This is a genomic window from Campylobacter sp. CNRCH_2016_3089 (genome assembly GCF_025772505.1).
Taxonomy (GTDB): Bacteria; Campylobacterota; Campylobacteria; order Campylobacterales; family Campylobacteraceae; genus Campylobacter_D; species Campylobacter_D lari_D.
Window position 1 is genome coordinate 171789 of record NZ_JAKMSF010000001.1, and the last position, 57671, is coordinate 229459.

Sequence of the window (57671 nt, forward strand, 5' to 3'; positions counted from 1 at the left end):
AAGATTTTTTCATCTTGGCTTGTTGAATTTGCATTAAAATTGATGATTTTAGTTAAAGTTATAGGTAAAGTATAGTTTGGTTTATTTGGCTTACCCATTCTACCTATGGCAATAACTGCATTTTTACAAATATAATTTTCATTTGCAGTGCTAACTATGAAATTTTCTCCATCTTTTTTAACACTTTCAACTTCACTAGAAAGCTTTACTTCAAGATTATGCTCTTTAATGGCATTTTGGAAAGTTTCTATTGTGCTTTCTCTAGTTCCATCTTCAAAATTTATATGCCCGTGATTTGTGCTATCACAACCTTTATAAGCTTTGTCTACTCTTTTACCTTCTTTGTAAAATTTTACTAAGGTTTGACAAATCGCATCAGCTTTTTCTAAAACAATAACTTCTTTATTTTTTATTTTAGCTTCTACTCCCGCTGCAATACCTGCAGGGCCAGCACCAATAACTACCATATCAAAAATTTTCATTATTTCCCTTTTTTAATTTTTAGTTTATGTAAATGTATCAAAAAAACAATAATAAAAAATAAAAAACAGAAATTATTTTTATTTTGTAAATAAATTTTTTATGCTTATAAATTATTAAATTAATAAAATTTTATAATAAAGTAGATTAAAATGTGTAAAAAATATATTATTATAATATTTTTTGCATAAAATCACTTATATAAAAGCAAAAAAATATAAAAATTATATATAGTATGCAAAAGGAGTTTTTGATGGGACAAAATACAGGACAAAGTTTAAAAAATAATTTTTTAACATTATTGTTATTATCCTTTTGCGGATCTATTATTTATGGTTTGCCTTATTTTAGAAAGTATTATTATGATGATTATATGAGTCTTTATCATTTAAATAATTTTGAAATGGGGCTTTTGGGTAGTGCTTATGGATTGCTTGGTTTGTTTTCTTATGCTTTAGGAGGTTATTTAGCAGATCGTTTTGCACCAAAAAAGTTATTGATTTTTTCTTTAATTGCTACAGGACTTGGTGGTTTATTGCATTTATATTTTACTTCTTTAAATGCACTTTTGATTATTTATGGAATTTGGGGGATTACCTCATTATTAACTTTTTGGCCTTCTTTGATGAAAATAGTAAGGAGCTTAGCAAATTCTAAAGAACAAGCAAGGGCTTATGGAATTTTTGAAGGCGGTAGAGGAGTTGTTGGTGCTGCACATTTGGCTATAGCTACGAGTATTTTTGGATATTTTCAAACAAAAGCCTTAGCCGCACAAGGTATAGAAATGGTTATTGTGTTTTATTCTATAGCTCCTATTGTAAGTGCTATTTTATTGTTTTTTCTTTTGAAAGATGATATTAATGAGCAAAGTGAGAAGATTAAAATCAAAGACTTGGTTTTTCTTTTGAAAAATTCTGCTCTTTGGCTTGTGGTTGCTATTACTTTTTGTACATATTTTTTTAACATGAGTTTTTATTATTTTACTCCTTATGCAAGCAATGTTATAGGAACTTCTGCTGTTTTTGCAGCTATTTTAACGGTATTGGCTCAATATATTCGTCCGGTTTCTTCTGTAGTGGGTGGATTTATAGCAGATGGATATGGAAAAGCTAAAATAATGATGATAGGCTTTATTTTAATGGGAATTGGTGTTATTTTTTTAATGCTTAGTTCAAAATTAAATGGATTTTTACAAATGAGTGTTTTAACTTCTGCTTGTGTCATAATTTATATAGCTATGTATTCTAATTTTGGAATTTATTATTCTTTACTTAGTGAGGGAAAAATTCCTATACATTTAGCGGGTATGGCTATAGGTATTGTATCTACTTTTGGGTATTTGCCTGAAGTTTTTGCACCATTACTTGCTGGAGATTTATTAGATAGATACCCAGGTGTAAAAGGTTTTCATATATATTTTACCATAATGATAGTTATGGCTATTTTGGGTGTAATGTTTTGTTTGATTTGGATTAAAAAATACAATAAAAAGGAGATGAAATGAAGGAAATTGTTTTTAACTTTAAAAACAAGGTTAGAGTAATAGAAAATGAATGGATAGTTTTAAAAGATGGCACTAAGCTTTCATCACGAATTTGGCTTCCTCAAGTAAAAGAAAAAGTTCCTGCTATATTAGAATACATTCCTTATAGAAAAAATGATGGAACAAGGGGCAGAGATGAGCCTATGCACGGATATTTTAGTGGTAATGGCTATGCGGTTGTTAGGGTTGATATTAGAGGAAGCGGGGAATCTGATGGTTTATTAGAAGATGAATATTTAAAACAAGAACAAGATGATGCCTTAGAAGTCATTGAGTGGATTGCAAAGCAAGAATGGTGTGATGGGAATATTGGTATGATGGGTAAATCTTGGGGCGGCTTTAATTCTTTACAAGTTGCAGCAAGAAGACCTAAAAATTTAAAAGCAATTATAGTAGTAGGTTTTACTGATGATAGGTTTAATGAGGATATTCATTATAAAGGCGGATGTTTGCTTAATGATAATTTTTGGTGGGGTAATATCATGCTTGCATATCAATCACGCTTTGTTGATCCAAAAATTGATCCAAATGGTAGAAAAAAATGGTTCAATAGGCTTGAGAACATGCCTTTATGGCCCACATTATGGCTTGGGCATACTTTAAAAGATGATTATTGGAAGCATGGATCTGTTGGGGAAAATTATGATGATATACAAGTTCCTGTTTTTGCATTAGATGGATGGGCTGATTCTTATACTAATCCTGTTTTTACTCTAATGAATGCTTTGAAAGTTCCAAAAAAAGCTATCGTTGGTCCTTGGGCTCATGTTTATCCTCATGATGGCTTACCTTTGCCTGCAATGGGTTTTTTACAAGAAGCACTTAAATGGTGGGATAAATGGCTTAAAAATGAAGAAAACGATGCACTTGAAGCTCCTATGATACAAGCATATATTGAAAATAGCTCTAAGCCAAATTCAAAAACAGAGAAAGTAGAAGGTCGTTTTGTTGCTTTAAATGATTTTGAAAATGATATTAGCTATAAAAAATACTATTTAAATCCGTATAAACTAACATGTAAAAAATCAAGTGAATTTATCAAAATTAACACTCCATTAAATCATGGGCTTTTATCAGGAGAGTGGATGGGAGCTGGTGTTTTAGGAGAAAGTCCTAGCGATCAAAGGTTGGATGATGGGATGGCAGTTGTTTTTGAAAGTGATTTTTTAGAACAAGATTTAGATGTCTTAGGCTTTCCTATGTTAAATGTAAAAATTGCAAGCGATCAAGAAAAAGCTATGCTCTTTGCTCAACTTAGTGAAGTTAGAGCTGATGGTTTTGTAAAAAGAGTAAGTTATGGAGTAATCAATCTTGCATTAAGTGATAATAAAGAGCAATTTATACCTTTAAAAAAAGATGAATTTATTCAAAAGCAAATCAAACTTGATGCTTGTGGATATAGATTTGCCAAGGGTTCTAAGATAAGATTATCATTAGCAAATTCTTTTTGGCCTATGTTTTGGCCTATGCCAAAAATTTCAACCTTGACTTTAGATTTAAATGAGTGTGAATTTAATTTACCATGTTTTAATGGTCAAGATAGCGATAAAATCAATATGCAAGCACAAAGTGCTCCTTTAACCCCAATAACACTTTTAGAAGAAGGTAGGGTAGATAGAAGCATTTCTTATGATATTTTAAACGATACTTGGACTTGTATTACAGATGGTGTTGGCGGGGTTTTTGGAGAAGGTGTTTATAGATTTGATGAGGTTGATGTTTTAGTAAAGCATAATTTAAAAAGAGAATTAAAACTTCAAAATGAAAATCCATTAAGCGCGCAATATACCATTATCCAAACAATGCAAATAGGACGCGAGGGTTGTATGATGGAGGCGGATATAATCTTAACACAAACTAGCGATTTGGAGTATTTTTATATTAAGGGAAAATTAGTAGTTAAGGAAAATAATAAGCTTGTTTTTGATAAAAAATATGATTGTAAAACTAAAAGAAATAGTTTATAAAATTTCCCAAAGTAAAATTTACTTTGGGAATTAATTTTCTTGCAAGATTTTAGCTAAATCTTTAGCGCCTTTTAAATCCACTTTACCAGAACCTAAAAGTGGAATTTGTTCTACTTTAAAATATTTACTTGGTTTAAAAATAGCAGGCATAGTAGAGTTTTTAATCGCTTCGCAAATTCCTTCAAAATCTTGCTCTTGGCATTCTACTAATAAGCATACCATTTCACCTTTTTTATCATCATCTAGTGCAACTGCGCAAAATTTTACTATATCTGTATTGATAAATTTAGCAATTTCTTCTTCTAAAGCTCCTAAAGATATCATCTCGCCACCAATTTTTGCAAAACGAGAATAACGATCTATTATATATAAAAAGCCATCCTCATCTACATGGCCTTTATCGCCGGTATTATACCAGCGTATGCCATCGATTTCTTTGATAACTTCATCGGTTTTTTCTTTATTGTTTAAATAACCCACCATAACCTGATGGCCACCAATGAGTATTAATCCATCTTCTCCATGATTTAAACTTTCATAAGTAGATGGATCTACTATGCGTATAGCACTTCCTGGTAAAGGCATACCTACACTACCTTCTTTATTTGCACGGTGTAAAATCCAATAGTCAGGATCAAATTTATTCGGTAAATTCACACTTGCAACCGGAGTGGTTTCAGTAGCTCCATAGCCTTCAAAAATAGGTTTTTTAAATTTCATTTCAAAGGCAGTTCTTACTTCGCTTTTGAGTTTTTCAGCACCTGAAACAATAATCCTTAAGCTTTCAAACATAATCGCATCAAGTTTTTTATTTCTTGCATAAATACCCAAAAAAGTTGAAGTAGCACACATAATGCTAACATTATTTTTTACTATAGCTTTTGCTACACCTAGCGCATCTGTTGGATCAGCATGTGTTATGCTTTTAATCCCTTCTAATAAAGGCATAAAAGTAGTTACAGTTAATCCAAAAGCATGAAAAGGTGGCAAAGAAGATAAGACAACATCTTCATTTTTTGCACATAATACATCTGAAATTTGAGCTATATTGCTTAAAATATTACGATTATTTAGCATTACCCCCTTAGGCACTCCCTCGCTACCACTACTAAATAATATAGCAGCTATGGCAAGGTTTTGTTTATTAGATGCAAATAATGCTTTTATTAAACAAGTAGGTAAGATACTTACTAAAGCAAGCATAGAAAAGATTTTGAGTTTTTGTCTTTTAAAGTTTGCGATAATATCTTCCATAAAAATAATTCTAACATGCTCTTCAAATTCTAGTTTTATGCCTTTATTTTCTAATTTTTCCATAAATTTTCTAGAAGTATAAATTTGTTGAATTTGAGAACTTTGAATGGCTTGATTTATTGCTTTTACACCTGCTGTGAAATTTAAATTTACCACGATTTTATTTGCAAGTAATACAGCTAGATTGCAAAGAGAGCTAGCCATGGAAGCAGGGAGCAAAATTCCTACACATTCTTCTTTTGGAGCATAGCTTCCTTGGGTAGGTTGTATATTTAACTCATGTGATCTATTTTTTATAAAAGAGCTAAAAACTAAACTTAAAGCAAGCATTTTTCTATAGGTAATACCACCTATTAAAGGATCAACAATAGCTATTTGACTTAAATTTCTTTTAGCGCTATCTATCCAAGCTCTGGCTATAGTATGCATACTTTCACATTGAGATTTCCAAGCAATAAATGAAAGTTCAAAAACCTTTGCTTTAACCACTTCTTTTTTAGTGTGTATTGGCAAGCTTTTTCCAAAAGCAATAGCGATTTTTCTTTTGCTTATTTTGCGGTTTCTTGCTGAAAATTCTTCATCACTTCTTGAAAAAGCACTTCCCCAAAGTCCTCTAATATAAAAAGGTAAAATCACTCCATCTTGTTCTTCTAATTTTGAGCAAACTAACTCAAATCCACCTTTAAATTCATTAAGCTGTCCATGGCGTGAAAGCACTCCTTCTGGGAAAAGGCAAACTAAATTTCCATTTTTAATATGCATAGCAATAAGCTCTAAGCTTGATTTACTAGAAGCACTTGAAACAGGAATAACTCCAAATTTATCAAGAAAAATTTTAATATACCACTTAGAATAAATGCTTTTTTCCATAACAAAATAAATTTTTCTTGGTATAGCCATTTGCACAATAGCCCAATCTATAAAAGATACATGATTACCAAGTAATAATGCTCCACCTTTTTCAGGAATATTCTCAAAACCTTCTACTAATAAACGATAGCGTTGAAAAAACGCTATACTCATTAATAAACGCACTAAAGAAAAAGGCAATTTACTTAGCACATAAACGCTTCCAAAAAATGCTACAGCGATGATAAAATAAAATAAATTTATCACTTCAATTTTAGCATAAGCAGCAAAAGTAGCTAGTGCTAAAAAGCCTAACATAAAAATATTTTGTATGAAATTATTTCCTGCTAAGACTTTTCCTAGTTCATTTTCTTTTGCATGAAATTGTATTAGAGAGTTTAAAGGTATGATAAAAAATGCTCCGCTTAAACCAAAAATAAAAAACACTACACTATAACTTAGTAAGTTTTCTAAAAATGGCATTAAAATGCTCATTAGAAAAACCCCTAAAGCACCTAGTGGTATAAGACCTAATTCGATGTAATTTTTAGAAAACTTACCACTAACAAGCGATCCTATAATCACTCCTATACCAGAAAAAGCTAAAGAGCATTGTACATAAAAGGTATTTTCTATAAAAAGATCATTTTTTGCATATACAGGAAAACTCACTAAATAAAGTTGTGATATGGCCCAAAAAAGTGAAATTCCTATAATACAAAGCCAAATAATTTTATGAGAAAATATTGTTTTTAAATTAGAGGTTAAAAGCTTTCCTTGTAAATATTGTTTTTTATCAAAACTTAAATTTTTATCTTCTTCTTTTAAGCTAGGAAGTTTATAAGCTAAAAAAAGTTCTAATAAAGCAAAAGCTATTAATACAAAACCCAAAGGTGCAATTTGTGTTAAAATATCCGAAGGAGTGTTAAAATTTGACTCAAAAAGCATTTCAAAGCTTAGAGAAAATACTGCCATACCGGCTAAAATAGCCACAATACTTACTGCATTGACAGCTCCATTTCCCATAGCTAAAAACTCTTTTCCTACTAATTCTTTTATAAAGCCATATTTTGCAGGAGAGTATAAGGCAGATTGCACTCCCATGATAAAAGTCATTGTAAATGCAAGCCAAAATGCTCCAAGATAATAACACAAACAAATAATACAAGTTAATATTACTGAAAATAATGCAGATATTTTCATGATTTTATTTTTAGGAAATTTATCCGCTAAAAATCCAGATGGTGAAAGCATAAGAATAAAAGGCAAAAGCATTAAAGCATTGACAATAGCAGTTAGAAAAAGTTGGGTGCTATCTTCATAAAATTTATAAATGGTATTTTGTATGATGATTTTGTGTCCTAAATCCACAAAAGCGTTAATAAAAGCTACTGCTAAAAATGGCAATACGCCAAAAATCTTTAAAAAATTTCCTTGCATTTAAAACTCCATTTTATTTTAAAAATATTATTTTATTATATAAAATTTAAATGGAGTTTTGATATTTGATTAATCTTTAAATTCTACCACTTCATTAAATGCAAAACGAGCTTTTTCTGTACTAGAATTTTTTTGGGCATGTCCTAGAGCAATAAGCATAGATACTCTTTGTTTGGTAGTGTCTAAATTTAAATATTGATTGATTTTATCTTTATCAAAGCCACCGATAATACACGAACCTAAATTTAAACTATAAGCAGCATTGATAATATTTGCAATAGCAAGATGACTTTGCTCTTTTGCATAAATAAAACTTTGTTCTAAATCCATTGCGTCTAAAAATGGCTTATAGGTTTGCAAGCGTTTGTTTAATTCTTCTTGGCTTAAACCACGCTTTTTTAGTTTTTCTTCAAAATAATCTTTAAAATCAGCTCTTGAGATCACAACAATAATAGCAGCACAATTTGCTACATGATTTTGATTGTTAGCTATTTTGGCAATTTCTTTTTTATGTTCATCTTTTTGAAAAACCAAGAATTTCCAAGGTTCAAGCCCTAAAGAACTAGGAGATAATCTAGCACATTCTAAGATATATTCTAAGTTCTCTCTAGAAATTTTTTCTTGAGTATATGCTCTAATGGAAGAGCGATTTTGCATTAAATTTAAATAATCTTGCATATAATTTCCTTATTTTTAGTTTAATTTATCTTATACCTTATAAGCTTTAAAATTGTTAAAATTATATTTTATTGCTACAATTTTATTTTTACTTCACACAAATGTTTTATTATGCGGTTTTTAAAGGATTAAAATGAAAAAAATAATTTATTTGAGCATATTTTTGATTATACTTATTATAGGGGTGTATTTTTACTTTTTTGCAAATAAGGAAGAATATAATTATCTAACTTATGAGGTTAAAAAACAAGACATTACTCAAAGCATAGAAGCAATAGGTGAAGTTTATGCAAAAACCCAAGTTGATGTTGGTGCACAAGTTAGTGGGCAAATTACTAAACTATATGTAAAATTGGGCGATCGTGTTAATGAGGGTGATTTAATCGCACAAATTGATAAAGATAAACAACAAAATGATTTAGATATTACTAAAGCTAGACTTGAAAGTGCAAAGGCAAATTTAGAAAGTAAAAAAATCGCTCTTGATATAGCTACTAAACAATACCAAAGAGAGCAAAAACTTTATGCCAAAAAGGCTACCTCTTTAGAAAATCTTGAAAATCTTAAAAATACTTTTTATGCCTTAAGAGCAAATGTGGCTGATTTAAAAGCTCAAACTACTCAACTTGAAATTTCTTTAAAAAATGCTCAAAAAGATTTAGCTTATACTACTATAACTGCACCTAGTAAGGGTGAGATTATCAATGTAGCAGTTGAAGAGGGGCAAACTGTAAATGCAAACCAAAATACACCAAGTATAGTGCGCTTGGCTGATTTAAGTGAAATGGAAATTCGTATGCAAATAGCTGAAGCTGATATTAATAAAATTAGTGTTGGAAAAAAGGTAAAATTTAGCATTTTAAATGAGCCTGATAAAAAATATGAAGCAACTATTTCAAGTATAGATCCAGCAAATACTACCATAAGTGATGCAACAAGCAATACAAATTTAAACTCAAACTCAAGTACTAGCACTAGCGCTGTGTATTATTATGCAAGGGTTTTTGTAAAAAATGATAATAATTTTTTACGCATAGGTATGAGTACAGAAAATGAAATTGCTATTAAAACAGAAAATAATACTTTAGTTATACCAACTTTAGCTATAAAAAGCGATACAAGTGGTTATTATGTAGAAATTTTAAAAGCCAATAATATAAGTGTAAAAACACCTGTTAAATTAGGTATCAAAGATAGTTTAAATACTCAAATTTTAGATGGTATTAATGAGGGTGATTTAGTTATCATAGGTAAAAATAAAAAATGATACGCTTAGAAAATATACAAAAAAAGATTAATAATACAACTATTTTAGAAAATATTAATCTTTATATTCAAAAGGGAGAATTTGTAGCCATTATAGGACAATCAGGAAGTGGTAAAACCTCTCTTTTAAATATTATAGGCACACTTGATGAACCAAGTAGTGGAAAATATTTTTTAGATGCATATGAAGTAACTAATTTAAGCAAAGATGAAAAAGCAAGAATTAGACGCGAAAAAATTGGTTTTATATTCCAAAGATATAATTTGCTTAGTCTTTTAAATGCTAAAGATAATGTAGCCTTACCTGCTGTTTATGCAGGTAAAAACAAACAAGAAAGATCACAAAAGGCTAAAGAATTACTTTCTTTTTTAGAGCTTGATCATAAAGAATTATCAAAGCCAAATGAACTAAGTGGTGGGCAACAGCAAAGAGTTTCCATAGCAAGAGCTTTGATGAATGGTGGTGAGCTTATTTTAGCAGATGAGCCAACGGGTGCGCTTGATTCTAAAAGCGGTAAGATAGTTTTAGAAATTTTAAATAAACTAAATGAGCAAGGACACACCGTAGTTTTAGTCACTCATGATAGAGAAATAGCTGCTAGAGCAAAAAGAGTTATAGAAATTAAAGATGGTAAGATTATAAGTGATAATGGTGCAAAAAAAACAGATGAAATAAAAACTAAGTTAATGCCAAAAGAGAAAAAAAGCTTTAATTTGCTTAAAAATCAGCTTTTTGAAAGTTTAAAAATGTCCATAGCTTCCATTGTAGCACACAAACTACGCTCTTTGCTTACTATGCTTGGTATTATCATAGGCATAGCTTCAGTAGTTTGCGTGGTTGCTTTAGGGCTTGGAGCCCAACAAAACATACTTGCTTCTATTAGCTCTATTGGGACTAATACCATAGAAGTTGTTTCAGGGCGTGGCTTGGGAGATATTCGATCAGGCAGAACAAGGCTTAATTTAAGCGATTTAAAAACCTTAAGTTCTTTGCCTTATTTAGAAGCAGTAGAAGCAGATGTGGGTAAAATAGGGGTGGTAACTTATAAGAATAATTCTTTACAAGCTAGAATTTATGGAGTAGGACCAAATCATCTAAGACTTAGAGGTTTTGTGATGGTAGATGGTAGGTTTATTAATAATGAAGATATAAAAGATAATACTAATATTTGCATTATAGATGAAAATGCTTTGAGAATTTTATTTGATAATATCAGCGTTAAAGATGTTTTAGGTAAAAGCGTGATTTTTAACAAGCAACCTTTAACTATAGTTGGTGTTTTAAAAAAAGAAAGAGATAATAAAGGCTTTAGAGCTGATGAAAATACCATTAAAATTTATACTCCTTATTCTACTTTGATGAATAAAATCACAGGAGATAAACAAATAAGAGCCATAGTAACTAAGGTAAAAGATGAGGTAAATCCTGCTTTGGCTGAAGAAGCTATGGTAAAAATTTTAGAGATTAAACGCGGAAAAAAAGATTTTTTTACTATAAATTCTGACGCGATTAAAAATGCCATTGAGGAAAATACTGCTACTTTGACTTTACTTATTTCTTCTATTGCAGTGGTATCTTTGATAGTAGGTGGTATTGGTGTGATGAATATCATGCTTGTTTCAGTAAGTGAGCGCACAAGAGAAATTGGAGTTAGAATGGCTATTGGAGCTAGAAAAGAAGATATTTTAATGCAGTTTTTAATCGAAGCTGTGTTGATTTGTTCTTTAGGGGCTATTTTTGGAGTAATGCTTTCTTTTATCATCATTGAAGTATTTAATTCTTTAAATTTTGGTTTTACGATGATACTTTCATTAAATTCGGTATTTTTAGGGCTTTTAAGTTCGGTTTTAATCGGAGTGGTTTTTGGATTTTTCCCAGCAAAAAATGCAGCAAATTTAAATCCTATTAGTGCTTTATCAAAGGAATGAGATGAGAATATTTTTATTATTTTTTATAGCCTTTTTTTTAAATGCCTGCATAGGTGTAAAATTAGAGCAAGTATCTCAAGAGCAAATAAAAAAAGAATATTTTGAAGATTTTAACGCAAGCAAGGCTTGGTGGGAAAAATATAACAATCAAGACTTAAATAATATCTTAAAAGCTATTATTGATAATAATAAAGACTTAAATATAGCAAGGATTAATTTTTTAAGTACCTTAGCTAGATATAAGCTTTTAAATTTAGATCTTTATCCTACTTTGAGTGGAAATTTTGGTGCAAATATAAGAAAAAATTTAAACAATGGCACAAAAACGCATAGTTTTTCAAATGGCATTATGTTAAATTATGAGCTTGATATATATGGCAAAATTTCAGATCAAGTTGCTAGTTCTGAATTTTTAGCAAAGGCGAGTGAGTATGAGTTGCACTCTTTAGAGCTTGATACGATTAATTTAGCGATAAATAGTATTTTTGAATTTATTTATTTCAATGATGTAGATCATTTATTAAACAAACATTTAAAAAATCTAGAGCAAATGCTAGAAATTTATACTACTAAACTTAATTATGGAAAAGTTGAATATATAGATCTTTTAAATATTAAAAAATCTTTATTAAACACTAAACAAAATATCATTACAAATTTGCAAAATAAAGACTTAACTCTTAAAAATATAAAAGACTTACTGGGTAAAGATGATGAGCATTTGATTAATAAAATACTAAATTATACTCTTGAAGATTTTTCTTTGCAAAAAATTAATTTTGATATAGAATTAAAAATGCTTGCTTATAGACCACAAGTTCAAGCAAAACTAAATCAACTTATGGCTTCTTACAAGGATTATACAAGTGTGCAAAAAAGTATTTTACCTAGCATAAAAATATTGGGAAATTTAGATGGGAATGATAAGAATATTGATGAAAGTTTTAAATTTTTAATTTTAGGAGGCAATGTCGCCATTGACTTACCATTTTTGGACTTTTATAGAGTAAAACAAAATGTAAAAATTTCTGAATTAACATACCAAGCTCGTTTGGTTGAATATAAAGATGTATTACAAAGAACTATCCATGAATTTAATTTTTGTTATGAAAATGACAAGTATTATAATGATTTGTTAAAATTAGTAAAAGACATTAATGTTAATCAAGAAAAAATTACACAGCTATATTTAGAAAAATATGAATTAGGTCGCAGTGAATTAAAAGATTATCTTGATGCGGACGCTTTGTTTATAAATTCACTCCAAGAGCTTAGCAGAGCAAAGCTATCTTTGCTTAAAAATATTAATTTATATCATAATATTGTTTTAATTTCAGAGTAAAAAAGACTAAAAGTGTTTCATTTTGTAATATTATAAGAAAAGAGTGTTGTTTATTTGCGTTGTTTTAAAGTCATTTAGAATACAATTGATAAATAAATCAAACAAAGGAGAATTATGAAATTTGATTTTTATGCAACGCTAGTTACTATGGTTATAGTATTGCTTTTAGGCGTATTTGTCATTAAAAGGGTAAAATTTCTTCGTGATTATAATATCCCTGAGCCAGTTGTTGGTGGTGGGATTGCTGCGATTATTCTTTTGATCTTACATAGTTTCTTCTCATTGGATATTAAATTTGATGAATCTATGAAAGATCCTTTAATGCTTGCATTTTTTTCAAGTATTGGTTTGTTAGCTGATTTTGCTTCTTTAAAAAAGGGTGGAAGAAAATTAGCAATTTTTTTAGTTGTTGTTGTTGGCTTGCTTTTTGCGCAAAATATAGTTGGCATAGGTGTGGCAAGTGCTATGGGGCAAAATCCACTAATGGGACTTATAGCAGGTTCTGTTACAATGAGTGGCGGTCATGGAACAGGTGCAGCATGGGCAGCTGAATTTATTAAAGAACCTTATTTTTACTCTAGTGCAACTACTGTTGCTATTGCTTGTGCTACTTTTGGGCTTATTTCAGGTGGTATCATAGGTGGGCCTGTTGCAAGATATTTAGTCAATAAATATAAGTTAGTAGTTCCAAAGCAAAATGATGATAAAGATGCGATTTTAAATTTCCAGTCTCCAGAAAAAGAAAGACTAATCACACCTTCTTCTTTTATAGAATCTTTGGCATTAATTGCTTTATGTTTATTAATAGGTAGTGCTTTGTCTACTTATATTAAAACAAATACAGGTTTTACTTTACCAACTTTTGTGTATTGTCTTTTTGTAGGTGTGGTTTTAAGAAATGTTTTATCAGCTACAAAAATTCATCATGTATTTGATAGAGAAGTATCAGTTTTAGGTAATGTAAGCTTGTCTTTATTTTTAGCTTTAGCTCTAATGACTATTAATCTTTGGGATTTAGTAACTCTTGCACTACCGATGTTGGTAATTTTAGCTGTTCAGGTTGCTATGATGGCTGCTTATGCTATATTTATCACTTTTAGGGTATGTGGAAAAGATTATGACGCAGCAGTTTTAGCAGCAGGACATTGTGGTTTTGGTTTGGGCGCTACTCCAACAGCTATGGTAAATATGCAAACTGTAACAAATCACTATGGTATGAGCCATATGGCATTTATTATTGTACCTTTAGTGGGTGCGTTTTTCATAGATATAGTAAATGCTTTAGTCATCAATGCTTTCTTGTATCTACCATTCTTTCATTAAAATCATCTAGCACTAAATTGGTGCTAGATTAAATTTTCTTATCTTTACTTTTGCATAAATGATTTAAAAAGCACTCTTTGCATAAAGGATTTTTAGCTTTACATGTATAACGCCCAAAAAGCACCATAGCTTGATGAAGATAGTTTAGATTATCTTTAAAAATTTTAGTTAAGTCTTTTTCGGTTTCTTCAGGAGTTTTGGCTTTGCTAAGATTAAGTCTGTGTGAAACTCTAAATACATGGGTATCTACAGCCATGCAATTAGCCCCGCACCATTCTATCATCACTACATGTGCAGTTTTTTGTCCTACGCCTGCTAGAGTTTTCAAATCTTGCTCGTCCATTGGAATTTCACCATTAAATTGCTCGCAAACTGCTTGAGCCATTTTGATTAAATTTTGTGCTTTATTATTATAAAATGAGCAAGAATTAATCAAAAGTTTTAAAGAAGATAAATTTGCCTTAGCTAAATCTTGCACACTAGGGTAAGCTTTAAATAAAGCCGGTGTGATGAGATTAACCCTTTTATCAGTACATTGAGCTGAAAGCATAACACAAACTATAAGTTCATAAGCATTACTAAAAACTAATTCTGTTTTTGCTTGTCCAAAATGTTTTAAAAATAATTCTTTAATTTCTAAATTTCTTTTCATAAACTTATTGTATGTTAATCGGCTTTAAATAAAGTTTAGATATAATAAAATCAACAAAACTATTTCAAAGGAAAAACAATGAAAAAAATTTCTTTAGTTGCTGCGGCTTTATTAACAGGTTTGAGTTTAAATGCTGCGGTGGTTGCAACCCTTGATGGAAACAATATTAGCGATACAGAAGTAAATGAGTTTTTTGCTCCTATGTTAAGAGGTGCTAAAATCACTGACTTACCAGCTGAACAAAAAAAAGCAATCATTGATCAATATATCATCCAACAACTTGTATTAAAAGACGCTAAAGCTCAAAAAATAGAAAATGATCCTTCATATAAAGAAGAATTAGAGCGTGCTAAAGAAGCTATCATGGTAAATATCTATCAAAAGAAAATTTTTGATTCTATCAAAAATGATGATGCTAAGGCTAAAAAATACTATGAAGCAAATAAAGATAAATTTACTAAACCAGCTCAAGTAAAAGCTAAGCATATTTTGGTAACTAGTGAAAAAGAAGCTAAAGATATTATTGCCGAGCTTAGTAAGTTAAGTGGAAAAGCTTTAAATGATAAATTTGCTCAACTTGCAAAAGAAAAATCAATCGACAAAGGTTCTTCGGCTCAAGGTGGTGATCTTGGATGGTTTGCTGAATCAACTATGGTAAAACCATTTGCTGATGCAGCTTTTTCTATGAAAAAAGGCACTATTTCTAAAACACCAGTAAAAAGTGATTTTGGATATCATATTATTTTAAAAGAAGATGCTAGAGCGAAAAGTACTATGAGTTATAATGAAGTAAAAGCAGGTATTGAAAGCAATATCAAAATGGAAGAATTTAAAGAACTTATGAATAAAAAAGCTCAAGAGCTTCGTCAAAAAGCAAAAGTGGAATATAAATAATGGGTGTATTAGATCTTGTCAAACCAGGTGTTTTAAGTGGCGATGATCTAAATACCGTATATAATTATGCAAAAAAAGAAGGATTTGCTATCCCTGCGGTAAATGTCGTGGGGACAAATTCTATTAATGCGGTTTTAGAAAGTGCTAAAAAAGTTAATTCACCTGTGATTATTCAATTTTCAAATGGTGGAGCTAAATTTGTAGCAGGAAAAGCTTGTCCAAAAGCTGATGTGCTTGGTGCTATAAGTGGTGCAAGACATGTGCATTTAATGGCAAAAGCTTATGGAGTTCCAGTAATTTTACACACAGATCATGCTGCTAGAAAATTACTTCCTTGGATTGATGCTTTGATTGAAGCAAATATTGAGTTTAAAAAAGAAACAGGTAAGCCTTTGTTTAGCTCTCATATGATTGATTTAAGTGAAGAGGATTTAGAAAGTAATCTAGGCACTTGTGAGAATTATTTAAAACAAATGTCTGAGCTTGGAATTTCTTTAGAGCTTGAGCTAGGATGTACGGGTGGTGAAGAAGATGGAGTGGATAATACTAATATTGATAATGCAAAATTATACACTCAGCCTGAAGATGTAGCATTAGCTTATGAGAGACTTTCTAAAATTAGTGATAGATTTTCAATTGCAGCTAGTTTTGGTAATGTACATGGAGTATATAAACCAGGAAATGTGATTTTAAGACCTGAAATTCTTAAAAACTCTCAAAATTATGTAAAAGAAAAATTCAATCTTGGTGAAGATAAACCAATCAATTTTGTTTTCCATGGTGGCAGTGGTAGCGATATAGAGGATATCAAAGCAGCACTTAGCTATGGTGTAATTAAGATGAATATTGATACAGATACACAATGGGCTTTTTGGGATGGTGTTAGAGAGTATGAGCTTAAAAATAAAGCTTATTTGCAAGGCCAAATTGGTAATCCAGATGGAGAAGATAAGCCAAATAAAAAATATTATGATCCAAGAGTATGGCTTAGAGCGGGCGAAGAGAGTATGATCAAACGCTTAGAGTGCGCTTTTAGCGATTTAAATTGTATCGATAGAAACTAAGAGTTTTATAACTCTTAGTTGATTTTCCTGTGAAGATTTTAAATTTTTAGAGTAAAATTAACAAAGGTTTATAAAATGGAAGTTAAAACAACTGATGATTTTTCTGATCTTGTATTACCTGAAGGAAAAGGTAGTACAGGAATTGTTGCTTATTTAAAGATTGTTTTTATCCCTGCTATATTGTATATTTTAGTGCTTTTAGGGTATTTTGGAAAGATTGATTTTAAAGTAGAATTACATAGTGTTGTAATGATAGGGATTATCTTTTTAGTGGCTTTGATCTTTGCTAGACATAGTGCTGATTATGCTTCAAGTATTTTTGAGCAACAAAAAGATGAGTTTAAGCTGATATTAAAACGCTATATTATGAAGCATTTTTTAGTTATAGGTAAAGAAACAAAGTCAAATGCTAGCTTTGATGATTTTGCATATGCTTATGTGAAAGATTTGAGAAATGAAAATTTTGCTTCTGTGGGTGCAGCTATTTTTCCTATGCTTGGTATTTTAGGAACTTTTATAAGTATAGCCATGTCTATGCCAAATTTTAATTCAAGCGACACAGCGGGCTTAGAACAAGAGATTTCAGTTTTATTAAATGGAGTAGGAACAGCCTTTTATGTATCAATTTATGGAATTTTCTTAGCACTTTGGTGGATATTTTTTGAAAAATACGGTAGTAGTAAATTCCAAAAACTTCTAAATCGTCAAAAAAACGCAACAAGCGATTTTTTCTGGTCTAAAGAAGAAATTGATAGAAAATATCTTCAAGAAAGTTTGCAACATTTTGAAAAAATAGGCACGATTTTTGAACATGTAAGCAATGAGGAATTTTTTAAAGAACTAGATAATACAATAGATAGAAAATTCAAAGTTTTTCAAGAGCTTGTAAATGCTGAAGAAAAAGCTGTAAGATTAAGCAGTGAGCATGTAAAACAAACTATGAGTGATTTATCTAAAACCCAAAGAGAGCAAAAAGATATTGTTAAAACTTATAGCGAGATTGCAAATGCGGTAAATATGTTAAATTCAAACATAAAAGATTTAACTTTAAGAATTTCAGAGCAATATAATAGACTCTTAGATGTGAGTTCAGATAAGATTGTGCATTTAGATAAAAGTGTGAGTGCTTTAGATGAAAAGGTAAATAATTTTTCAAATAATATTGAAAAATATCAAAATCTTATGCTTGATAATCAAACTAAGCTTTTTGAAGGCTTTAGGGCAAGTATTATAGAGGGTATGCATACTTTTAAAGAAGCTTATGAAGATGAAAAAAATATTGACGAAAAAATTTCACTAATGCAAGAATTTAAAGAAGAAAGCAAAGAATTAGATGAGCAAACCACACAAGTTATTGCAAAGCTTGAAAATCAAAAAGAAGATGAAAAAATAGATGATAAAAAATAATTCTAACAATGAAGAAAATAATTTTTGGATAGCTTATGCAGATTTAATGGCGGGCTTGCTTTTTATATTTATTTTGCTTATTGGAGCTATAGTTGTTAAGTATGTTTTAACTCAAAGTGATTTACAAATCATAAAAGAAAATTTACAAAAACAAGAAGAACGCTTAAGAGAGAATAAAGAAGAATTAAACCAAAAAGAAGATATTTTAAAAAGTCTTAGCCAAAAATTAAGTAATACCTCAAGTACACTTGATAATATCAACAAGCAAAAACAAGCTTTAGAAGCTAATATTACTAAACTTAATCAAGATTTAAATTCAAGTTTAGATGAAAAAGATCAGCAAATTTTTGCTTTACTTGAAAGATTAAATAAAAAAGATGAGGAAATCAAAGAATTAGAGCGTAATTTTGATGAGGCGAAAAGTAAAATCAAAGAACTAGGATTAATCAAAGAAAATACCATCAAAAATCTTCAAGCAAAATTTGATACTAATATTACCTTAGATTCTAATACAGGCGCGATAGTTTTACCTTCTGAAGTGCTTTTTGATACAAATTCTTTTACTCTAAAAGCTCAAGCAAAAGAGAATTTAAAGGCAATTTTAACACAGTATTTTGACAATATCTTAAAAGATGAAAATATCTTAAATAGTATAGAAAATATAGTCATAGAAGGTCACACAGATAGTGCAGGCTCTTATATATATAATCTTGATTTATCACAAAAAAGAGCTTATGCTGTGATGAGTTTTATACACTCATTTTACAAAGATCCAAGATTGCAAAAACTTTTAATGGCAAGTGGTAGATCTTATTCTGATGTGATTATGAAAGATGGTAAAGAAGACAAAGGGGCAAGTCGTAGAATAGAGATTAAGTTTAATATCAATACAAATAATGCTTTAGAAAAGGTTGAAAAATACCTTGATAGCAAGTAGAATTGATGTTTTAAAATACAAAGATTTTGAATTTTTACTCAAAAGAGATGATTTACTAGGTTATATTAATGGAAATAAGGCTAGAAAACTAGCCTTATTTGAAAAAAATAAACATTTATTTAAAAAAGGACAAAGATTTATTTCTTTTGGCTCCTCTCAAAGTAATGCTTTAGTTGCTTTAGCTAAGTTTTGTTACGAAAATGATTTTTCGCTTATTTTTGTTTGTGAAAAAATGAGTTCTTTTTTAAAAGAAAATCCCCATGGAAATTTAGAATTTGCATTAAAACACAATGTGAAGTTGATAGAAAATATAAATTATCCCACAAGAAGACTGCAAGCTCTAGCCTTGAAAAAAGATGATGATATTTTTATAGAAGAGGGTGTGGCTATAAAAGAAGCTGAATTTGGATACCAGCAACTAGCCTTAGAGCTTAGTGAGCAGTTAAGTGAAACTGTAAGTATTTTTTTACCTTCAGGTACAGGAACTTCTGCGGCTTTTTTGGCTAAACATAGTAAATTTAAAGTTTTTACATGTGCTTGTGTGGGCGATAGTGCATATTTAAAAGAGCAAATTTTAAGCTTAGAGCCAAATTATGATTTTGATAATTTAACCATATTAAATTCACCTAAAAAATATCATTTTGCTAAGCCTTATTTAGAATTTTATGAGCTTTATAAGGATTTAAAAAAAGAATGTGGAGTGGAGTTTGATTTGCTTTATGATATGGTGGGTTTTAAAACTTTATTAGCTCATAAAGAGCAATTTGGTGGAAAAATCTTATATATCCATCAAGGAGGCCTTGAAGGAAATATAAGCATGTTAAAGCGTTATGAGTATAAATTAAAAAATTCCAAAATAAAAAATCACTAAGATAATCAAAGGTATAATAAATTTAACATAATAATACCATAATTTAAAAATACTTCCTTTTAGGGTATTTTGATTGGAAAGTTCATAAATAGCATCTTTTTTAAGCACCCAACCTACATAAATACAACAAAAAAATGCGGTTAAAACAAAGAATATATTTCCACTAATAAAATCAAAGCTATCAAAAATATTTTTTCCCTTGATGATAGTAATATCTCTTAAAGGACCATAGGTAAGTATACATGGTAAATTCCCTAAAACAAAAATACTTCCAAGTGTTAGATTAATAGCGGTATTTTTAGCTAGTTTAAATTTTTCCTCTAAAACACTAATGATTACTTGATAAATTGGTAAGCTTGTAGTAAGTGCAGCGATGATTAAAAGCAAAAAGAAAAACACACAAATTATACTTCCAAAAGGTATATGTGAAAATGCAACGGGCAAGGTTTTAAAAACCAAAGATGGCCCACTATCAGGGGTTAAACCTACGCTAAATAAAGCTGGGAAAATCATAAATCCAGCAAGCACTGCTATGAGAGTGTTTAAAATTCCTGTATAAACAGAAGTTTTGATTAAATTCTCATTTTTCTTAAGGTGAGATGATAAGGTTATCATTACACCAAAACCCAAAGATAAGGCAAAAAATACTTGTCCTAAAACATCTATAAACAATTTGGGAGTGATTTTAGAAAGATCAGGAGTAAGGTAAAATTTCACACCCTCGCTTGCTCCTTCAAGAGTTAAATTGCGTGCAACAACAACCAAAAGGCAGATAAACAAAAATGGCATAAGGTATTTTACTGACTTTTCTATGCCATCAATCACACCTTTTTTTAAGATAATCCAATTAATTATCACAAATATAGTAGTAAAAATTCCTATTAATAAAGGATTATTTTCTATAGTAGAGCTATAAAATTCGCTTGTATATTGAGCGTTAATGGGACTTGAAAGATTAAAATCGCCTATGATAATTTTAAAAATATAAGCTAAAACCCATCCGCCTATTACCATATAATAAGCCATGATTCCAAAACTACCTAAAAGTCCCATATAGCCAACACCTTGCCAAGAATTAGATATTTTAACTCCATCACTTGTTTTTCCGCCAAAAGCATCGACTGAATTTAGCATTCTGCGTCTTCCTATGACATTTTCGACCAAAATCACAGGAATTCCTATAAAAATCATAGCTATACAAAAGGCCAAAACATAAGCACCGCCTCCATTTTCACCCACTAAATATGGAAAACGCCAAGTGGCTCCAAAACCAATAGTCGCTCCTGCTACTGTAAGGATATAAGTTAGCGTATTACTCCAAGTTTGTCTTTGCATGCTTTTTCCTTGCTAAATTTAAATAAAAAATATTTTAAGATAAAAAATAATACCATTATGCCAAATTTTTATTTATTTTTTTATCAAATTAAAGGAAAATCCATGCAAAAAAAGAAAATTTTGTTTTTAGGTGCAGGATATGCTACTTTATCAGCTATAAAAGCCTTACCTGATGAGTTTTTTGAAAAAGCACAAGTGAGTTTGATTAATAATAATTCTTATCATTATCATACTATTTTACTACACAAAGTAGCTTCCAATGAAGATATTTATAGTTCAAAATATGATCTTTTGCCTTTATTAAATCCAAAAATCAACTTTATCCAAGATGAAGTTTTAAAAATTTCTAAAGACAAAGTTTTTACTAAAAATAATGAATTTGACTTTGATATTTTAGTATGTGGGCTTGGTTTCGCCAAAGAAACTTTTGGTATTAAAGACATGCAAGAATATGCTTTGAGTATAGATAATTATGAAAATGCTTTAAAAATTAATGAAATAATATATGAGAAAATAAAAAATTATAAAACCACCAAAAATGAAGATGATTTAAAAATCGCAGTTTGTGGCGGGGGCTTAAGCGGGGTTGAATTTGTAGCTTCTTTAGCTAAAGAGCTTAAAATATTTTGTCAAAAAGAGCAAATTTCTTATGAGAAATTAGAACTTTCTATTATTGAAGCTATGGATCAAATTTTACCTATGTTTGATAAAAGTTTGGCTCTAAAAGCAAAGCAAAGACTAGAAGCACTTGGTGTGAAAGTATATGAAAAATCTAAAATTATAGAATGTGAAAAAAATGGTATAAGGCTTGATGGGGGAGAATTTATTAAAGCTAATACTATCATTTGGACTGCAGGAGTTAGAGGTAATAGCGTTATAGAAAATAGCTCAGATTTTCCAAGCACAAGATCGCGTATAGAAGTAGATGCTTTTATGCATCCATTAAATGTTGAAAATTCATCAAAATACTTTTTTATAGGCGATAATAGTTTATTTAAAAACCCTAAAACTAACACTCCATATCCTCCAACAGCCCAGCTTGCATTAAGAGAAGGAGCTTATGTGGCTAAAGCTTTAATGGCTATGATTGATGAGAAAGATTTTAAACAAGAATTTTCTTTTGTGAGTGGAAATACCGTTTGTTCAATAGGAAAAGATTATGCAGTTGGCACGGTTTTACATAAACCAATTAGTGGTCTTTTGGCAATAAAACTTAAAATTTTTATAGAAAAACTATGGCAATATCAGCTTATGGGGATAAAAGGATTTTTTAAATAAACATATAAGAATTATCATAAGTATGGTTTAATCTAGCTTGAACACTCTCTTTCCATCCTTTTGTTAGGGTGGAAATTTTTTCTAATTTTTCTAAAGAATTTGAATTTTTAAAAGGATTAAAAAATAATTGATTTAACTCCATAATACTTAAATTAGTTTCATCTTTTTGTAAGATTTTGATTTTGTCGTTTTTGTTTATTATGCCTTCTTTTAAGACTCTATAATACCATCCAGTTCTTCCACTTTTGAAAATTTCTTGAGTGAAATTTAAGTGATTGTGTATGCTAGAAATTTTAAAACAAGGCTTGCGCGGTTGACTTACTTGTAAAATACAAGTACCTATCTCATGTATATCTCCACAACAAACATTATTTTCATTTAAACCATCAATACTTAAATTCTCTCCCATTTCTCCAAAATTTAAGTATTTATTTAAATAATTATTCCATAAAGTATAGTTTTGTACACTATTTACAAAAACAACTTTTTCTAAATTTCCATGATGAATTTTATCGGCTATTTCATTATTAAGAATACAATCTGTATAAATTTGCAAAGAATCTAAATAAATATCCTTGATAAATGCTGAATGAAATTTATTATAGTTTTTGATTTTGCCAATTTGTAAAGATTTAATAGAGCTCATCAAGGAACTTTACTTAAAAATTCATTTGCATCTACATAGCCTATAATGCGTCCTTTTTCTTCACTTTTGTTAAAAAATATCATCACAGGAGGTCCAAAAACTCCAAATTCTTTCATAAGAGCTAAATCTTCTTGGCTATTATGTGTTACATCTGCTTTTAAAAGTGTATAATTAGCAAGTAAATTTTGTACTTTAGCATCTGTAAAAGTATATTCTTCTAAGAGCTTGCAGTTTTCACACCAAGCGGCTGTAAATTCAAGCATAACAGGTTTGGTAGAATTTTGTAATTCTTGCTTAAGTTCTTTTAAATTTTTAATGGTTTTAAAACTTAAACTAGGGCTATTTTCTTTTGAAGCAAGGTTAAACTCAAGAGGTTTTAGTAAGCTTTTTGAACCCATTGAGCCGCCTAAAATTAGGCTTAAACTGTAAGTTAAAACTAAAATCATACTCGCTTTTTTAAATTTATCAAAATTAGTTTTAGCTTCATCAAATAAACCCATAAAACTAGCAAAAAATATCCCTATAATTCCATAAAGTATCAAAATGATATTTGCACTAAGTATTCTTTCTAGCATCCAAACTGCCATAATGAGCATGATAAAACCAAAGAAAATCTTTATCTTAAGCATCCAAGCCCCACTTTTTAAAAGATTTCCTCCAAGACCTATTAAGAGTAAAGGCATGCCCATACCAAAACTCATCACAAATAAAGAAAGTCCTCCCAAAAATACATCACCACTATTAGTAATATAAAGCAAAGCTCCTGCTAAAGGTGCAGCCACGCAAGGACCTACAATAAGAGCTGATAAAAAGCCCATGATAGCTATACCAAAAACTCCATTTTTGCCTTCTATTTTTTTATTGATAAAATTTTGAAATTTAAGCGGTAATTGTAATTCATAAAGTCCAAACATAGAAAGTGAAAGTAATACAAAAATGCCTGCAAAAGTAATGATAATCCAAGGTTGTTGTAATAAACCTTGTACATTAGCCCCTGCAAGGCCTACTAAAGCACCTGCTATAGCATAAGCTAAAGACATAAAAAAGACATAGATAAAAGATAAATAAAAGCTATGTTTTTTAGATGGTTTGTCTTTGAGCTTCATTGCAATTAATGAAGAAAGAATAGGTATCATTGGTAAAATGCAAGGAGTAAGTGCTAATAATAAGCCATAACCAAAGAAAGTCAAAAGTGTGATAAATATATTTTGCGTACTTAAATCATTAGCAATTTGTTCATCTTCATTTTGCTTTTTAAATTGATCTTTAGTGGATTTTATAGCATAAATTCCATTTTGTTTATTAAGCTCATAATTTACATATATAGGACGATAGCATAAACCTTCTTCTGAACAACCTTGATAAGCTAGGGAAAGTTTTGCTTTGTTATTTTTAATAAAATCATCTAATAATAATTGAGGTATGAAAAGTTCAAGTTGGCTAAAAATTACTTCTTTGTTTTCTCTAGTTTGAGTTTGTGGGAAATTTAATAAAGAAGTAATATCATTAGAGTCTAATTCTACTTTGATTTGATCTTTATAAAGATAAATTCTATCTGCAAGATTGATTTTTAAAAAAATTCCTTGATTATTGCTGTGAGTATTGAGTTTAAAGGCTTCATTAAGTGATAATACTCCATTGTTAGCAAAAGCTAAATTTAAAAAAATAAAAAATACCGCTAAAAAACGCATTTTTCTCCTTGAAATTGAAAATTAAATTTGTTTTATTTTACTTATTTGTGGTAAATTTAAGTTAATAATTATCCTAAATTAAGGAGTTTGTTGTGGATAAGGATAAATTTACTCTTATTAAAGTGAAAAAATCAACACTTGAGTATGAAAGCGAGCTTAGAAGATTACAAATTGAGCTTTTAAAATTTCAAAATCATGTCAAAGATAAAGGATTAAAAGTTTTGATTTTAATTGAAGGGCGTGATGCAGCAGGAAAAGGTGGTGCTATTAAAAGATTAATTGAACATTTAAATCCTAGAGGTTGTCGTGTGGTAGCACTTGAAAAACCAAGTGATGTGGAAAGAACTCAGTGGTATTTTCAGCGTTATGTGACACATTTGCCTGCAGCAGGAGAGATAGTGATTTTTGATAGATCTTGGTATAATAGAGCAGGGGTGGAACCTGTGATGGGCTTTTGTACTCCAAATGAGCATAAAAAATTCTTGCGTGAGGTGTCTTCTTTTGAAGAAATGCTACTTGATAGTGGAATTTTGTTTTTTAAATTTTATTTTTCAGTTTCCAAACAAGAGCAAAAAAGGCGTTTTGAGCAAAGGAGAACAGATCCGCTAAAACAATACAAACTTTCTGTTGTTGATGAAAAATCACAAGAATTATGGGATAAATACACTCTAGCCAAATATTCTATGCTTTTAGCTTCTAATACACCAAAATGTCCTTGGGTGATCATTAATTCAGATAGTAAAAAGAAAGCAAGGATAAATTTATTTAAATATCTACTTAATTCTTTAGAGTATCCAAATAAAATTAAAAATAAGTATTTTAAATATGATAAAAAATTAGTCCGTAGCGGTGAGGAAGAAATTCGTAAGATGGAACTTAGTTTAAATGATGAAAAACTTAAAAAATTTGATAAAAAATAAAGGCTAGAATTGAATCATCTTTTTATAGTGCGTAATAAATTTAATGAGCATAAAAAAATCAGTCCAAAGGTGTTTGCGGTTAATGCCTTTTTGCTAGCATTTTTATTGTTTTTATTTTTTTATTTATCTTTTTTAAGTGCTAGTTATAATTTTGATTTTATGGCAATTTATGAGTATAAAGACAAAATGATACAAGGTTTTTTTACGAGTTTTTTTATTAGTGTTTTGTCTTTGATTGTAGGTGTGATTTTTGCTTTGATTTTGTGTTATATGAGTCTTTGTAAAATCGTGCTTTTTAATATGTTTGCAAGAGTTTTTATAGAGCTTATTAGAGGCACACCTTTGCTAGTGCAAATTTTATTGATTTATTATATTTTTGCAGATAATTTGGGGCTTGATAATCGCTATGTTTGTGGAGTTTTGATTTTAGCTTTATTTGCTAGTGCTTATATTTGTGAAATATTTAGAGCAGGGATTTTAAGTGTTGATAAAATGCAATATGAAAGTGCTAAGGCTTTAGGTTTGAGTGAGTTTGAAATTTATAAAAGTGTGATTTTTCCTCAAGCTTTAAAAAATATCTTAGCACCACTAAGTGGACAACTTAGTAATTTGATTAAAGATAGCTCTCTTTTAAGCGTTATAGCTATTTCAGAATTAACTCAAAATGCTCAAGAAATTAATGCTTTTACCTTTTCTACTTTAGAAATTTATATTCCCTTAGCGCTTTGTTATTTGTTTTTAACTTTACCTATTTCTATGTTTTCAAGAAAGCTTGAAAAGAGTTTTTCTTAAAAGAAAAACTCAAGCTTTTGTTCTTTGAAAACTTCTTGTATATCTTTGAGATATTTTTGACTTAGTTTATCAAAAAGACCATTTTTTTTAGATTTTAAAATAAACTCATTGAGCTCTTCTTTTAATTTGGTATTGTTTTTATTTAAAGCTATGGCCCATTGCTCAGGTGTTTTTTCAAAAGGGGTAAAAATAGCTTTTGTTTGCTCAGGATGTTTTTTCCATGCTTTATAAATACTCATTTGATCATAAATAAAAGCATCAGCTTTTGCTTGAATGACTTCTAAAATGGCTGCATTTTCTTTATCAAATACTAAGATTTTTGCGTTTTTAAGATTTTTTTGAGCATATAAATGTGCACTTGAACCTCTTTTTAAAGCAAGGATTTTTCCTTTTTGATTTAAATCTTCTATGGAATTAATATTTGATTTTTTAGCGCTTAATATCGCTAAATTTGCCTTAGCATAAGGCAAGGTAAAATCTATTACTTTTTTTCTTTGCTCGCTTATACTCATAGAAGACATGATTAGATCTATTTTTTGAGTTCTTAAAGCAGGTATAAGTCCATCCCAAGCTATGTTTTGAATTTTTAAATCATAGTTTTTTTCCTTAGCAAAGGCTTGTAAAAACTCTACACTAATACCACTTGGATTACCTTTAGTATCACTCATTTCAAAAGGAGGGTAGGCTAACTCCATGCCTACGATTAATTCTTTTGCATGAAGTGTAAAAAACAAGCTTAGTAAAAAAAATATTTTTTTCATTTTTTAACTCCAAATTTAGCCAAAGCCCTTTCATAATCTTCTTTTGTATCTATACCTATGCTTTGACTTTGTATTTTTAACATTTTGATTTTTTTGCCATTTTCTAAGGCTCTTAATTGTTCTAATTTTTCACATTCTTCTAAAGCTGAGTTTTTTAAAGTACAAAATTCTTGTAAATTTTTAACCCTATATGCATAAATTCCAAGATGGGCTTTAAAATTTTGTTTATAATTTGCCCTTTCATAAGGAATTTTAGATCTTGAAAAATATAAAGCATAATCATTACTATCAGTAACTACTTTAACCAAATTTGGATCATCACAAGCTTTCGCATCTACTTCTTTGTAGCAACTACTCATAAAACAAAGCTCATCTTCAAAAGCTTTTTGGCTAAATTCTTTAAAATCTTTAATATTTTGTGTTTCTATAAAAGGCTCATCAGCTTGGACATTAATAATTAGCTCATTTTCATTTAGTTTTAAAATTTGACAAGCTTCGTTGATCCTATCAGTGCCACTTTCATGATTTTTGCTTGTTAAAACTGCTTTTATATTGTGTTTTTGTGCTATTTTTAAAACCTCTTCATCATCAAGTGCCACATACACTTCATCAACTTCTTGCATTTTTTTAGCTGTATAAATAAACATAGGTAAATTATCAATCTCACATAAAATTTTATTTTCAAAACGACTTGATTTTAATCTTGCTGGTATGATTATCATTGTTTTATCCATTCTATAATAGTTTGTTTTAGATTTTCAAGTTTGCAAACTTGATTTTGTTTTTGAGTGCTTGTAAATAAGCTTGCAATATTTGGATGAATTTCTTGCTTAAATTCTTTTGCAAGTTCTTGCATACAAGCTTGTTCATCTTGACATTCTTTGTTATAAATTGCTTGATACATACTTGGGGTAAATTTACTCCATTGTGCTGTGGAAGTGATGAGTGTCGTGGTGTTAGAATCAAGCATTTTAAAGCAAGTGCAAGTGTGAGGATCTAAAAGTCCTAAGTGGCTGTATTGTTTGATATATTGCATACACTCATCATCATTGCAAAAATCAGCTTCAAAGTCTTCTTGTAAAAGCTCTAGTTCTTTTTGGCTAAGCTCATAATATTTTTCATTCTTTAAAGCTTGCATAAGTTCTTTGGTGCGTTCATCTTTAAATTTATCAAAAAGCAATCTTTCTATATTTGATGATATGAGTATATCCATAGCAGGGGAAATAGTCTTTTGTAAGTTTTTATTTCTTAAATCATATTTACCTGTATTAAAAAACTCACTTAAGATATTGTTTGAATTGGAAGCAATTTTAATTTTACCTATATTTGCTCCCATTTTTTTAGCATAATAAGCTCCCAAAGCATCGCCAAAATTTCCACTTGGAATGATGATGTCTATTGTTTTATCAATTTTTAAGCTAGCATAATAATGATAGATGATTTGAAAAAGTATTCTTCCAAAATTAACTGAATTTGCAGCACTTAGACTTAACTTTTCTTCTTTTAAAGTATTTTTAAAATCTTCATCATTTAAAAGTGTTTTTAGGGCATTTTGTGCATCATCAAAATTACCTTCAATGGCTATGGATTTTAAATTGCTTGCATTTGAGTGTGTCATTTGTAAAGCTTGAGTTTTGCTTGTGCCTTCATTTGGGTAAATGCAAACTACTTTTATGCCTTTTTTATTTTCAAAGCTTTTTAGCGTAGCAGGTCCTGTATCGCCACTTGTAGCACACATGATTAAAAAATCATCATCTTTTTTTAAGCATTCCAAAAGCACGCCAAAAGGCTGCAATGCCATGTCTTTAAAAGCTCTTGTTGGCCCATGAAATAATTCATTAATATAAAGCTTATCATTAATTTTTCTTAAATTAATAGGGCAGGTTTTATCATCAAAACTCTCATAAGTTTTCAAAGCTTTTTCAAAAACTTCAGGCTCTAAATCAAAATCAAAAGCTGCGATGATTTTTAAGGCTAATTCTTTGTAGTTTAAATTTTTTAAAGCTTCATTATCAAGCTTTGGTAGATTAAGTGGTGCATATAAAGCATTATTAGGTGCACTAGGGCTAAGTAAGGCCTTTGAAAAGCTTACTTGGTGATTTTTATCTTGGGTTGAGTGTAGTAACATTTTTTTCCTTATTGTTAAATTTATCAATATAATCTTGTAAAATTTGCTTAAAGCTGTCTTTTAAAATAATATCAAGATGAATAAGTTCAGTTTTAAAGCCAAAATCTTTTACCTTGACATAGTCTTTAAAGGTTAGCATTAAGGTATCACAATTGTGTTTTTTTAAAAGTTTTTCTAATTCTTCTTTTTGAAAAGTGTAATGATCAGCAAAAAAATAACAAGCCCTAGCTTTGATAAAATGCTCATATAATCTAAAAGGCTTTGCAATAGAGCTTATTAAAATAGCTTTTTGATTTTCTTTTACATGAGAATAACGCACAAAATCTTCATTTTCTTTAGCTGTAAAATCAGCCCTTTTAGTAAAAGATTTTGGCAAACGATAAGCCCCACTAGGTAGGGTAAAATCAAAAAAAGGCTCATCTTTGCTTTGTAATAAAATATTAAGTTTTTTAATATGAAATTTAGAAAAAGCATCGTCTAAAAGTATGATCTTTGCTCCAAGTTCGATAGCTTTTTGTATGCCTTTAACTCTATCTTCACTTACTATCACTCCGCTAATATGCTTTGTAAGTGCATACTCCATAGCTTCATCGCCACTTTCTTTAATGCTGCATAAAATTTTATCTTTGTGTTTAACGATGATTAAGCCTTTACTTTGTCTTTTATAGCCTCTTAAGATGATAAAACAATTTTCAAATTCAGCAGCTATGGCTTTACAAATGGGGGTTTTTCCATTGCCTCCTAGGGTTAGATTACCTATGCTTATAATGGGTAAATTAAAATCAAGTTCTTTTTTAAATTTAGTATTTAAAATAGCTATAATCATATATAAAAAGCTAAAAGGTAAAAGCAAAAAGGCTAGAATTTTTTGTAAAAAATTAGGTTTAAAAAAATACCGATCAAGCCAAGTCATATGTATTCTTTAATGTTGTTGGAAGTTTTCTTTTAAAGGCATTATTTTGCATACGCTCTAAGACTAAATTTTTTAAATTTTCATCAAAATTTTCCAAGCCTTGATTATTTTCTAAAGCTTTTAAAACTTCATCTAAAACTTCATATTTATAGCCAAGATCTTTTTCATCGCTTTGATTTGGCCAAAGATCAGCACTAGGGGCTTTTTGTATGAAATTTTCATGTACACCTATAAATTTAGCAAGCTCAAAAACTTCACTTTTATAAAGTGTAGCTAAAGGATTAAAAGCGCAAGCTAAATCCCCATAAATAGTTCCATAACCAAGCATAAGTTCGCTTTTATTAGAAGTGCCTACCACTAAAGCATTATGCAAGGCTGAATAATCATAAAGCAAGCTCATACGCACTCTTGCAGCTAAATTCCCAAAGCGTAAATGGCTTAAATCTTGACAAATTTTTTCATAAGCACAAAGTACTTCATCAATATAAATGATCTTATGATGAATTTGCAAATGATCACACAGCATTAACGCATCATCTAAATTTTCTTTTTTAGAATATTTTGTAGGCATTAAAAGCACAAAAAGTTTTTCACCTACTGCTTTTTTGCAAAGATGAGCTACTAAAGCTGAATCTATCCCACCGCTTAAACCTAAGATGAGATTTTTATCTCTTGCTTGTTCTTTTATAAAATTGATCAATAATTCTTGTAATTTTGTATAATTCATAAAAAATCTTTAAATATTAATTTTTTAAAATTATATTTGATTTAGTTAAAAGGAAGTTTATATGCGTATTTTGAAACAACCATGTGGAATGTATGAAACAAATTGTTATATTATAGATCATAATAACAAGCAAATTATCATCGATCCAGGAGAAAATGCTTATAAGTTTATCAAAGAAAATACAAGTAAACCTTTAGCTATTTTAAATACCCATGGTCATTATGATCATGTTTATGATAATGCTAAAGTTAAAATGGCTTATGAAATTCCAATTTTTATCCATAAAGATGATGCTTTTATGCTAAAAGATCCTTTTAATTATGGTTTTGAGCATTCAAGTGCTGATGTATTGATAGAAAATGAAAATGAATTTAGTATAGATGAGTTTAAGTTTAAATTTCATCATTTCCCAGGGCATACTCCAGGGTGTTGTATGATAGAACTTGTGGGTGAAGATGTGCTTTTTAGTGGGGATTTTTTATTTTATCGTAGTATTGGTAGGTGGGATTTTCCTTACTCAGATGCAACTAAGATGAAAGAGAGTTTGCTTAAAGTTTTAGCTTATGAAAAAGATTTTAAGCTTTTTCCAGGGCATGGAGAAGAAAGTTCTTTAAGAGAAGAGCAAAGTGCAATTCCTGCTTGGTTAAGGTATTTTCATTAATGGATAAGGTTTTATATTTTTTAAGTTTTTTACTGATTTTAAGTGCGATTTTGAGTTTTTTTAAACCCAAAGAAACAAAAAAGAAATTTTTTCACAAATGTCCATGTTTTAGAGCAGTAGAAAATGGTTTAATGAGTAGAATTTGCATTTATGCAGGAAGTTTTGGTTTTATGTATTCTGTGCTTTATATTGGTTTTGGAGTGTATGATAAAAAGCTTTTTATGATTTTGCTTTTATCTTTTGCGATATGGTATTTTGCTTGGGTTTTAAAAAAAGAATAGCTAGAATTAGCTATTCTTAAAAATTATTTTGTATTAATATATAAAGGTTCAAAAGGACCATAACGATGTTGCTCTATACTAAATTTATCATGTTTAGCATAAGGTTTTACATCCATATCTGCAGGTTTTACATCACGATCTGGAAAGTCTTTATTTCTATTCTTTTTAATAGGTCTTGGTTGAGAATTAATATAAGCTGCCACATCATAAGCTTGTTCTAGAGTTAAGGTTGCATCATCTTTTGGCATATTTGCTTTGATATAACTTGCAGCTTTGATAAGTCTATACATGCCAGCACCTGTGTTGTAACTATCATTTCCCCATAAAGCAGGATATATGTAATAACTCATACTAGGATCATTACTTTTTACCCCCTTTCCATTTTCTCCATGGCAGGCTACGCACTTATTTTGATAAATTTCTTTACCTTTTTTAGGATCTGCTGCTCTTTTTAAAAAGGATATTTTAGGTAATCCTTGTCCTTGTGTTTTTGCTCCTACTTCTATACCTTGAGAAATATAATGCATATAAGCAAGTATGGCTTTCATTTGAGGAGAGTTGTTTGGAAGCCTTTTGCCATTCATGGATCTTTCCATACAGCCATTAATTCTATCTTCTAGAGTGATTATTTTATCCGCTCTTGCATTATATTGTGGAAAGCGTGCATAAATTCCTACAAAACCTGATTGATTTTTTATAGTTCCAGCATTAGCATGACAGCTTGAGCAAGAAAGATTATTACCTGCATAACGATTTTTAGGATTTTTTGCTTGAGGTCCTATATAGTTTGTGGTGTAATTTAAAATTTTATTACCCAAAATGACTGCTTGAGTATAAGGTGAATTTGGAAGTTTATCTTCAATGATAATACCATTTTCTATAGTATTTGGGACTTTCCATTGTGCACTTTGTAAATGGATACCTGTTTGCTTTTTTGCTTGAAGTTTTGCTTGATCAATGGCAAAAGCAGAACTCATTAAAAAAGATAAAGATAAGACAGAATATACAATTTTTTTCATTTTACCTCCTTAAACTTGTCTTATTTTCATCTTATAACTTGAAATTTAAAAAAAATATTAAATGTTTTTAATGTAAAAGTATCTTTAAATACTACTATGCCGTTTTTAAAGATAAAAATGATATTATTAATATTTTTTAGAATATGTCATTAATGTTACCTTTTTATACATTTTATCAAAGGAAATTATCAATGAGAAAAAGCATAGCAGAATGGGAAAAACAGGAACTACTTTTACTTTCATTACCCCATAAAAATAGCGATTGGAGTCCTTATTTAGAGGAAATTATGCAAAGCTATGAGGAATTTATTAAAGCTGTGGCAAATTTTCAAAAAGTTTTACTTATTGCTCCAAGTGAAAAAGATTTTCAAAGATTTAAACATATAAAAAATGTAGATTTTTTTAAGTGTGATACTAATGATACTTGGATTAGAGATTTTGGTGCAATTGATGTGCGTGAAGATGATAAAATTATAGGGCTTGATTTTACTTTTAATGCCTGGGGTGATAAATTTCAAAGTTCTTTAGATAATGCTGTAAATTCTAAACTTTTTAACAATAAACTACAAGGAAAATTAGAAAAAATAGATTTTATTTTAGAAGGTGGGAGTATTGATTTTAATGGGCAAGGAGTAATGCTTACAACGAGTGCTTGTTTGTTAAATAAAAATAGAAATTCACATTTAAATAAAGAACAAATTGAAGCCAAGTTAAAAGAAATTTTTGGCTTAAAACAAATTATATGGTTAAATCATGGTTATATAAAAGGCGATGATACTGATCATCATATAGATACTCTAGCAAGATTTATCAATGAAAAAACCATCGCTTATTGTGTGTGTAAAGATGAAAATGATGAGCATTACGCACCTTTAAAGGCTATGGAAGATGAGCTGAAAAAAACAGGATTTGATTTATTAGAACTTCCTTTACCTAAACCTTTGTATTTTGAAGGTAAAAGACTTGGTGCTACTTATGCAAATTTTGTTTTTGTTAATGGTGGTTTGATAGTGCCAACTTATAATGATGAAAATGATGCTTTGGTATTAGAAAATTTACAAAAAGCATGCAAAGATAGAAAAGTAGTAGGGGTTGATGCAAGGGTGTTTTTAAGACAAAATGGTTCTTTGCATTGTTCTTGTCAAAACCGCTATGAAGGTCAAAGATGAATTTACAAAAAAGCGCAACTATCATTGCAAGTGTATGTGCTATTTTTTTAGCTATTATAAAATTTGCAGTAGGATTAGCTTCGGGTTCTGTTGCAGTACTTTCTAGTGCGATTGATTCTTTGCTTGATTGTGTGATTTCGGGTTTAAATTTTTTAGCTTTGAAAAAAAGTTCTCAAGGCTCTAGCAAAGAATATAATTTTGGCCTTAGTAAAATTGAAGCTTTAATGGGGCTTTTTGAAGGTCTTGTTATTAGTGGGATTGGGGTTTATATTTTTTATGAGAGTGTTTTGAAAATTCACAATCAAGAAAGTGTAGAAAAACTTGATCTTGGAATTTTTGTCATGGCTTTTGCTATGGCTGTGACTTTGTGTTTGGTGGTTTTTTTAAATTATGTTGCTAAAAAAACAAAAAGCTTGATTATAAAAGCTGATAGCTTACACTATAAAATAGATTTCTTGACTAATGCTTTAACGCTTTTAGCACTTGTGATTATAGCTTTTACAAATTATCATTTTATTGATGGATTATTTGGCATAGCTATAAGTTTATATACGATTTTTTCAGCTTTTAAAATCATTAAGGAAAGTTCTAAAATTTTATTAGATGTAGCTATTGATAAAGAACAAGTTGAAGTGATTAAACAAATCATAAGTGCAAATAAAGAAGTCAAAAGTTTTCATCATTTAAAAACTAGAAAAAGTCCTGATATGCTTTATGTTAGTGTGCATTTAGTTTTTGAACCTACAATATCACTTTTAAAAGCTCATGAGATTGGTGATGAGATTGAAGATAGTATAAGAGAACATTTTAAAGATGATTTTTGGAATATCCATATACATTTAGATCCTTATGATGATTCAGAAGAAGAAAGGAGTAAAAATGAAATTAGCACTCATTCAGCAAGAATTTAAACAAAATAAAGAAAAAACTATAGAAAAAACATGCGAACTTATTAAACAAGCAGCAAAAGAAAAGGCTGAGCTTGTGTGTTTGCAAGAGCTTCATCAAACGCAGTATTTTTGTCAAAGTGAAAATACAAACTTTTTTGATTTGGCAAATGACTATGAAGAGGATGTTAAATTTTGGTCTAATGTAGCTAGGGAAAATAAAGTTGTTTTGGTAACTTCTTTATTTGAAAAAAGAAGTGCAGGGCTTTATCATAATACTAGTGTGGTATTTGAAAAAGATGGCTCCATAGCAGGCAAATATCGCAAAATGCATATTCCTGATGATCCTTGTTTTTATGAAAAATTTTATTTTACTCCAGGTGATTTGGGTTTTGAGCCTATACAAACAAGTGTTGGAAAGCTTGGTGTTTTAATATGCTGGGATCAATGGTATCCTGAAGCTGCTAGGTTAATGGCTTTAAAGGGAGCTCAAATTTTAATTTATCCTACTGCTATAGGTTGGTTTGATAAGGATGAAAAAGAAGAAAAACAAAGACAGCTTGAAGCTTGGATAGGCGTTCAAAGAGGTCATGCTATAGCTAATGGCTTACCTGTAGTAGCTATTAATAGAGTGGGTTTTGAAAAAGATGAAAGCGGTGTGGAAGAAGGTATAAGATTTTGGGGGAATTCTTTTGTTTTTGGGGCTCAAGGTGAAGAGCTTTTTAGGGCTGATGATAAACAAGAGCTTTGTAAAATCGTTGAAATTGATATGCAAAGATGTGAAAATGTGCGTAGATGGTGGCCATTTCTACGCGATAGACGCATAGAATATTTTCATGAATTAAATAAAAGATTTATTGACTAAAAGGAGGAAAAATGAAAAAAGTTTTAGTGCCTTTGGCAAAAGGTTTTGAAGAGGCTGAATTTATAGGTATAGCTGATGTTTTAAAAAGAGCAGGGGAGGCTAGTGGAAATTTAGAAGTTATTATTGCTTCACTAGATGATGAGCTTTTAGTGCAAGGAGCTAATGGAATTAGCATAAGGGCTGATGTGAGTTTGGCTAGTGTTGATCAAGAAAATTTAGATGCAATCGCTTTGGCAGGTGGATTTGAAGGTATGATGAATTTAAAAAACAATTCTCTTATCATAAAAATCATACAAGATTTACATGCTAAGAAAAAAATTGTAGCTGCTATTTGTGCTTCACCTATGGTATTGGCAAAAGCAGGGGTGATTAATGGCGAGTTTTCTTGCTATCCTGGTTGTGAAGTGGGTATTGAAGGTATAAGAGTAAATAAAGCAGTTGTAGTAAATGAAAATGTCATCACAGCAGCTGGGCCTGCTACGGCTATTTTATTTGGTTTAAAGCTTGCTAAACATTTATGCTCAGAAGAAATTTATCAAAAACTTTATGAAGGTATGCTTGTTCCTTTAACAAAATAAACCCTCGCTGATGAGGGTTTAGCTTACATTTGTTTCATAAGCTTGGTAATTTCACCCTCATGAGGAAATCTATCTACTTCACAATTAAACAAGTCTTTTTTAGAGTAAATGATTTTACCATCTACTTCTACTATAAAATGACCACCACCTTTTTCTATGGTAGAAATTTGCGCATCTTTGAATTCATTTTGTATTTCTTCTGCAACCCTTGCAGCTTGTGGTTTGTAATTTCAAAGATTACAATAATAAATTTTTACTTCCATTTTTTACTCCTTTTTTGAAAGTAAGCTATTATACATTTTTTATGCTTGTAAGTTTTAAATTTAAGGTTTTTTTTTATAATAATAAAAAAATACAAGGAAAAATATGAGCCAATTTACACATTTGCATTTACATACAGAATATTCTTTACTTGATGGAGCAAATAAACTCAAAGAGCTAGCTAAAACGCTAAAAGCACAAGGTGCAACAAGTGTTGCTATGACTGATCATGGAAATATGTTTGGTGCTATTGATTTTTATAAAACAATGAGAGCTGAAGGAATTAAGCCTATTATAGGGCTTGAAGCATATTTACATAATCACGATGATTTAAGTGATAAAAGTTCAAGACAGCGTTTTCATCTTTGTTTATTTGCTAAAAATGAAATTGGTTATAAAAATTTGATGTATTTGAGCTCGCAAAGTTATATACATGGCTTGTATTATTACCCAAGGATTAATAAAAAGCTTTTAGAGACTCATAGTGAGGGTTTGATTTGCTCTTCTGCGTGTTTGCAAGGTGAGGTTAATTGGCATTTAAATACCAAGAATGAAAGAAATATAAAATTTGGCGCAAAGGGTTATGAGGGTGCAAAAGAAGCAGCTTTATGGTATAAAAAGGTTTTTGGAGATGATTTTTACCTTGAAATTATGCGTCATGGTATTGATGATCAAAAATTTATTGATGATTCTATCATCAAACTTGCTAAAGAGCTTGATATAAAAATTATTGCAACTAATGATACGCATTACACTTTTAAAGAAAGAGCGGCTGCTCATGAAGTATTTATGTGTATAGCCATGGGGGTTAAGCTTGATGATCCAGGGCGTTTAAGACATGAGGTGCATGAGTTTTATGTAAAAACGCCAGAGCAAATGAGCGAGCTTTTTGCTGATATTCCTGAAGCCATTGAAAATACTCAAGAAATAGCTAATAAATGCAATTTAGAATTAAAACTAGGCGATCCAACCCCACCAAATTTTAAATTTACCCGTGAATATGCAAAAAAATATAGTTTAAATCTAGCACAAGAAGATCAAGAATTTAGCTTTGATAATGATGATATAGTTTTTGAGTATCTTTGTAAAAAAGGCTTAGAAGAAAGACTTCAATTTATCGATGAGAGTAAGCATCAAGAGTATAAAGATAGGCTTGATTTAGAAATTAGTATTATTAAAAATATGAAATTTTCAGGTTATATGTTAATCGTTCATGATTTTATCGCCGCAGCTAAGGAAAAAGATATACCAGTTGGCCCAGGGCGTGGGAGTGCAGCGGGGAGTTTAGTTTCGTATTGTTTGAAAATTACAGATTTAGATCCTATACCTTATAATCTTCTTTTTGAAAGATTTTTAAATCCTGAGCGTGTATCAATGCCCGATATTGATGTGGATTTTTGTCAAGATAGAAGAGGGGAAGTGATTGATTATGTGATCGATAAATACGGAGCTGAAAAGGTTGCACAAGTCATTACCTTTGGTAAGCTTTTAGCAAAGGGAGTAATCCGTGATGTGGCTAGGGTTTGTGATATGAGCATACCTGATGCGGATGCTTTGGCAAAATTAGTTCCTGAAGAGCTAAAAATTACTTTAGAAAAAGCCTATGAGCAAGAACCAAAAATAGCTGAATTTGTAAATTCTCATCCAAAAGGGCGTCAAGTTTGGGATTTTGCTAAAGCGCTAGAGGGTTTAAATAGAAATGCAGGTATGCACGCGGCCGGAGTTGTGATATCTAATGAAGCTTTGTGGAATAAAGCTCCGCTTTTTAGACAAAGCAAAAACGATGAGCGCCATTTGGTAACCCAGTATTCTAAAGAATATCTTGAAGATGTGGATTTAATTAAATTTGACTTTTTGGGTTTAAAAACCCTTACAGTAATTGATAATGCGATTAAGCTAGTGAAAAAGCGTTATGGTAAAGATGTAATTTGGGAAAAGATTGATATGAATGATCCTAAGGTTTATAAAACCATACAAAGTGGTAATACCTTGGGTATTTTCCAAATAGAATCAGGCGGTATGCAAAGTTTGAATGCTAGGTTAAAGCCTGAAAGATTTGAAGATTTAATCGCGGTTTTAGCTTTATATAGACCAGGGCCACTTGATAGTGGGATGGTGGATGATTTTATCGATATCAAACATGGTAGAAAGGCTGCTACTTATGCATTTGAAGATTTAAAGCCTATACTTGAAAACACTTATGGGGTTATAGTTTATCAAGAGCAGGTTATGCAAATAGTACAAAAAATTGGTGGTTTTTCTTTGGGTGGAGCTGATAATGTACGCCGTGCTATGGGTAAGAAAAAAAGAGAAATTTTGGACAATCTTAAAGCAGAGTATTTAGAAGGCGCTAAAAAACAAGGCTATGATGAGAAAAAGGCTGATGATTTGTTTGAGCTTATTTTGAAATTTGCTGAATATGGTTTTAATAAATCTCACTCGGCTGCCTATGCACTTATAACCTTTCAAACAGCGTATTTAAAAACTTATTATCCAAGTGAATTTATGGCTGCGCTTTTAACAAGTGAAGAAAGCAATGTGGATAAGGTCGCAAAATACATTGAAGAGATGAAAAGAATGAATATCAAGCTTTTGCCGCCAAATATCAATAAAGCTCAAAGAGAATTTAGTGCAACTAAGCTTGAAGATGGTTCTGAAGCTATTATTTATGGGCTTGGAGCGATTAAGAGTGTGGGAATTCCTGCGATAGAAAATATCATGACTATTCGCAAGGAAGAGGGCTTTAGTGATTTTGATGATTTTATAAGCTCTATTGATCCTACTAAGATTAATAAAAAAACTATAGAAAATTTAGCTAAATCAGGTGCTTTTGATGAGTTTGGTTATACTAGAAAATGCTTGGTAGATAATCTTGAGCTTATTTCAGAAACAAGTAGAAAAATTGCTGAAGTTAAAAGAAATTCTACTGCTTCTCTTTTTGGAGAAGAAGAAATAGCTGCAGATATCAAAGTAGGGCTTCATGATAGCAAGATAGAATTTGAACTAATGGAAAAACTAGGCTATGAAAAAGAAATTTTAGGAATTTATGTATCAGGCCATCCTTTAGATAAATTTGCAAGTCAAATAGAAGGTATAGAATATTTTAAAAGTATGGATTTTGAAACACTCAAAGGCGAAGGTGAGCTTTTGGTTGTAGGAAAGATTGAAGATTTTAAATCAATGATGAGTAAAAGTGGTAAAAGATATGCTAAGGCTGTGGTTTTAGACTTTTATTCTTCTTTTGATATGATTATTTTTGAAACTCAAGTAGAAAAAGTTGAAACACTTTTTAAAGAAAGCAAAGATGAAGCCTTTGCCTTTTTACTAAGATATAAAAACAATGACAATGACTTAAGCTTTAGTTTAAATGAAATTTATACACTAGAAGAAGCAAAAGAAAATGAGCTAAAATCTTTTAGTAAGAAAAAAAGCTTTGTAAAAAAAGAAAACAAAGAAGATTTTACACAAGATCCTATGAAATTTGAAGAAAATATCATAGAACTTGACATTAATAAGCTTAGTAAAGATATGGTGTATGAAATTTATGATCTAGCTAATACAAGACATAATCCGAAAGATGCTAATAATAAAAAGCTTGTGTTAAAAGTACTTGATATGGGTAGCTGCTTGCTTTATCATACAAATTTTGTTCTCTCGCAAGAAGCTATGGATGTGATAGCTCAAAAATGTAAAGGTTAAAATATAGACACTAAAAGTCCATTTTATATAGTATAATTATATCAATACAATATAAAAAGGATAAAAAATGGCTTTAGCACTTGAGACTATTCAAGATTATACCATCCAAAAAGGTAAAAAATCTTTTTGGATGTGCTTTAACACTCCAAATAATGATTTTCATGTCAATAAAACAAAATATAGTGATTTGTTTGATAAAGACAAGACAGATTACAAAGCTAGAGATGAATTTTTAGCTTTTATGAAAGAAAATTTTCCAAAAACAAAACTAACTATGGTATTTGATATGGCTCCGGTGGGGCGTTTGTTGTATCCTTATTTGGGCAGTCTTGCTGTTGATTGTGAGGAAAATGATGAGGTTTATAAGGCTATAAGCAAAAAATACGAAGATGAAAATTGCATGCCAAAATCCATGAATGCAGTTTTTTGGGAAATGAGCCTTGAAGTAGCCAAAGAGCTACATGAGGCTAGGAAATTTGATTATGAAAATTTTTAAAGGTAAAAAATGCAAATACAAACTTATATAAAAGAAGCTTTAGACAAAGCAGAGGTAATCATCATCACAGCTGGAGCTGGCATGGGAGTAGATAGTTGTTTGCCTGATTTTAGAGGAAAAGAAGGTTTTTGGAGAGCTTATCCGCATTTGCAAAAACTAGGTATAGACTTTGAACGCATGGCTAATCCTACAAATTTTTATACAAACGCACAGCTTGCTTGGGCTTTTTATGGACATAGATTTAAATTATACAAAGATACTAAGCTACATAAAGGTTATGAAATACTTTTAAAACTTGCAAAAAGCAAACAAGATTATTATGTCGTTACGACTAATGTAGATGGACATTTTAAAAAGGCTGGTTTTGATGAGAATAAAATTTATGAATTTCATGGAAATATAAATTACTTGCAATGTTTTAATTATGCATGCGGTGATTTGATCTGGCAAATGCAAGAGGAATTAGATATAGATATGGAAAATTTCAAAGCCTTATCTTTGCCAAAATGCCCTAGATGTCAAGGTTTAGCAAGGCTAAATATCTTGATGTTTAATGATGGTAGTTTTAATGATAGCCGTTATTTTTTACAAAAGCAAAGTTATAAAAACTGGCTTAAACCCTTAGAGGATAAAAACATCTTGTTTATAGAGCTTGGAGCTGGTAAAGCTGTGTCTAGTATGCGTATGTTTAGTGAGGATTTTTGTAAAAAAAGCAAAGCTGGAACACTTTTAAGGATCAATCCAAATGAGTGTGATTTTCCAAAGTTTTTTAGAAATGGCATAGGGCTTAAGATGAAAGCTTTGGAAGCTTTGGAAATGATAGATAGCTTGATATAATAAGCTTAAAATTTAGAAAGGCTATAAATGAGTGAAAAAGAAAACGAGGTAAAATCTTGCGTTGTGAGTTTGAAAGAGTTGGTGTGTGGAGATATAATTAATGGTAGTAATATTTTTGATAAAGCTTTTTCTTTAAACATACCTTATTATCAACGCCCTTATGCTTGGGGTATAGAGCAAGTTAAAATTCTTTTAAAAGATATAAGCGAACAAATAGATAAAAACCAAAAATATCTTTTAGGAAGTTTGATATTGCATAAGGGAAATACAGAAATAGTAGATGGCCAACAACAGAAAGATAATGAATTTAATATAGTAGATGGCCAACAACGCCTTACTACTTTGGCTTTGATTTTAAGAGTTTTATGTAAATGTAATTTTTTAAATAATGTTGAATACTCTCATAATGAGTCAAAATACCATATCAAAGAAAATTACGAGTATATAAAAGCTTATTTTGAAAGTTATAGTGATAAAAAATGCGAGTTTTTAGATTTTCTTTTAGAGAATATAGAATTTATCTGTGTTTTAGCACCAAGCGTAGATGAAGCATTTTTGTTTTTTGATAGTGCAAATTCAAAAGGAAAAGGCTTAAAATCATACGATCTTATAAAGGCTTTTCATTTGCATTCTTTAAAGAAAAGACAAAAAAATTATGCCATGTTTTTTGAAAATATTGCAAAAGATGAAAGAAAAATCACTATTTTATTTGACGAGCTTTTAGCACCTGCTAGAGCATGGTTAAAACATAAAAACATTAGAGTAGATAAAATTAAAACAGAACAAATATATGAAGAGTTTTGTAAAGAATTTTCTAGTGATAAATTCCTTTATAGCAAGGAAGACTTAGGAATTTTAAGTAGTTTTGCTAATGGGGATGATTTTTTTAAGTATTTATATAAATATAATAAGTGTTTTAATAAAGTTATAAAACAAAGTGAAATTTATGAAAGTCTAAATATAGATACTTTTTTATATTGCAGATCTGTTTATGCAATTGCTGCGATGATTTATTTTTCTAAATTTCCAAATGGCAATAGTGATTATTTCTTAGCCTTGCTTGCAAGAGCTACTTTTAGTCCAAGATTTTATAATATAAATATCACTAGAGACATTCAAAAAAATTATGCTTTGGAATTTTTAGAAAAAGTGTATTTTGTATCTTTTGAAGGGGAATTAGAGCAAAATTTACTTGATTTTATTCAAGAAAAAATGATTTTAGAAAAAGAATTTTATAAAAAAAATGAAAATATGCTTGAAAAAGCAAAAAGAAAATACTACTTGAAGATTATTGAAAATTACTATAAAAATAAAAATCTTGAAAAAAATATTCCATTGCATTATGTGCAATATAAAAACAAGGAAAGGAATAAGTAATGAATAATAAAGCAAATATTAAAAATATTAGTGGAGTAGAAGAAATTTTTTTTGAAATTCCACCTTATCAAAGACTATATGAGTGGAATAAAGAGCAAATACAAACCTTACTTAATGATATAAAAACTAAAATTGATGAAAATAAGAATAAAGAATACTTTATCGGCAATGTGGTGGTAAGCCAAAAAGATGATAAATACTTGCTCATAGATGGCCAACAACGCTTAACAACTTTGTTTTTGATAGGATTTTATCTTTCTTATAAAAATCCAAGCGATCAGCCAAAGTGGAAAGAATTTATAATGCAAAGTGATAAACTTAGAATTTCTATGCCTATAAGAGAAAAAGAAGAAAAAGTTCTAAAAGAATTTGCTAAATTTTGTAAAGATAATCAAAATAATGAGAGAAAAAATGATATTTTTTTACAAGAAATTAAAAAATTTCCACAAGATATATGTCAAAACATACCACAAGCTTTAGAAATTATAGTAAATTGGTTTGAAGAAAATATCAAAGAAAATATCAAAGAAAATATCAAAGAAAATATCAAAGAAAATATCAAAGAATTTTCTGATTTTATTTATAACAATGTAAAATTTGTTTTTGTAGAATTAGCCCAAAATACTGACTTAAATCGCTTTTTTATCCGTATGAATAAGCGCGGCAAACAACTAGAAAAACATGAAATTTTAAAAGCAAGATTGCTTTCTAAAATTACTAATAAAGATGGAAAAACTCTAATTACTAATAAAGATGAAAAAACCCTTTATGCTCATATATGGGATATTTGCTCACAAATGGATAATTATATCTTTCAAAAAGCTAGCGATAGAAAGATTTCTGAATTAGATGAAAGCAATAAAGATACTATAGATACTATTATAAAAGAATCATTTGATAAACCAAATCAAGATGAAGAAGAGCGGGAAAAATTTAAATCTATAGTAGATTTTCCTACTTTTTTATTGCATGTTTATAAGCTTACTTTTTTAGAAGAAAAGCAAAATGAAAATAATGATAAAAATTTTACCATAGACAAAAATAAGCTTTTAGAGATTATAAAAATAGAAGAAAAAGAAAGCACCAAAACATTCATGGAAAATCTTTTAATATATAGAATTTTATTTGATTATTTTGTTATTAAAGGTCAAGATGATGAGGAAAATTCTTATAAGATTAGAAGATTAACTAAAAATACAAAAAATAACACATATTCAATCAGCGAAGATTCTAATGTTATACCTGAACTTGCTATGGTGCAAAATTATCTACGCGTAGCAAGAAGTGGTATGTCTAATAATCATCATCACTGGCTTACTCCGTTTTTGAAATTTTTGGATGATAAAATTGAATTAGAAATTTCATGTAATGAAGTAAAAGATAGTAATAAACAAGAAGAATTTCAAATAAAAATAGATGATTGTAATATTACTACAAATTTTAAAGACTTTTTAAATAAATTAAATCCAAACGAAAATATTAAAAAAGAATTGATTAAATTCCTTGAAAATTTAGATACAGCTTTAGCTAAAGAGCAAGCAAAAGAAGTAGAAATAAATGGAAAGAAAAAAGATTTATTGGAAATTTCAAATGAAGTTCTTTCTAATTTAAGCAATAGTGATGAATGTATTTTTACTAATACTAACGAAGTAAAAATTCCAAACTTAGATCAAGGAACAGCGACTCCGCATTATTGGTTTTATCGTTTGGAGTATTATTTATGGAAGTATTCAAAAATGGAATATTCTTTAGAAAATAATGTAAAATTAAAAGAAATAAAATTAGATAATAAAACATTTGACTATGTTGCTAGCAGTTTCTATTTTAGAAATTTAAATTCCATAGAACATGTGCAAGCACAAAGTAAAGCACAAGAATGGAAAAATGACAAAGATAAAATAGATAATTTTGGAAATTTAGCTCTTATTAGCTCTAGTTTTAATTCATCTTTAAATAACCAAGATACACAAGATAAATATTTAGATTTGCAAAAATATATAAATAAAGATAGTGTTATATCTTTAAAACTTTGGTTAATTTATGCTTTAAGCGAAAAAGATCAGTCAAAATGGACTTTTGGTAATGCACAAACACACAAAGAACAAATGTTAGAAATATTAAAAAAATCGTTTGAAAGCAGTTAAGATAAAGCCTAAGGCTTTATCTTTTCATAAATTTAACAAGGACTTTATTTTTGCTTCTTATCTTACGAAAATACTCTTTTGATAAGATATCTTTTAAAATTTTAGCATTGTTGTAGCTTAGATTAGTTTTTCTTTGTATGTAAGAAATGGCTTTATTTGTTAAATTTTTCTCTCTTGATTTTTTTATCAAAGCCTTATCTAAAGTAGCTATCTTAGGCATGTTTTTGATAAATTCTATATATTCTTCTTTGCTTTCAAAGGGAGAATCTTCAAAACTAAATGGAACCTGACTTGGTATTTTTTTTCTTTTTCATTTTTTCCTCCATATTTTTAAAATGATATTCTAGCATAAAATATAGACATTATTAGTCTATAAAATTCTAATATAATTTTATTTTACAAAGGAAAGTGATGAAAGAAGTTAGGATTGTTATCGATGATGAATTTGATCATGTAAGAGATTTTCAAAATGGCTTTGCAGCGGTAAAAAAAGCTGGTAAGTATAGTTTTATAAATAGCAGTGGAGAATTAATTTGTGATTTTTTATATGATGAGGTTTTAAATTTTAGTCAAAATTTAGCAGGTGTTATGATAAATAACAAATGGGGTTTTATAGATACTAAAGCTAAAGTGGTGGTGGATCTTATATATGATGATGTTTGTAGTTTTGTAAATGATTATGCGCTTTTGCGACAAGGAAATGAAAATATCATCATAGATACTCAAGCAAATATCATTCTAAAGACTGAATATGATGGCATTATAAGACTTAGTGATAAGCTTTTTAAGATCAAAAAAGGCGATGTGTTTGCATTGATTGATCAGAATGGAAATTTTTTAAGTGATTTTGAGTTTTTAAGTATAAAAAGACTAAATGAAAAATTATTTTTATGCAAGCAAAAGATCAATGGCAAGGTTAAATGCGGAGTTTTAAATGAATTTGCAAAGCTTGTTTTAGAGGCTAAATTTGATGATATTAGCTTGATAAATGATGAGTATTTGCTAGTGTTTGATGGGTTTTTATATGGTTTGTTTGATGTAAATTTAAATTGCATTTTTGATCCTATGTATAAGGATGTGAAATTTATAGCCAAAGATATGATCAAAGTCAGGGTAGGGACTAAATATACTTTGGTAGATAAAAACAAAAATGAGCTTAGTAAGAATAGTTTTGATTTTATGAAGATTATTGATGATGAGCTTGTTTTGTTTTTAGAAAATTCTAAATTTGGTTTCATGGATCAAAATGGGATGGTAATTTGTGAAGCTAAATTTGATGAAGTTGGAGAATTTGTTGGTGGATTAGCTTGCGTAAAGATAGCTAACAAATACGGCTTTATAGATAAAAATGCCAAAATCATCATCGATGTGATGTATGATGAGCTTAGGTTTTTTAGTGAGAATTTAGCAGCCTTTTGTGCAAGAGGAAAATGGGGTTTTATCAATACAAAGGGAAAAACCATCATAGAAGCAAAATACGATGAGGCAAATAGCTTTAGCGAAGGCATAGCAAGTGTAAAAAAAGACAATAGATATTTTTTGATCAATCAAAATGGTGAGATACTTTGTGAGCATGAGTATGAGTATATGTCTTGTTTTAGCTGTGGTTTGGCATTAGTTTTAACAAGTGATGGTTTTATTTATGTGGATAAAAATACAAATATTGTTATAAAAGAGCATTTTGATGAGGCGTTTGATTTTAAAGAAGGTTTAGCACAAGTTTGTATAGATAATCAATGGGGTTTTATTAATACAAATGGAGAATTTGTGCTTGATTTGCAGTTTGAAAATGTAAATGATTTGGGCAATGGAATTTACGAGCTTAGTAAAAATGGACATAAATTTTACTTAGAATACAACGGAAAAATAACCCTTAATCCTTTTTCTCAAAGACAAATTGCATGTATAAGCAAGGATATAGGCTGGAGAATTTTAAGGTTGTTAGAGTTGAAAGAGTAAAGGAAAAATATGCGAGGAAATAATCTTAATGAAATGATAAGAATTTATGATAAATACATGTCTATTTATGGAGATGGCGATGTGTTTAGACTAGATGATGATGATTTATTGTATGCAAGTGAAATTTTAAATAAAGGAGGATTTTTTTGCTATGATGAGAAAATAGTTGATAGAGAGTATGATTTGATGTGTTATTTTGCTGTGATATTTTTACCTAAAAATGATTTAGCAAAACACGCTATTAAAATTTTAAAAACTTTGGAGAAAAATAGAGTTGGAGAACGCATGAAATTTTGGTTTTGCGATGATGAAAATTACGCTAAAATAAAAATTATTAGTTTATATATGGAAAGAAAATAAATATGGAAAAATTTTTAGAACAATTTAAGGAATTTAAGGAAAAAAACAAATCAAACTACAATCCTTTATTAAAGGTTTTGCCCGCTCATGATGAGGTGAATTTGCATAGTGGAATTTTAAAATCTTTACTTGATCCTAGTGAAAATCATAAACAAGGAAGATTATTTTTAGATTTATTTTTAAAAGAGATAAAATTAGAAGGTTGGTTTAGAGAAAGTGATAATGTAAAAGTCTTAAAAGAATATAAAAATATAGATATTTATATACATAATGGCACTAAACACATTATACTAGAAAATAAAATTTGGGCGAAAGATCAAAATGAGCAAATTGCTAGGTATATAGATACATTAAATAATGGAGAAAAGAAAGATATCGCAGTGATTTATCTTACTCCATATGGCGATAGAGATCCTAGTGAGAATAGTTTAAATGGTTGGAATATAGAAAATGTTGAAAATGAATTATTCTTAAAAAGAGGCAACGATAAAGTGCTATATAGACAAATTTCTTATGAGAAAGAAATTTTAACTTGGTTAAAAAAATCTCAAGAAAAGGTTAAAAATTTTTGCAATTTAAACCAAACTATAGAATTTTACAAAGATGCTATAAATAATGTCATAGGCAATGGTAGTGATATAATAAGCTTTTTGCAAAAGGAAAGTAAAGTTGGTTTTGAACAATTGTTTAAAGATTTAGTTAATAATAAGTCAAAATTATTGCCAAAAATATCAATGTATGAAAGAGATTATATTATCAATAAGTTTTTAGAAGAAACTTGCAAAGTTTTTGATAATGATTTTAGCATTGATAATGGCTCAAGCTATATTCAATTTATACTCAAACCAAAGAATTTAAGTAATAATGATGTATATTTTGCTTTTGCTTGGTTTGATACTACAAATTCTAAAAATTGGAAAAATTTTGGAATCAGACTTATAGGTGATATATCACAAGGAGATAGAGAAAAAATTCAAGAGAAAATACCTGAATTTAACGGATACACTTTATCTGATTATATAGTTTTTGATAAAAATCCTACAGCAGGAGCAATACTAAAATTTATTGAAGAAAATAAAGAAAAAATCAAAGAATTAAATGAAAAATTAAACGGAGTAAAAAACAATGAAAACTCTTGATATTTTGCTAGAAAAATGGAATGATTTTCATAAAAACTTATGTAGAGAATTTGTTCATCATGAAGTTTTTAATAATCACAATATAATAGAAGCTTTAAAAGAAAGTGAAAATTATCATTGTGAAGTAAAAACCATAGATGAAGAGATAGTGTTAAATCCGCAAGCTAAAATTCATATTTTAAGTTTTAAGCTCAGTGATGATAGAAAACTAAAAATAATCAATCAGTTTTTAAAAAACAATAAATACACAGGATGTTATTATGATGTCTTTTATACAAATGAGGTAAATGTGTATGAGGTTTTAAAAATCGAATTTTAATCCATAGCTTTAAGCTATGGATTAAGCTTTTAAAATTTTTATCATGGTTAAATTTACAGCATTCTAGTAAGGCTTGGCGGAGAGCTTTTTTCATTTTCACTCATATTTTGCATAGCTTCAAAACTTTGCATAGCTTCGCTTTTGTTATGGATTAAATTTAAATTTTTATAAGCTTGCTTTATATCAGGATTAAAACTAGTAAAACTTTTTTATAAAACTACCTTGCATTTTATAATGATAAAAATCTTTATTTTGAAAAGGTATCATAAGAACTTTGATATTTTTTTCTATATTTAACAAATGCTCGCAAACATTTTAAATCATATTTAGGTTTTTTAGTTTTAATTCTTCGCCTTTTTTAAGTAAAAATAAATTCGTATCAAGTTTTAGTATCTCATCATACTCAATCTCAATAACAATTTCTTCATTTTTATTTATCAAACCCCATTTTTCACCAAGCTTAACTTCAGCTAAGCCATCTTTAAACCCCAAAGCATTATCATACTTTGCTTCTATAACTAAATTTCCTTGTTTATCTATAAAACTCCATTTTCCGTTAAGTTCAACGCCGGCCAAGACATCATGAAAGCTGTTGATACCATCATATTTTACTTTTGTGATTAAATTTCCTTTTTTATCTATAAAGCCATATTTTGTTTTTGTACAACAAAATCCATATAAATCATCATTTAAGTGATAAATCTTGCCAGCGATTTTTTTTAGTATATTTCCATTGATGTCAAATAAGATCGAATCTTCTTCAAAACTTGCATAATACATTTCATCTTTTTTTATAACACCACAATTTATTATTTTTTTATTAGCAAGATTTTTATCTAGTTTTAAAAGTGTTGTTTTCACATGTTTTCCTTTTTTGATTGATATAATATTTTATTATAATGTATTTTTATAGACTACTGCTGTCTAGTTTGATGATTTTTGCTTAGAGATTGATATAAAAACTCTAAGCAGTGGCTTTTAATATAGTTATTATTTTACAAGCTCTTCTAAATGTTTTAAAATTTTTACCATGGCTAAAGTATCAAGTTTGCAGTATTCTAGCAAGGCTTGGCGGCAAGCTTTTCTTTTGTTTTCATCCATATTTTGCATAGTTTCAAAACTTTTCATAGCTTCGCTTCCATTCTGGATTAAACCTAAATTTTTATAAGCTTGCTCCATATCAGGGATTAGAGCTGGTAAAACTTTTTTTATAGAATAACTCCCTTGCATTTTATAATGATAATAATCTTTATTTTTAAAAGGTATCATAAGATCTTCGATATTTTTTTCTATATTTAACAAATGCTCGCTAAATTCAGGAAAAGCAAGCGCTAAATTCCTTATTACACCTTTTTCAAAGCTTGCATTATAAGCAAGTACGCAAACATCTTTTGGTATATCATTGATCAAATTTTTTGCAAGTTCATATCTTGGATCGATCCCACATTCGCTTAAAAATTCTTTATGTTCTAACTTGTCTTTATAGTCTATATGTAAAGAGTATTGAAAAGGAATTTGCATATAAGGTCTTATACCTTTATATTCAGGTATAGCTTGCATAAATGTTTCAAAATCTAAATGATATATAGGATAGGTTAGCGTATCTAAGAATTTTTTGATATTTTCTTTGTTTATGTAGATTTCTTTATTAAGTGAAGCTTTGATTTGAATTTGTTGATTTTCATTAAAGATAGATAGATCTTTTATATCTTTAAAATTGATTATATTTTTTTGATAGAGTTCAAATTTTTTATTTGCATTAAGCCTTGAAATACTAAAAATATTCTCACTTTCACATAAATTTCTTTGTTTAATCCAACAATACTCATATCCATCGCACTCATAAGGATCGAAACAATGTGTTCCTATGTCTATATTTGGCTCTTCATTTTTACTTAAAATTTCTTCAAAGTATTTTAAATTTTCTTTAACTTGGTTTTGATTTAATAAAACTTCTTTTGTGATATCATTGATCTTAAAAAGTTGATTTATATCAAGAAAATCGCCTCTATAGTATTCATTGTTTAAATGTATCAGATTAACTTGTTTGATTTTATAGCCTAAATTTGATAAAACATAATATTGCAAAGCACAATCATCTATATAAACATCTTTTAAAGATATAGAGCTTTTTACTTCGTTAATGATCATACCATCTTTAGTATTTTGTAAAATATCTATCATGATCAAAATGCCATCATAGCAAAAAGTAGCTTCGTAAATCACTTCTTGGTTATTTTCTAATAGTTTTCTAGTTTGTTCGCATTTTTCATTCAAAGAACTACCTTCAAATTCTATCTTTACTCCATTTGGAAAAAGCTCACAAGCTAGCTCGCCTACCTTGTTACCGGAGCTAAATTTATCCGAAGTATTCTCTGGGGTACTTAGTACTTCATCTTTGTAAGTTTTCAGCCATAAAGACTTAGCACATTGTGTGCCTCTTGTGTATCTTGATTTTGAAAAAAACATTATTTACCTTTCTTCGTTGTTTTATTTGAATTTTAGTCTATTTTATTAAAATAGGCTAGAGTATTATTTTTTTCAAAGGTTTATCTCACATTAGAGCATAAATTAGTCCGCTTGAAAAAGCAAAGCGTGCTAACGCATTTTGTTTTTATTCTCTTCTTTGCGCTACGGTTTTAAGATTGCTTTTTCTCAAAACTGCAAAAATACTAAGTCCATACCATAATCCTAATGTTATTTTTAAAGGTAGTATTAAAATCATTAGTAATGGATTGTTACGATTATCTCTTAGTGTTGTGTATGCTATATATAATACAACGCATTCCCATATAAAAGCAATGACACCCATAATCATTAGCGCAGTATCTCTTTCTATTCGCATTAGAAATAATGTCATAAAGATTATAAAGGCTAAAGGCAATACAGCAAATAATCCAACACACAAGCTAAGATCTATTGTATTTCTATATATGACTACCTTGCCTTTTTAACCCATAATACACAAGCACTGCAGCTATGATGATATATATCAAGATAGCTATGGTGATGATTATTGTATTGGTATAATCTTCTTGAGCTATTTTTGTGCTTGTATTGTTATCTATGGTTTTTTCTATTGTTATATCTTGTTGTGCTGTTGTATAATTTACTTCAGCATTAGTAAAAGTAAAGCATATACACATTAACACGCTTAAAATTAAAAATAGTTTTTTCATTTTATTCCTTTGTTTTTGATTTGTTATTTTAAATTTGATTTTTATTTTTTAACACCTCCATGACTTGATATTTTTTATTTTACAATTGTAATTTATTTTAGTGGACTGAGTTTGTCTATTTTAAATTTTTTATTTTGGTATAATTAACAATGCAAAAATTAAGTTATAATTATAAAAATCAAAACTAAGGAAAACTATGAGTGATTTAAAAACTAGTTTAGATGCAATTAAAGATAAAAATTTTGGTTATTTTTTTGATAAAGATAAATGCTATATTTATCATACTAAATTTGGTAGGGAGAGAAAAGAAGAGATTTTAAAAAATGAAGATATTAAAACAAAATTTGAAAAATTAACCGAAAACATTTATAAAGAAAATGGTGATACATTTGGTACATTAAAAAAAGCTTTTAAGGAATATTTACAATATTTTGGTGATAAAGATACTATTCATATTAAATTTTATGAAAATGGAAAATTTTTACGAACAAAAAGCGAAATTGTGAATAAATTTAGCGAAACATTTGGTAAAAAAATAGACGAGATAGATTTCAATCAAGGTAATTTTAATGATGAAACTTTTAAACAATGGTGGGATAAAAGTATAAATAGTGCTAGAATGCAAGGTAATGCCACAAATTTATTAAAAGATAAAGGTAAATTAATTGAAAATCTTAAGAAAATAAAAGAAGCAGCAAAGAGTGAAACTTTAACAAAATTATTTGAAGCGCTTAGTAAAGTAGAAGGTATGAGTGCTACTGCTAGAGAACTAGCATATTTTTTACAATTTAACTTAGAAAGTAATGATAAATTTCCACTTGCAAATGATGCTATGATAAATATGGCTAAATATATCTTTGAAATGCTAAATGAAGATTCAAAAAAGAAGCTTGAAGATATAAAAAAAGAGACAACTAAAACTAGAAATGAAGAAATATACTTTAACTTTGTTTTGGATGAACTTAAAATAAATGAAAATTCATATAATCTTCCAAAATACTATATTTTAGATCAATTTTTAAATTTGATTGATAAGATAAAAAAATCTGATTTGGCTTTGATTGCAAAAGAAAAATTAGCTGAAAATGATTTAGATCAAAGTGCGTATTATAAACTTTACAAAGCAGCTTATGATTTTGCAAATTTATGTGGCAAAGCAGATATAAAAAGCAATGATTTAGAAGGCTTTAAAAAGCTTTTAAAAACGCATAAAAACATCATTTTTCATGGAATTCCTGGAACTGGAAAAACCTACACTATAGTAAATAATGTAAAAAATATCATTAAAAATGAAAATCAAATGCTCATTACTCAATTTCACCCAAGTTTTTCTTATGAGGATTTTATAGAAGGTATTAAACCTGCAGGGATTGAAAATGGACAATTAAAACTTGAGCTTAAAAATGGAATTTTTAGAGAATTTTGTGATAAAGCAAAAGAAGAAGAAAAAGGATTTTTGGAAAAACTCGAAAAAGGAAATTTTAATGAAGCTCTAAGTGATCATGGGTATTTTTTCATAGCTGATGAGATTAACCGTGCGGAATTATCTAGGGTTTTTGGAGAATTACTTTATGCGCTTGAGTATAGAGGAGAAAAAGGTAAGATAAAAACACAATATGCCTCTATGAGAGATGATGAGGATTTTTATGTGCCTGAAAATATTTTTTTACTAGGAACTATGAATGATTTAGATAAAAGCATAGATAGTTTTGATTTAGCACTTAGAAGACGCTTTATATGGCAAGAAATGGAGTGTGATTATGATGTAATAAGAGATGAAATTTATGCAAATAATATTGAAGAATACGCACAAGCTTGTAAAAAATTAAACGATAAAATTAGTAAAGATATAGGTGAAAAATATCAACTTGGGCATTCTTATTTTCTCAAAATTGAATTTAAAAATGATGAGATTAAAGATAGTGATATGAAAAAACTTTTTAGCAACCGCTTTGAAGCGCTTTTAAAAGAGTATTTAAGAAGCGAATATAATGAAAAAGAAATACAAACACACTTGGATGATTTAAAAAAACTTTTTGTTATAGAAAAAAACGATGATAAAAATAAATGATAATAGCTTTATAGAAATAGAGCAAAAATCTTCAAGAATACAAGATTTTGATTTGTATTTTGAAGATTTTATAAAAAATGGAAATTTCTTTTCTTTTTTTAATGATGATGAAAAAATTTTAAGTAAAAATGCTAAAAATCCTATCATTTCATTGCGAACGATTGATGAAAATAAAAGGCAAATTGCTAGTGGAAATTATATAGGAAAAATTTCTTATAATGGTTTGGAAATTGAGATAAATTCCAGGTTTGGCAAGAAGTTTTTAGAAAGAATGCTAAATTATGCTAATGATGTATTTGTTGATGATGTGAGTATTTATCAAGATGTAAAAAAGGAAAGCAATATAAGTGAGTTTATACTTTTTTATATCTTTGTGCAAAAACTTGAAAAAAGTTTTTTGATAGGTTTGCCTAAAAATTATCAAAGTAAAAAATACAACGATTTGCGCTTTAAGGGAAATATCGATATGGTTGAATTTATAAAACACAATATCCCTTTAAAAGCAAAGGTTGCTACAAAAACAAGAGAGCAAATAGAAGATGTGCATATTATTAATGTATTATATAAAGCATTAGAAGTCATAGAAAAGAAAAATTCAGGCTTTTTAAAAAATGTAAAGCATATAAAAACCTATTTAGTGCAAAATAAAAGCGAGCATTGTTTTATAAAAGAAAGTTTAAATAAAGCCTTTTCTAGCAAAGCCTTGAGAAATCAAAACTATCAAAACTACAAAGAGCTTTTAAAATACGCAAAAATGATCATAGAAAGTCAAAATTTTACTAGTAAAAATAAAAATGATCAAAAAAGTTATGGTTTTATCGTTAATATAGCAGAGCTTTTTGAAATTTATATAAGTAAGCTTTTAAGAAATAATTTTGAAGAATATATGGTTGATTCTCCAAAGCTTGAAATTTATAAAAATAGCTTTTATAAACGCTATATAATACCTGATATTGTTTTGTCTAAAGATGATACATACATGGTTTTTGATACTAAATATAAAAGAATGAAAATGGAAGGTAGAAGCCAAAATGGCATGGGAGATTTAGACAGAAATGATTTGTTTCAAATTCATACTTATATGGGGTATTATCAAAAGATAGGCAAGGTGCTTTTAGGTGGACTTTTATATCCTATGCAAGAATTTGAAAAAGCAAAATGCCATAGTGAAAATTCTATCCTTTCAGATGAGTATAAATTTATAGTTGATGGAATTTTTCTTGAAGATAGTCAAGATAAAGAAATCACTCTTGAGTATATTATCCAAAAAGAAACGCAATTTATAGAAAGGATCAAAGAGCTACTAAAACAATCATTTTAGTAGCTTAGTAAAAGAAATCTTTCTTTCTATATCCTCGTGAGCGATAGAGTTTATTTCTAGTTTATAGGGTTTAAAATTTTTCGTGCTAATATTAGCAAATAAAATATCCAAACTCACATCTAAAAGTTTTTTTAAACCTTTTGAAAAATCATAATCTTTTAAATAAAAATTATTTCTTATCAAATTTTCATTTTGTTTTATAATTTCTAGCAATTCTTGCTCTTTAATATAAAATAACCCTTCTATAAGTATGTTTTGATAAGGTGAGATGTCGTTGATATTTAGCACTTTTTTATCTATCCAGCCATTTTTAGGAAAGGCATATGCACTTGCAAGATGATAGAGTTTGCTTTTTGTGTTTGTTTTTTTTAATTTATAGTGTATTTTTGCATTATGTTTTATAAAATCAACAACACAAAAATGTTTAAAATCCGCATAATTTTGACTTAAAAAATTTTCAAAAGACAAAAGTTTGCTTTGAGTATTTTCATCTAAAAAATATCCATTTTCTAAATGATAACTTTGGCTTAGTAGTTGTATATTTTCTGTGTTTTGAATTTGTGTTTGGAAATTAAACTCATCATTGTTTGTTTCATATAATACTTTAATGTGTTCTTTTGCTTTTATATCATTAAATCCAAACACAAAGCTTTTGTGTATTGTTCCTTGAAGTGTTATGTTCATAGTTTTATCCTTTTTATAAAAATCCCATGTTGATTTTTTCATCATCTGATTTGAGTTTTGATTCTTTTTCTAATTTTTCTAAAAACTCATCGGCGTTTTTGATTTTAAAAATTTTATTTTGTCTAAGAATTAGCGCAAAATCACCCAAACAAATGTTTTGAAGTCTTAAGAGTCTTTTTGTAATTTGCTTTTTATCAAAGCTTAAATTTAATTCTTTGGCAAAAAATTCAAAAGCCTTTAAAAGCTTTTCTTGCTTTAATGCTTGAAATTCTATCTTTAGATCAAATCTTCTTATACTAGCTTTATCAAGGCTTTGTAGGTAATTTGTTGAAACTATGAAAATGCCTTCAAAATTTTCCATTTGCATAAGCATTTCATTGACTAAGCTTTTTTCCCAGCTTTTATTTGCTTCATCTCTACTATAAATTAACGCATCGATTTCATCAAGCTGTAAGATAGCATTATCATTAGAAGCTTTTTTGAAAATGTTTGCGATATTTTTTTCATTATTGCCCACAAAAGGATCTAAAATATCACTAAGTTTATAAGAATGTAAAGTTTTATTTAAAACATTGGCTAGTTCTTTGCCAAACTCGCTTTTTCCACTGCCTGCTATGCCATAGCTTAAAATTCTCAAACTTGAATTTTTATCGATATTGTTTATTAGTTCTTGTAAATTTAAATCACATTCTATCAAGCTTAAATCGTATTTTTTGTCTTTTTTTGGCATTGAAATGCCCTGAAGTGATCTTGCTTTTAAATTTTCATTGATCAATCTTACAAATACTTCTTGGCTTTTGCTTTTAAAGATCTTAGCATTATTTGCACATTTTAAAATAACCCCTTGAGAAAGTTCAGGATGAGAAGCTATATTTTCTATAATGGCTTCATCTATTTTTATATTTTTCTTGTTGAATAGCTTTTTTATATTTTGAATTTTCTTTTCTTTAGGCATACTTTCAAGCTCTAAAATCACATCAAAACGCCTCAAATACGCCTCATCCATGTCTTTGGAATTTGATAAAAATACACAAACGCCATTTTCTTCATCTAAGATTTTGTTGATTTTTAATTTCTCTTTTAAAGAATCATAGCAAAGGCTATCTTCACACTCATCAAAGACTATTATTTGCTTTTTTGGATTGAGTATCTTTTTAAGTGCGTAAAAATTTGAAATTCTACTTGATTTTTTATCATTTTCACAATCTTTAACGCACAATGCTTCTTTTCCAAGCTCTTTAGCTATGAGTGCGCTAAGCTTGTTTTTGCCCACACCTG

Annotated in this window: 52 protein-coding genes (2 of these 52 cut by a window edge); 31 read left to right on the top strand and 21 right to left on the bottom strand. The window is 29.0% G+C overall.

The annotated features are described in order from the left end of the window. Positions 1–482, bottom strand: the 5' portion of a protein-coding gene (locus L8W69_RS00920) for an NAD(P)-binding domain-containing protein (RefSeq protein WP_220567115.1). The gene continues 463 nt to the left of window position 1, outside the view; the window shows 482 of its 945 coding nt (coding positions 1–482); its start codon is at positions 480–482; its stop codon lies beyond the left edge, outside the window. Positions 483–733: 251 nt separating this feature from the next. On the opposite strand from L8W69_RS00920, the gene L8W69_RS00925 reads away from it, so the two are divergent. Both L8W69_RS00925 and L8W69_RS00930 read left to right on the top strand, forming a co-directional pair. Beyond that, complete coding sequence (locus L8W69_RS00925; protein ID WP_133318814.1) at positions 734–1984, top strand: MFS transporter; 1251 nt, start codon at positions 734–736, stop codon at positions 1982–1984. After that, on the top strand, positions 1981–3990 hold the full coding sequence (locus L8W69_RS00930; RefSeq protein WP_263666185.1) for a CocE/NonD family hydrolase: 2010 nt from the start codon (positions 1981–1983) through the stop codon (positions 3988–3990). Before L8W69_RS00925 ends, L8W69_RS00930 begins: the two co-directional genes overlap by 4 nt. Positions 3991–4020: 30 nt before the next feature. Here L8W69_RS00930 and L8W69_RS00935 read toward each other — a convergent pair whose 3' ends face one another. Then, positions 4021–7533 (bottom strand): acyl-[ACP]--phospholipid O-acyltransferase, encoded by a 3513-nt coding sequence (locus L8W69_RS00935; RefSeq protein ID WP_263666186.1) that lies wholly within the window; start codon positions 7531–7533, stop codon positions 4021–4023. A 69-nt stretch (positions 7534–7602) separates the two neighbouring features. Continuing rightward, positions 7603–8211: an NAD(P)H-dependent oxidoreductase gene (locus L8W69_RS00940; protein WP_133318817.1), complete on the bottom strand. Its 609-nt coding sequence runs from the start codon at positions 8209–8211 to the stop codon at positions 7603–7605. Between the two features lie 133 nt (positions 8212–8344). Here L8W69_RS00940 and L8W69_RS00945 point away from each other — a divergent pair, with 133 nt between their 5' ends. From L8W69_RS00945 to gltS, 4 genes are all read left to right on the top strand, one after another. Continuing rightward, positions 8345–9478: an efflux RND transporter periplasmic adaptor subunit gene (locus L8W69_RS00945; RefSeq protein WP_263660067.1), complete on the top strand. Its 1134-nt coding sequence runs from the start codon at positions 8345–8347 to the stop codon at positions 9476–9478. After that, complete coding sequence (locus L8W69_RS00950) at positions 9475–11406, top strand: ABC transporter permease (protein WP_263666188.1); 1932 nt, start codon at positions 9475–9477, stop codon at positions 11404–11406. The genes L8W69_RS00945 and L8W69_RS00950 overlap by 4 nt, the downstream gene beginning before the upstream one ends. Before the next feature lies 1 nt (position 11407). Continuing rightward, positions 11408–12748, top strand: a complete 1341-nt coding sequence (locus L8W69_RS00955) for a TolC family protein (RefSeq protein WP_263666189.1) — start codon at positions 11408–11410, stop codon at positions 12746–12748. 114 nt (positions 12749–12862) lie between these two features. Beyond that, positions 12863–14071, top strand: a complete 1209-nt coding sequence (gene gltS / locus L8W69_RS00960) for a sodium/glutamate symporter (protein ID WP_133318821.1) — start codon at positions 12863–12865, stop codon at positions 14069–14071. A gap of 28 nt (positions 14072–14099) precedes the next feature. Here gltS and nth read toward each other — a convergent pair whose 3' ends face one another. Further along, positions 14100–14723: an endonuclease III gene (gene nth / locus L8W69_RS00965; RefSeq protein ID WP_133318822.1), complete on the bottom strand. Its 624-nt coding sequence runs from the start codon at positions 14721–14723 to the stop codon at positions 14100–14102. 78 nt (positions 14724–14801) lie between these two features. Here nth and L8W69_RS00970 point away from each other — a divergent pair, with 78 nt between their 5' ends. The 5 genes from L8W69_RS00970 to L8W69_RS00990 all read left to right on the top strand — a co-directional run bounded on the left by L8W69_RS00970 (position 14802) and on the right by L8W69_RS00990 (position 19896). Next, on the top strand, positions 14802–15617 hold the full coding sequence (locus L8W69_RS00970; RefSeq protein WP_133318823.1) for a peptidylprolyl isomerase: 816 nt from the start codon (positions 14802–14804) through the stop codon (positions 15615–15617). Next, a complete protein-coding gene (gene fbaA / locus L8W69_RS00975) occupies positions 15617–16681 on the top strand; it encodes a class II fructose-bisphosphate aldolase (RefSeq protein WP_133318824.1) in 1065 nt (354 codons plus the stop codon). The genes L8W69_RS00970 and fbaA overlap by 1 nt, the downstream gene beginning before the upstream one ends. Positions 16682–16756: 75 nt before the next feature. Continuing rightward, complete coding sequence (locus L8W69_RS00980) at positions 16757–18088, top strand: MotA/TolQ/ExbB proton channel family protein (RefSeq protein ID WP_263666191.1); 1332 nt, start codon at positions 16757–16759, stop codon at positions 18086–18088. Next, positions 18075–19025, top strand: a complete 951-nt coding sequence (locus tag L8W69_RS00985; RefSeq protein WP_263662546.1) for an OmpA family protein — start codon at positions 18075–18077, stop codon at positions 19023–19025. Before L8W69_RS00980 ends, L8W69_RS00985 begins: the two co-directional genes overlap by 14 nt. Further along, positions 19012–19896 carry a 1-aminocyclopropane-1-carboxylate deaminase/D-cysteine desulfhydrase gene (locus L8W69_RS00990; RefSeq protein WP_263666193.1) on the top strand — a complete coding sequence of 295 codons (885 nt, stop codon included), beginning with the start codon at positions 19012–19014 and terminating at the stop codon, positions 19894–19896. The genes L8W69_RS00985 and L8W69_RS00990 overlap by 14 nt, the downstream gene beginning before the upstream one ends. On the opposite strand, the gene L8W69_RS00995 is transcribed toward L8W69_RS00990, so the two are convergent. Then, a complete protein-coding gene (locus L8W69_RS00995; RefSeq protein WP_214126899.1) occupies positions 19867–21231 on the bottom strand; it encodes a sodium-dependent transporter in 1365 nt (454 codons plus the stop codon). The genes L8W69_RS00990 and L8W69_RS00995 overlap by 30 nt on opposite strands. A gap of 102 nt (positions 21232–21333) precedes the next feature. Between L8W69_RS00995 and L8W69_RS01000 the strand changes: the two genes are divergently transcribed. Then, a complete protein-coding gene (locus L8W69_RS01000; RefSeq protein WP_263666194.1) occupies positions 21334–22509 on the top strand; it encodes an NAD(P)/FAD-dependent oxidoreductase in 1176 nt (391 codons plus the stop codon). Here the strand turns inward: L8W69_RS01000 and L8W69_RS01005 are convergent. Beyond that, entirely contained in the window at positions 22502–23155 is a 654-nt protein-coding gene (locus L8W69_RS01005; RefSeq protein ID WP_263666195.1) for an MOSC domain-containing protein, read from the bottom strand. The genes L8W69_RS01000 and L8W69_RS01005 overlap by 8 nt on opposite strands. Next, the gene (dsbD, locus tag L8W69_RS01010; RefSeq protein WP_263666196.1) at positions 23155–24846 is read right to left on the bottom strand and encodes a protein-disulfide reductase DsbD; all 1692 of its coding nucleotides are present in this window, start codon (positions 24844–24846) and stop codon (positions 23155–23157) included. The genes L8W69_RS01005 and dsbD overlap by 1 nt, the downstream gene beginning before the upstream one ends. 77 nt (positions 24847–24923) lie before the next feature. Here dsbD and ppk2 point away from each other — a divergent pair, with 77 nt between their 5' ends. Then, positions 24924–25766, top strand: a complete 843-nt coding sequence (ppk2, locus tag L8W69_RS01015) for a polyphosphate kinase 2 (protein WP_220567128.1) — start codon at positions 24924–24926, stop codon at positions 25764–25766. Positions 25767–25775: 9 nt separating this feature from the next. Next, positions 25776–26558 (top strand): amino acid ABC transporter permease, encoded by a 783-nt coding sequence (locus L8W69_RS01020; protein ID WP_263662549.1) that lies wholly within the window; start codon positions 25776–25778, stop codon positions 26556–26558. On the opposite strand, the gene L8W69_RS01025 is transcribed toward L8W69_RS01020, so the two are convergent. From L8W69_RS01025 to L8W69_RS01045, 5 genes are read right to left on the bottom strand one after another with little or no spacing between them, the layout of a single operon-like run. Beyond that, on the bottom strand, positions 26555–27319 hold the full coding sequence (locus L8W69_RS01025) for a transporter substrate-binding domain-containing protein (RefSeq protein WP_263666197.1): 765 nt from the start codon (positions 27317–27319) through the stop codon (positions 26555–26557). The genes L8W69_RS01020 and L8W69_RS01025 overlap by 4 nt on opposite strands. After that, complete coding sequence (kdsB, locus tag L8W69_RS01030) at positions 27316–28041, bottom strand: 3-deoxy-manno-octulosonate cytidylyltransferase (RefSeq protein WP_263661784.1); 726 nt, start codon at positions 28039–28041, stop codon at positions 27316–27318. The genes L8W69_RS01025 and kdsB overlap by 4 nt, the downstream gene beginning before the upstream one ends. Further along, positions 28038–29447: a threonine synthase gene (gene thrC, locus L8W69_RS01035; protein WP_263661783.1), complete on the bottom strand. Its 1410-nt coding sequence runs from the start codon at positions 29445–29447 to the stop codon at positions 28038–28040. The genes kdsB and thrC overlap by 4 nt, the downstream gene beginning before the upstream one ends. After that, positions 29422–30360: a tetraacyldisaccharide 4'-kinase gene (locus tag L8W69_RS01040; RefSeq protein WP_263661782.1), complete on the bottom strand. Its 939-nt coding sequence runs from the start codon at positions 30358–30360 to the stop codon at positions 29422–29424. Before L8W69_RS01040 ends, thrC begins: the two co-directional genes overlap by 26 nt. Further along, positions 30347–31087: an NAD+ synthase gene (locus tag L8W69_RS01045; RefSeq protein WP_263661781.1), complete on the bottom strand. Its 741-nt coding sequence runs from the start codon at positions 31085–31087 to the stop codon at positions 30347–30349. Before L8W69_RS01045 ends, L8W69_RS01040 begins: the two co-directional genes overlap by 14 nt. 61 nt (positions 31088–31148) lie before the next feature. On the opposite strand from L8W69_RS01045, the gene L8W69_RS01050 reads away from it, so the two are divergent. Both L8W69_RS01050 and L8W69_RS01055 read left to right on the top strand, forming a co-directional pair. After that, positions 31149–31748 (top strand): MBL fold metallo-hydrolase, encoded by a 600-nt coding sequence (locus L8W69_RS01050; protein WP_263660924.1) that lies wholly within the window; start codon positions 31149–31151, stop codon positions 31746–31748. After that, entirely contained in the window at positions 31748–32029 is a 282-nt protein-coding gene (locus tag L8W69_RS01055; RefSeq protein WP_133318838.1) for a hypothetical protein, read from the top strand. The genes L8W69_RS01050 and L8W69_RS01055 overlap by 1 nt, the downstream gene beginning before the upstream one ends. A gap of 23 nt (positions 32030–32052) precedes the next feature. On the opposite strand, the gene L8W69_RS01060 is transcribed toward L8W69_RS01055, so the two are convergent. After that, positions 32053–33048: a c-type cytochrome gene (locus tag L8W69_RS01060; protein ID WP_263666198.1), complete on the bottom strand. Its 996-nt coding sequence runs from the start codon at positions 33046–33048 to the stop codon at positions 32053–32055. 191 nt (positions 33049–33239) lie between these two features. Between L8W69_RS01060 and L8W69_RS01065 the strand changes: the two genes are divergently transcribed. From L8W69_RS01065 to L8W69_RS01080, 4 genes are read left to right on the top strand one after another with little or no spacing between them, the layout of a single operon-like run. After that, positions 33240–34217, top strand: a complete 978-nt coding sequence (locus tag L8W69_RS01065; protein ID WP_263660052.1) for an agmatine deiminase family protein — start codon at positions 33240–33242, stop codon at positions 34215–34217. Continuing rightward, on the top strand, positions 34214–35128 hold the full coding sequence (locus L8W69_RS01070; protein WP_263666199.1) for a cation diffusion facilitator family transporter: 915 nt from the start codon (positions 34214–34216) through the stop codon (positions 35126–35128). Before L8W69_RS01065 ends, L8W69_RS01070 begins: the two co-directional genes overlap by 4 nt. Beyond that, positions 35097–35969, top strand: coding sequence for an N-carbamoylputrescine amidohydrolase (locus L8W69_RS01075; protein ID WP_087699946.1), 873 nt, complete (start codon positions 35097–35099; stop codon positions 35967–35969). The genes L8W69_RS01070 and L8W69_RS01075 overlap by 32 nt, the downstream gene beginning before the upstream one ends. Positions 35970–35980: 11 nt before the next feature. After that, a complete protein-coding gene (locus L8W69_RS01080) occupies positions 35981–36547 on the top strand; it encodes a DJ-1 family glyoxalase III (protein ID WP_263666200.1) in 567 nt (188 codons plus the stop codon). Positions 36548–36570: 23 nt separating this feature from the next. Here L8W69_RS01080 and L8W69_RS01085 read toward each other — a convergent pair whose 3' ends face one another. Beyond that, the gene (locus L8W69_RS01085; protein WP_257396702.1) at positions 36571–36810 is read right to left on the bottom strand and encodes a SelT/SelW/SelH family (seleno)protein; all 240 of its coding nucleotides are present in this window, start codon (positions 36808–36810) and stop codon (positions 36571–36573) included. A gap of 103 nt (positions 36811–36913) precedes the next feature. On the opposite strand from L8W69_RS01085, the gene dnaE reads away from it, so the two are divergent. The 5 genes from dnaE to L8W69_RS01110 all read left to right on the top strand — a co-directional run bounded on the left by dnaE (position 36914) and on the right by L8W69_RS01110 (position 45361). Then, positions 36914–40507, top strand: a complete 3594-nt coding sequence (gene dnaE / locus L8W69_RS01090) for a DNA polymerase III subunit alpha (protein WP_263666201.1) — start codon at positions 36914–36916, stop codon at positions 40505–40507. A 67-nt stretch (positions 40508–40574) separates the two neighbouring features. Further along, positions 40575–41003, top strand: a complete 429-nt coding sequence (locus L8W69_RS01095; protein WP_263666202.1) for a hypothetical protein — start codon at positions 40575–40577, stop codon at positions 41001–41003. A gap of 9 nt (positions 41004–41012) precedes the next feature. Next, positions 41013–41840, top strand: a complete 828-nt coding sequence (locus L8W69_RS01100; RefSeq protein ID WP_263666203.1) for an SIR2 family NAD-dependent protein deacylase — start codon at positions 41013–41015, stop codon at positions 41838–41840. Positions 41841–41867: 27 nt separating this feature from the next. Then, positions 41868–43217, top strand: a complete 1350-nt coding sequence (locus tag L8W69_RS01105; protein WP_263666204.1) for a DUF262 domain-containing protein — start codon at positions 41868–41870, stop codon at positions 43215–43217. Then, positions 43217–45361 carry a DUF262 domain-containing protein gene (locus tag L8W69_RS01110; RefSeq protein WP_263666205.1) on the top strand — a complete coding sequence of 715 codons (2145 nt, stop codon included), beginning with the start codon at positions 43217–43219 and terminating at the stop codon, positions 45359–45361. The genes L8W69_RS01105 and L8W69_RS01110 overlap by 1 nt, the downstream gene beginning before the upstream one ends. A gap of 16 nt (positions 45362–45377) precedes the next feature. Here L8W69_RS01110 and L8W69_RS01115 read toward each other — a convergent pair whose 3' ends face one another. Beyond that, complete coding sequence (locus L8W69_RS01115) at positions 45378–45581, bottom strand: hypothetical protein (RefSeq protein ID WP_041570284.1); 204 nt, start codon at positions 45579–45581, stop codon at positions 45378–45380. 191 nt (positions 45582–45772) lie between these two features. Between L8W69_RS01115 and L8W69_RS01120 the strand changes: the two genes are divergently transcribed. The 4 genes from L8W69_RS01120 to L8W69_RS01135 are packed head-to-tail and all read left to right on the top strand — an operon-like array spanning position 45773 to position 49138. Continuing rightward, positions 45773–47320, top strand: coding sequence for a WG repeat-containing protein (locus tag L8W69_RS01120; protein WP_263666206.1), 1548 nt, complete (start codon positions 45773–45775; stop codon positions 47318–47320). A 9-nt stretch (positions 47321–47329) separates the two neighbouring features. Further along, on the top strand, positions 47330–47680 hold the full coding sequence (locus L8W69_RS01125) for a hypothetical protein (RefSeq protein ID WP_012661594.1): 351 nt from the start codon (positions 47330–47332) through the stop codon (positions 47678–47680). Positions 47681–47682: 2 nt separating this feature from the next. Beyond that, positions 47683–48819 (top strand): PD-(D/E)XK nuclease family protein, encoded by a 1137-nt coding sequence (locus tag L8W69_RS01130; protein ID WP_263666207.1) that lies wholly within the window; start codon positions 47683–47685, stop codon positions 48817–48819. Beyond that, on the top strand, positions 48806–49138 hold the full coding sequence (locus tag L8W69_RS01135) for a hypothetical protein (RefSeq protein WP_012661592.1): 333 nt from the start codon (positions 48806–48808) through the stop codon (positions 49136–49138). Before L8W69_RS01130 ends, L8W69_RS01135 begins: the two co-directional genes overlap by 14 nt. Positions 49139–49453: 315 nt before the next feature. On the opposite strand, the gene L8W69_RS01140 is transcribed toward L8W69_RS01135, so the two are convergent. The 4 genes from L8W69_RS01140 to L8W69_RS01155 form a co-directional block, all read right to left on the bottom strand. Next, positions 49454–49999 (bottom strand): WG repeat-containing protein, encoded by a 546-nt coding sequence (locus L8W69_RS01140; protein WP_012661591.1) that lies wholly within the window; start codon positions 49997–49999, stop codon positions 49454–49456. Between the two features lie 129 nt (positions 50000–50128). Then, positions 50129–51607, bottom strand: coding sequence for a DUF2779 domain-containing protein (locus tag L8W69_RS01145; RefSeq protein WP_263666209.1), 1479 nt, complete (start codon positions 51605–51607; stop codon positions 50129–50131). Between the two features lie 145 nt (positions 51608–51752). After that, the gene (locus L8W69_RS01150) at positions 51753–51983 is read right to left on the bottom strand and encodes a hypothetical protein (RefSeq protein WP_263666210.1); all 231 of its coding nucleotides are present in this window, start codon (positions 51981–51983) and stop codon (positions 51753–51755) included. A gap of 82 nt (positions 51984–52065) precedes the next feature. Beyond that, entirely contained in the window at positions 52066–52317 is a 252-nt protein-coding gene (locus L8W69_RS01155; protein ID WP_263666211.1) for a hypothetical protein, read from the bottom strand. Positions 52318–52513: 196 nt separating this feature from the next. On the opposite strand from L8W69_RS01155, the gene L8W69_RS01160 reads away from it, so the two are divergent. Together L8W69_RS01160 and L8W69_RS01165 are read left to right on the top strand one after the other, a co-directional pair. Next, positions 52514–54388: an McrB family protein gene (locus L8W69_RS01160; protein WP_263666213.1), complete on the top strand. Its 1875-nt coding sequence runs from the start codon at positions 52514–52516 to the stop codon at positions 54386–54388. Continuing rightward, entirely contained in the window at positions 54372–55709 is a 1338-nt protein-coding gene (locus L8W69_RS01165; protein ID WP_263666214.1) for an McrC family protein, read from the top strand. The genes L8W69_RS01160 and L8W69_RS01165 overlap by 17 nt, the downstream gene beginning before the upstream one ends. Here L8W69_RS01165 and L8W69_RS01170 read toward each other — a convergent pair. Both L8W69_RS01170 and L8W69_RS01175 read right to left on the bottom strand, forming a co-directional pair. Continuing rightward, complete coding sequence (locus tag L8W69_RS01170; RefSeq protein ID WP_263666215.1) at positions 55701–56393, bottom strand: hypothetical protein; 693 nt, start codon at positions 56391–56393, stop codon at positions 55701–55703. The genes L8W69_RS01165 and L8W69_RS01170 overlap by 9 nt on opposite strands. A 13-nt stretch (positions 56394–56406) precedes the next feature. Next, on the bottom strand, positions 56407–57671 hold the 3' portion of the coding sequence (locus L8W69_RS01175; protein WP_263666216.1) for an AAA family ATPase. Its footprint extends 658 nt past the window's final position; only the last 1265 of its 1923 coding nucleotides appear in the window; its start codon lies off the right edge, out of view; its stop codon occupies positions 56407–56409.

Coding starts and splice junctions, on each gene's coding strand:
- L8W69_RS01055 (WP_133318838.1), top strand. CDS start 31,748: ATGGATAAGGTTTTATATTTTTTAAGTTTTTTACTGATTTTAAGTGCG.
- L8W69_RS00980 (WP_263666191.1), top strand. CDS start 16,757: ATGGAAGTTAAAACAACTGATGATTTTTCTGATCTTGTATTACCTGAA.
- fbaA (WP_133318824.1), top strand. CDS start 15,617: ATGGGTGTATTAGATCTTGTCAAACCAGGTGTTTTAAGTGGCGATGAT.
- L8W69_RS01100 (WP_263666203.1), top strand. CDS start 41,013: ATGCAAATACAAACTTATATAAAAGAAGCTTTAGACAAAGCAGAGGTA.
- L8W69_RS01000 (WP_263666194.1), top strand. CDS start 21,334: ATGCAAAAAAAGAAAATTTTGTTTTTAGGTGCAGGATATGCTACTTTA.
- L8W69_RS00940 (WP_133318817.1), bottom strand. CDS start 8,211: ATGCAAGATTATTTAAATTTAATGCAAAATCGCTCTTCCATTAGAGCA.
- L8W69_RS00970 (WP_133318823.1), top strand. CDS start 14,802: ATGAAAAAAATTTCTTTAGTTGCTGCGGCTTTATTAACAGGTTTGAGT.
- L8W69_RS01060 (WP_263666198.1), bottom strand. CDS start 33,048: ATGAAAAAAATTGTATATTCTGTCTTATCTTTATCTTTTTTAATGAGT.
- L8W69_RS00930 (WP_263666185.1), top strand. CDS start 1,981: ATGAAGGAAATTGTTTTTAACTTTAAAAACAAGGTTAGAGTAATAGAA.
- dsbD (WP_263666196.1), bottom strand. CDS start 24,846: ATGCGTTTTTTAGCGGTATTTTTTATTTTTTTAAATTTAGCTTTTGCT.
- L8W69_RS01050 (WP_263660924.1), top strand. CDS start 31,149: ATGCGTATTTTGAAACAACCATGTGGAATGTATGAAACAAATTGTTAT.
- nth (WP_133318822.1), bottom strand. CDS start 14,723: ATGAAAAGAAATTTAGAAATTAAAGAATTATTTTTAAAACATTTTGGA.
- L8W69_RS00925 (WP_133318814.1), top strand. CDS start 734: ATGGGACAAAATACAGGACAAAGTTTAAAAAATAATTTTTTAACATTA.
- L8W69_RS01125 (WP_012661594.1), top strand. CDS start 47,330: ATGCGAGGAAATAATCTTAATGAAATGATAAGAATTTATGATAAATAC.
- L8W69_RS01110 (WP_263666205.1), top strand. CDS start 43,217: ATGAATAATAAAGCAAATATTAAAAATATTAGTGGAGTAGAAGAAATT.
- L8W69_RS01005 (WP_263666195.1), bottom strand. CDS start 23,155: ATGAGCTCTATTAAATCTTTACAAATTGGCAAAATCAAAAACTATAAT.
- L8W69_RS01155 (WP_263666211.1), bottom strand. CDS start 52,317: ATGAAAAAACTATTTTTAATTTTAAGCGTGTTAATGTGTATATGCTTT.
- L8W69_RS00945 (WP_263660067.1), top strand. CDS start 8,345: ATGAAAAAAATAATTTATTTGAGCATATTTTTGATTATACTTATTATA.
- L8W69_RS01170 (WP_263666215.1), bottom strand. CDS start 56,393: ATGAACATAACACTTCAAGGAACAATACACAAAAGCTTTGTGTTTGGA.
- L8W69_RS01105 (WP_263666204.1), top strand. CDS start 41,868: ATGAGTGAAAAAGAAAACGAGGTAAAATCTTGCGTTGTGAGTTTGAAA.
- L8W69_RS01070 (WP_263666199.1), top strand. CDS start 34,214: ATGAATTTACAAAAAAGCGCAACTATCATTGCAAGTGTATGTGCTATT.
- L8W69_RS01080 (WP_263666200.1), top strand. CDS start 35,981: ATGAAAAAAGTTTTAGTGCCTTTGGCAAAAGGTTTTGAAGAGGCTGAA.
- L8W69_RS01160 (WP_263666213.1), top strand. CDS start 52,514: ATGAGTGATTTAAAAACTAGTTTAGATGCAATTAAAGATAAAAATTTT.
- L8W69_RS01150 (WP_263666210.1), bottom strand. CDS start 51,983: ATGCGAATAGAAAGAGATACTGCGCTAATGATTATGGGTGTCATTGCT.
- L8W69_RS01065 (WP_263660052.1), top strand. CDS start 33,240: ATGAGAAAAAGCATAGCAGAATGGGAAAAACAGGAACTACTTTTACTT.
- L8W69_RS01075 (WP_087699946.1), top strand. CDS start 35,097: ATGAAATTAGCACTCATTCAGCAAGAATTTAAACAAAATAAAGAAAAA.
- L8W69_RS00985 (WP_263662546.1), top strand. CDS start 18,075: ATGATAAAAAATAATTCTAACAATGAAGAAAATAATTTTTGGATAGCT.
- L8W69_RS01040 (WP_263661782.1), bottom strand. CDS start 30,360: ATGACTTGGCTTGATCGGTATTTTTTTAAACCTAATTTTTTACAAAAA.
- gltS (WP_133318821.1), top strand. CDS start 12,863: ATGAAATTTGATTTTTATGCAACGCTAGTTACTATGGTTATAGTATTG.
- L8W69_RS00995 (WP_214126899.1), bottom strand. CDS start 21,231: ATGCAAAGACAAACTTGGAGTAATACGCTAACTTATATCCTTACAGTA.
- dnaE (WP_263666201.1), top strand. CDS start 36,914: ATGAGCCAATTTACACATTTGCATTTACATACAGAATATTCTTTACTT.
- thrC (WP_263661783.1), bottom strand. CDS start 29,447: ATGTTACTACACTCAACCCAAGATAAAAATCACCAAGTAAGCTTTTCA.
- L8W69_RS00935 (WP_263666186.1), bottom strand. CDS start 7,533: ATGCAAGGAAATTTTTTAAAGATTTTTGGCGTATTGCCATTTTTAGCA.
- L8W69_RS01095 (WP_263666202.1), top strand. CDS start 40,575: ATGGCTTTAGCACTTGAGACTATTCAAGATTATACCATCCAAAAAGGT.
- L8W69_RS01165 (WP_263666214.1), top strand. CDS start 54,372: ATGATAAAAATAAATGATAATAGCTTTATAGAAATAGAGCAAAAATCT.
- L8W69_RS01135 (WP_012661592.1), top strand. CDS start 48,806: ATGAAAACTCTTGATATTTTGCTAGAAAAATGGAATGATTTTCATAAA.
- L8W69_RS01115 (WP_041570284.1), bottom strand. CDS start 45,581: ATGCCTAAGATAGCTACTTTAGATAAGGCTTTGATAAAAAAATCAAGA.
- L8W69_RS01130 (WP_263666207.1), top strand. CDS start 47,683: ATGGAAAAATTTTTAGAACAATTTAAGGAATTTAAGGAAAAAAACAAA.
- kdsB (WP_263661784.1), bottom strand. CDS start 28,041: ATGATAATCATACCAGCAAGATTAAAATCAAGTCGTTTTGAAAATAAA.
- L8W69_RS01045 (WP_263661781.1), bottom strand. CDS start 31,087: ATGAATTATACAAAATTACAAGAATTATTGATCAATTTTATAAAAGAA.
- L8W69_RS01025 (WP_263666197.1), bottom strand. CDS start 27,319: ATGAAAAAAATATTTTTTTTACTAAGCTTGTTTTTTACACTTCATGCA.
- L8W69_RS00950 (WP_263666188.1), top strand. CDS start 9,475: ATGATACGCTTAGAAAATATACAAAAAAAGATTAATAATACAACTATT.
- L8W69_RS00955 (WP_263666189.1), top strand. CDS start 11,408: ATGAGAATATTTTTATTATTTTTTATAGCCTTTTTTTTAAATGCCTGC.
- L8W69_RS01145 (WP_263666209.1), bottom strand. CDS start 51,607: ATGTTTTTTTCAAAATCAAGATACACAAGAGGCACACAATGTGCTAAG.
- L8W69_RS01120 (WP_263666206.1), top strand. CDS start 45,773: ATGAAAGAAGTTAGGATTGTTATCGATGATGAATTTGATCATGTAAGA.